General features: G+C 44.1%; 57 protein-coding genes, 7 tRNA genes, 2 rRNA genes and 1 riboswitch (1 of these 67 running past the window's edge). Of the genes, 13 read left to right on the top strand and 53 right to left on the bottom strand.

The annotated features are described in order from the left end of the window. Positions 1-13, bottom strand: the 5' end (the start) of a protein-coding gene (locus tag ACSFXN_RS13005) for a hypothetical protein (RefSeq protein ID WP_437150535.1). It extends 260 nt beyond the left edge of the window; only the first 13 of its 273 coding nucleotides appear in the window; it begins with the start codon at positions 11-13; its stop codon lies beyond the left edge, outside the window. Between the two features lie 113 nt (positions 14-126). Further along, a riboswitch (PreQ1 riboswitch) is annotated at positions 127-174 on the top strand. Positions 175-271: 97 nt separating this feature from the next. Between ACSFXN_RS13005 and queF the strand changes: the two genes are divergently transcribed. Continuing rightward, positions 272-766: a preQ(1) synthase gene (gene queF / locus ACSFXN_RS13000; RefSeq protein WP_300991032.1), complete on the top strand. Its 495-nt coding sequence runs from the start codon at positions 272-274 to the stop codon at positions 764-766. Positions 767-904: 138 nt separating this feature from the next. Here the strand turns inward: queF and ACSFXN_RS12995 are convergent, their stop codons facing one another. From ACSFXN_RS12995 to ACSFXN_RS12965, 7 genes are all read right to left on the bottom strand, one after another. After that, positions 905-1,753, bottom strand: coding sequence for an endonuclease/exonuclease/phosphatase family protein (locus tag ACSFXN_RS12995; RefSeq protein WP_437150534.1), 849 nt, complete (start codon positions 1,751-1,753; stop codon positions 905-907). Positions 1,754-1,931: 178 nt separating this feature from the next. After that, positions 1,932-2,774, bottom strand: a complete 843-nt coding sequence (locus tag ACSFXN_RS12990) for an endonuclease/exonuclease/phosphatase family protein (RefSeq protein ID WP_437150533.1) — start codon at positions 2,772-2,774, stop codon at positions 1,932-1,934. Between the two features lie 204 nt (positions 2,775-2,978). Next, positions 2,979-3,743, bottom strand: coding sequence for a MerR family transcriptional regulator (locus ACSFXN_RS12985; protein WP_437150532.1), 765 nt, complete (start codon positions 3,741-3,743; stop codon positions 2,979-2,981). A 62-nt stretch (positions 3,744-3,805) separates the two neighbouring features. Then, entirely contained in the window at positions 3,806-5,545 is a 1,740-nt protein-coding gene (locus ACSFXN_RS12980; RefSeq protein ID WP_437150531.1) for an ABC transporter ATP-binding protein, read from the bottom strand. A 49-nt stretch (positions 5,546-5,594) separates the two neighbouring features. Beyond that, positions 5,595-6,155, bottom strand: coding sequence for a GNAT family N-acetyltransferase (locus ACSFXN_RS12975; RefSeq protein ID WP_437150530.1), 561 nt, complete (start codon positions 6,153-6,155; stop codon positions 5,595-5,597). Positions 6,156-6,177: 22 nt separating this feature from the next. Continuing rightward, complete coding sequence (locus ACSFXN_RS12970; protein WP_437150529.1) at positions 6,178-7,389, bottom strand: MFS transporter; 1,212 nt, start codon at positions 7,387-7,389, stop codon at positions 6,178-6,180. Positions 7,390-8,117: 728 nt separating this feature from the next. Then, positions 8,118-9,311, bottom strand: a complete 1,194-nt coding sequence (locus tag ACSFXN_RS12965) for a class I SAM-dependent rRNA methyltransferase (protein WP_437150528.1) — start codon at positions 9,309-9,311, stop codon at positions 8,118-8,120. A 385-nt stretch (positions 9,312-9,696) separates the two neighbouring features. Here ACSFXN_RS12965 and ACSFXN_RS12960 point away from each other — a divergent pair, with 385 nt between their 5' ends. Further along, on the top strand, positions 9,697-10,347 hold the full coding sequence (locus ACSFXN_RS12960; RefSeq protein ID WP_437150527.1) for a GntR family transcriptional regulator: 651 nt from the start codon (positions 9,697-9,699) through the stop codon (positions 10,345-10,347). Between the two features lie 117 nt (positions 10,348-10,464). Here the strand turns inward: ACSFXN_RS12960 and brnQ are convergent, their stop codons facing one another. From brnQ to ACSFXN_RS12935, 5 genes are all read right to left on the bottom strand, one after another. After that, positions 10,465-11,835 carry a branched-chain amino acid transport system II carrier protein gene (gene brnQ, locus ACSFXN_RS12955; RefSeq protein WP_437150526.1) on the bottom strand — a complete coding sequence of 457 codons (1,371 nt, stop codon included), beginning with the start codon at positions 11,833-11,835 and terminating at the stop codon, positions 10,465-10,467. Between the two features lie 309 nt (positions 11,836-12,144). Further along, positions 12,145-12,921 (bottom strand): glucose 1-dehydrogenase, encoded by a 777-nt coding sequence (locus ACSFXN_RS12950; RefSeq protein ID WP_437150525.1) that lies wholly within the window; start codon positions 12,919-12,921, stop codon positions 12,145-12,147. Between the two features lie 24 nt (positions 12,922-12,945). After that, positions 12,946-13,863 (bottom strand): DUF2971 domain-containing protein, encoded by a 918-nt coding sequence (locus ACSFXN_RS12945; RefSeq protein ID WP_437150524.1) that lies wholly within the window; start codon positions 13,861-13,863, stop codon positions 12,946-12,948. Positions 13,864-13,936: 73 nt separating this feature from the next. Beyond that, the gene (locus ACSFXN_RS12940) at positions 13,937-14,635 is read right to left on the bottom strand and encodes an AIM24 family protein (protein ID WP_437150523.1); all 699 of its coding nucleotides are present in this window, start codon (positions 14,633-14,635) and stop codon (positions 13,937-13,939) included. A 54-nt stretch (positions 14,636-14,689) separates the two neighbouring features. Further along, positions 14,690-15,337 carry a LysE family translocator gene (locus ACSFXN_RS12935; protein WP_437150522.1) on the bottom strand — a complete coding sequence of 216 codons (648 nt, stop codon included), beginning with the start codon at positions 15,335-15,337 and terminating at the stop codon, positions 14,690-14,692. A gap of 202 nt (positions 15,338-15,539) precedes the next feature. Here ACSFXN_RS12935 and ACSFXN_RS12930 point away from each other — a divergent pair, with 202 nt between their 5' ends. Continuing rightward, entirely contained in the window at positions 15,540-15,911 is a 372-nt protein-coding gene (locus ACSFXN_RS12930) for a CidA/LrgA family protein (RefSeq protein ID WP_437150822.1), read from the top strand. A 2-nt stretch (positions 15,912-15,913) separates the two neighbouring features. Beyond that, positions 15,914-16,603: an LrgB family protein gene (locus ACSFXN_RS12925; RefSeq protein ID WP_437150521.1), complete on the top strand. Its 690-nt coding sequence runs from the start codon at positions 15,914-15,916 to the stop codon at positions 16,601-16,603. 110 nt (positions 16,604-16,713) lie between these two features. Here ACSFXN_RS12925 and ACSFXN_RS12920 read toward each other — a convergent pair whose 3' ends face one another. Genes ACSFXN_RS12920 through ACSFXN_RS12900 form a run of 5 tightly spaced genes read right to left on the bottom strand, consistent with a single transcriptional unit; the run spans position 16,714 to position 20,265 of the window. Beyond that, positions 16,714-17,097 (bottom strand): VOC family protein, encoded by a 384-nt coding sequence (locus ACSFXN_RS12920; RefSeq protein ID WP_437150520.1) that lies wholly within the window; start codon positions 17,095-17,097, stop codon positions 16,714-16,716. Between the two features lie 18 nt (positions 17,098-17,115). Beyond that, positions 17,116-18,720: an ABC transporter permease gene (locus tag ACSFXN_RS12915; protein WP_437150519.1), complete on the bottom strand. Its 1,605-nt coding sequence runs from the start codon at positions 18,718-18,720 to the stop codon at positions 17,116-17,118. After that, complete coding sequence (locus ACSFXN_RS12910; RefSeq protein WP_437150518.1) at positions 18,701-19,630, bottom strand: ABC transporter ATP-binding protein; 930 nt, start codon at positions 19,628-19,630, stop codon at positions 18,701-18,703. The genes ACSFXN_RS12915 and ACSFXN_RS12910 overlap by 20 nt, the downstream gene beginning before the upstream one ends. Beyond that, positions 19,627-20,070 (bottom strand): hypothetical protein, encoded by a 444-nt coding sequence (locus ACSFXN_RS12905; protein WP_437150517.1) that lies wholly within the window; start codon positions 20,068-20,070, stop codon positions 19,627-19,629. The genes ACSFXN_RS12910 and ACSFXN_RS12905 overlap by 4 nt, the downstream gene beginning before the upstream one ends. Positions 20,071-20,091: 21 nt before the next feature. Then, positions 20,092-20,265, bottom strand: coding sequence for a TetR/AcrR family transcriptional regulator (locus ACSFXN_RS12900; RefSeq protein ID WP_437150516.1), 174 nt, complete (start codon positions 20,263-20,265; stop codon positions 20,092-20,094). A gap of 178 nt (positions 20,266-20,443) precedes the next feature. On the opposite strand from ACSFXN_RS12900, the gene ACSFXN_RS12895 reads away from it, so the two are divergent. Next, complete coding sequence (locus tag ACSFXN_RS12895) at positions 20,444-21,292, top strand: transporter substrate-binding domain-containing protein (protein ID WP_437150515.1); 849 nt, start codon at positions 20,444-20,446, stop codon at positions 21,290-21,292. 198 nt (positions 21,293-21,490) lie between these two features. On the opposite strand, the gene ACSFXN_RS12890 is transcribed toward ACSFXN_RS12895, so the two are convergent. After that, the gene (locus tag ACSFXN_RS12890; protein ID WP_437150514.1) at positions 21,491-22,033 is read right to left on the bottom strand and encodes a hypothetical protein; all 543 of its coding nucleotides are present in this window, start codon (positions 22,031-22,033) and stop codon (positions 21,491-21,493) included. A 217-nt stretch (positions 22,034-22,250) separates the two neighbouring features. Between ACSFXN_RS12890 and pxpB the strand changes: the two genes are divergently transcribed. From pxpB to ACSFXN_RS12870, 4 genes are read left to right on the top strand one after another with little or no spacing between them, the layout of a single operon-like run. Beyond that, positions 22,251-22,949 carry a 5-oxoprolinase subunit PxpB gene (pxpB, locus tag ACSFXN_RS12885; RefSeq protein ID WP_437150513.1) on the top strand — a complete coding sequence of 233 codons (699 nt, stop codon included), beginning with the start codon at positions 22,251-22,253 and terminating at the stop codon, positions 22,947-22,949. Further along, a complete protein-coding gene (locus tag ACSFXN_RS12880) occupies positions 22,933-23,913 on the top strand; it encodes a biotin-dependent carboxyltransferase family protein (protein ID WP_437150512.1) in 981 nt (326 codons plus the stop codon). The genes pxpB and ACSFXN_RS12880 overlap by 17 nt, the downstream gene beginning before the upstream one ends. Then, positions 23,910-24,680: a LamB/YcsF family protein gene (locus tag ACSFXN_RS12875; protein ID WP_437150511.1), complete on the top strand. Its 771-nt coding sequence runs from the start codon at positions 23,910-23,912 to the stop codon at positions 24,678-24,680. The genes ACSFXN_RS12880 and ACSFXN_RS12875 overlap by 4 nt, the downstream gene beginning before the upstream one ends. A gap of 27 nt (positions 24,681-24,707) precedes the next feature. Next, positions 24,708-25,895 (top strand): NRAMP family divalent metal transporter, encoded by a 1,188-nt coding sequence (locus ACSFXN_RS12870; protein ID WP_437150510.1) that lies wholly within the window; start codon positions 24,708-24,710, stop codon positions 25,893-25,895. Positions 25,896-26,193: 298 nt separating this feature from the next. Here ACSFXN_RS12870 and ACSFXN_RS12865 read toward each other — a convergent pair whose 3' ends face one another. From ACSFXN_RS12865 to ACSFXN_RS12825, 9 genes are all read right to left on the bottom strand, one after another. Next, positions 26,194-26,838 (bottom strand): NUDIX hydrolase, encoded by a 645-nt coding sequence (locus tag ACSFXN_RS12865; RefSeq protein WP_437150509.1) that lies wholly within the window; start codon positions 26,836-26,838, stop codon positions 26,194-26,196. A gap of 96 nt (positions 26,839-26,934) precedes the next feature. After that, positions 26,935-27,693, bottom strand: a complete 759-nt coding sequence (locus ACSFXN_RS12860; RefSeq protein ID WP_437150821.1) for an amino acid ABC transporter ATP-binding protein — start codon at positions 27,691-27,693, stop codon at positions 26,935-26,937. A gap of 23 nt (positions 27,694-27,716) precedes the next feature. Beyond that, on the bottom strand, positions 27,717-28,373 hold the full coding sequence (locus ACSFXN_RS12855) for an amino acid ABC transporter permease (RefSeq protein WP_300991005.1): 657 nt from the start codon (positions 28,371-28,373) through the stop codon (positions 27,717-27,719). A 39-nt stretch (positions 28,374-28,412) separates the two neighbouring features. Further along, complete coding sequence (locus ACSFXN_RS12850) at positions 28,413-29,567, bottom strand: saccharopine dehydrogenase family protein (RefSeq protein ID WP_437150508.1); 1,155 nt, start codon at positions 29,565-29,567, stop codon at positions 28,413-28,415. A gap of 87 nt (positions 29,568-29,654) precedes the next feature. Then, positions 29,655-30,476, bottom strand: a complete 822-nt coding sequence (locus ACSFXN_RS12845) for a transporter substrate-binding domain-containing protein (protein ID WP_437150507.1) — start codon at positions 30,474-30,476, stop codon at positions 29,655-29,657. Positions 30,477-30,950: 474 nt separating this feature from the next. Then, positions 30,951-31,970, bottom strand: coding sequence for an ABC transporter ATP-binding protein (locus tag ACSFXN_RS12840; protein WP_437150506.1), 1,020 nt, complete (start codon positions 31,968-31,970; stop codon positions 30,951-30,953). 13 nt (positions 31,971-31,983) lie between these two features. Continuing rightward, positions 31,984-33,042: an oligopeptide ABC transporter permease gene (gene opp3C / locus ACSFXN_RS12835; RefSeq protein ID WP_437150505.1), complete on the bottom strand. Its 1,059-nt coding sequence runs from the start codon at positions 33,040-33,042 to the stop codon at positions 31,984-31,986. Then, complete coding sequence (locus ACSFXN_RS12830; protein WP_437150504.1) at positions 33,039-33,968, bottom strand: ABC transporter permease; 930 nt, start codon at positions 33,966-33,968, stop codon at positions 33,039-33,041. Before ACSFXN_RS12830 ends, opp3C begins: the two co-directional genes overlap by 4 nt. A 104-nt stretch (positions 33,969-34,072) precedes the next feature. After that, positions 34,073-35,725: a peptide ABC transporter substrate-binding protein gene (locus ACSFXN_RS12825; protein WP_437150503.1), complete on the bottom strand. Its 1,653-nt coding sequence runs from the start codon at positions 35,723-35,725 to the stop codon at positions 34,073-34,075. 138 nt (positions 35,726-35,863) lie between these two features. On the opposite strand from ACSFXN_RS12825, the gene ACSFXN_RS12820 reads away from it, so the two are divergent. After that, positions 35,864-36,232, top strand: coding sequence for a DUF3899 domain-containing protein (locus tag ACSFXN_RS12820; RefSeq protein WP_437150502.1), 369 nt, complete (start codon positions 35,864-35,866; stop codon positions 36,230-36,232). A 39-nt stretch (positions 36,233-36,271) separates the two neighbouring features. Here the strand turns inward: ACSFXN_RS12820 and ACSFXN_RS12815 are convergent, their stop codons facing one another. Next, positions 36,272-36,394, bottom strand: a complete 123-nt coding sequence (locus tag ACSFXN_RS12815) for a hypothetical protein (RefSeq protein ID WP_437150501.1) — start codon at positions 36,392-36,394, stop codon at positions 36,272-36,274. Next, a complete protein-coding gene (locus ACSFXN_RS12810) occupies positions 36,345-37,364 on the bottom strand; it encodes a GGDEF domain-containing protein (protein WP_437150500.1) in 1,020 nt (339 codons plus the stop codon). The genes ACSFXN_RS12815 and ACSFXN_RS12810 overlap by 50 nt, the downstream gene beginning before the upstream one ends. Before the next feature lie 289 nt (positions 37,365-37,653). Between ACSFXN_RS12810 and ACSFXN_RS12805 the strand changes: the two genes are divergently transcribed. Together ACSFXN_RS12805 and ACSFXN_RS12800 are read left to right on the top strand one after the other, a co-directional pair. Continuing rightward, entirely contained in the window at positions 37,654-38,826 is a 1,173-nt protein-coding gene (locus ACSFXN_RS12805) for a DUF2157 domain-containing protein (protein WP_437150499.1), read from the top strand. Next, positions 38,823-39,269: a GDYXXLXY domain-containing protein gene (locus ACSFXN_RS12800; RefSeq protein WP_437150498.1), complete on the top strand. Its 447-nt coding sequence runs from the start codon at positions 38,823-38,825 to the stop codon at positions 39,267-39,269. The genes ACSFXN_RS12805 and ACSFXN_RS12800 overlap by 4 nt, the downstream gene beginning before the upstream one ends. 73 nt (positions 39,270-39,342) lie before the next feature. Here ACSFXN_RS12800 and ACSFXN_RS12795 read toward each other — a convergent pair whose 3' ends face one another. The 14 genes from ACSFXN_RS12795 to ACSFXN_RS12730 form a co-directional block, all read right to left on the bottom strand. Further along, entirely contained in the window at positions 39,343-40,482 is a 1,140-nt protein-coding gene (locus tag ACSFXN_RS12795; protein ID WP_437150497.1) for a GNAT family N-acetyltransferase, read from the bottom strand. Further along, on the bottom strand, positions 40,479-41,054 hold the full coding sequence (locus ACSFXN_RS12790) for a histidine phosphatase family protein (RefSeq protein WP_437150496.1): 576 nt from the start codon (positions 41,052-41,054) through the stop codon (positions 40,479-40,481). The genes ACSFXN_RS12795 and ACSFXN_RS12790 overlap by 4 nt, the downstream gene beginning before the upstream one ends. Continuing rightward, a complete protein-coding gene (locus tag ACSFXN_RS12785; protein ID WP_437150495.1) occupies positions 41,051-41,824 on the bottom strand; it encodes a hypothetical protein in 774 nt (257 codons plus the stop codon). Before ACSFXN_RS12785 ends, ACSFXN_RS12790 begins: the two co-directional genes overlap by 4 nt. Positions 41,825-41,951: 127 nt before the next feature. After that, positions 41,952-42,461, bottom strand: a complete 510-nt coding sequence (locus ACSFXN_RS12780; RefSeq protein WP_437150494.1) for an SRPBCC family protein — start codon at positions 42,459-42,461, stop codon at positions 41,952-41,954. An 86-nt stretch (positions 42,462-42,547) separates the two neighbouring features. Further along, on the bottom strand, positions 42,548-43,972 hold the full coding sequence (locus tag ACSFXN_RS12775; protein WP_437150493.1) for a purine-cytosine permease family protein: 1,425 nt from the start codon (positions 43,970-43,972) through the stop codon (positions 42,548-42,550). Between the two features lie 487 nt (positions 43,973-44,459). Continuing rightward, positions 44,460-46,262 carry a glutamine--fructose-6-phosphate transaminase (isomerizing) gene (gene glmS, locus ACSFXN_RS12770; protein WP_300990992.1) on the bottom strand — a complete coding sequence of 601 codons (1,803 nt, stop codon included), beginning with the start codon at positions 46,260-46,262 and terminating at the stop codon, positions 44,460-44,462. A gap of 402 nt (positions 46,263-46,664) precedes the next feature. Next, a complete protein-coding gene (gene glmM, locus ACSFXN_RS12765; protein ID WP_437150492.1) occupies positions 46,665-48,014 on the bottom strand; it encodes a phosphoglucosamine mutase in 1,350 nt (449 codons plus the stop codon). A gap of 80 nt (positions 48,015-48,094) precedes the next feature. Further along, entirely contained in the window at positions 48,095-49,102 is a 1,008-nt protein-coding gene (locus ACSFXN_RS12760) for a CdaR family protein (protein ID WP_437150491.1), read from the bottom strand. Further along, positions 49,095-49,931, bottom strand: coding sequence for a diadenylate cyclase CdaA (gene cdaA / locus ACSFXN_RS12755; RefSeq protein WP_300990989.1), 837 nt, complete (start codon positions 49,929-49,931; stop codon positions 49,095-49,097). Before cdaA ends, ACSFXN_RS12760 begins: the two co-directional genes overlap by 8 nt. Positions 49,932-50,032: 101 nt before the next feature. Further along, complete coding sequence (locus tag ACSFXN_RS12750; RefSeq protein ID WP_437150490.1) at positions 50,033-50,668, bottom strand: zf-HC2 domain-containing protein; 636 nt, start codon at positions 50,666-50,668, stop codon at positions 50,033-50,035. Between the two features lie 12 nt (positions 50,669-50,680). Then, positions 50,681-51,244 carry an RNA polymerase sigma factor SigW gene (gene sigW, locus ACSFXN_RS12745; protein ID WP_300990987.1) on the bottom strand — a complete coding sequence of 188 codons (564 nt, stop codon included), beginning with the start codon at positions 51,242-51,244 and terminating at the stop codon, positions 50,681-50,683. Between the two features lie 201 nt (positions 51,245-51,445). Continuing rightward, on the bottom strand, positions 51,446-52,354 hold the full coding sequence (gene rocF / locus ACSFXN_RS12740; RefSeq protein ID WP_437150489.1) for an arginase: 909 nt from the start codon (positions 52,352-52,354) through the stop codon (positions 51,446-51,448). Between the two features lie 69 nt (positions 52,355-52,423). Further along, positions 52,424-52,987, bottom strand: coding sequence for a GNAT family N-acetyltransferase (locus ACSFXN_RS12735; protein ID WP_437150488.1), 564 nt, complete (start codon positions 52,985-52,987; stop codon positions 52,424-52,426). A gap of 14 nt (positions 52,988-53,001) precedes the next feature. Continuing rightward, a complete protein-coding gene (locus tag ACSFXN_RS12730) occupies positions 53,002-53,883 on the bottom strand; it encodes a LysR family transcriptional regulator (protein WP_437150487.1) in 882 nt (293 codons plus the stop codon). A gap of 104 nt (positions 53,884-53,987) precedes the next feature. Between ACSFXN_RS12730 and ACSFXN_RS12725 the strand changes: the two genes are divergently transcribed. Continuing rightward, positions 53,988-55,067: a citrate synthase/methylcitrate synthase gene (locus ACSFXN_RS12725; protein WP_437150486.1), complete on the top strand. Its 1,080-nt coding sequence runs from the start codon at positions 53,988-53,990 to the stop codon at positions 55,065-55,067. A 70-nt stretch (positions 55,068-55,137) separates the two neighbouring features. Here ACSFXN_RS12725 and ACSFXN_RS12720 read toward each other — a convergent pair. From ACSFXN_RS12720 to ACSFXN_RS12680, 9 genes are all read right to left on the bottom strand, one after another. After that, positions 55,138-55,210, bottom strand: a tRNA-Ala gene (locus ACSFXN_RS12720). A gap of 28 nt (positions 55,211-55,238) precedes the next feature. Further along, positions 55,239-55,311: transfer RNA gene (locus ACSFXN_RS12715), tRNA-Lys, on the bottom strand. An 11-nt stretch (positions 55,312-55,322) separates the two neighbouring features. Next, a tRNA-Gln gene (locus ACSFXN_RS12710) sits at positions 55,323-55,397 on the bottom strand. A 16-nt stretch (positions 55,398-55,413) separates the two neighbouring features. Then, positions 55,414-55,497: transfer RNA gene (locus tag ACSFXN_RS12705), tRNA-Tyr, on the bottom strand. Positions 55,498-55,506: 9 nt separating this feature from the next. Beyond that, positions 55,507-55,582 (bottom strand) — tRNA-Val (locus ACSFXN_RS12700). 17 nt (positions 55,583-55,599) lie between these two features. After that, positions 55,600-55,674, bottom strand: a tRNA-Glu gene (locus tag ACSFXN_RS12695). Positions 55,675-55,720: 46 nt separating this feature from the next. Then, positions 55,721-55,793, bottom strand: a tRNA-Thr gene (locus ACSFXN_RS12690). A gap of 40 nt (positions 55,794-55,833) precedes the next feature. Next, a 5S ribosomal RNA gene (gene rrf, locus ACSFXN_RS12685) occupies positions 55,834-55,949 on the bottom strand. Positions 55,950-56,000: 51 nt separating this feature from the next. Continuing rightward, positions 56,001-56,111 (bottom strand): 23S ribosomal RNA (locus tag ACSFXN_RS12680); the annotation flags it as partial.

Below are 56,111 nucleotides of genomic sequence, written 5' to 3'. Positions count from 1 at the left end.
TCTCCTCTTTCATGAGTAACAACGCCTCCTTTGATTGCGGCACTTTTTTGGAAAAAGAAGAGAATTGACAGTGAACGGAAAGTCTTTTACTATAAGTGAGGTTAGTAAAAAATAAATAACCCGGTGACGGGAGAGGTTCATAGCATTATACCCTCTATAAAAAACTATGGATTGACGAAATTTAGCCGAATCCACATGCGATTCGGCTTTTTCTTTTCCTGTTTTTTATACGTCCTCTCTTAAGCCGCATACTTGAAGGAGGCCTTTACCTATGGCAGGAAGAAACGAAGACACATTAGACCATTTGTCGCTGCTCGGCAATCAAAATACGAAGTATAACTTTGAATATGACCCGGACATTTTAGAAGCAATCGATAATTTGCATACACGCGATTATTTTGTAAAATTCAATTGCCCGGAATTTACTTCACTTTGCCCACAGACAGGACAGCCTGATTTCGCGACGATTTATCTCAGCTTTATCCCGGACAAAAAATTGGTGGAAAGCAAATCTCTGAAATTGTATTTATTCAGTTTCCGTAACCACGGCGATTTCCATGAAGACGTCGTCAACATCATCATGAACGATTTAATCAAATTGCTCGAACCCCGTTATATCGAAGTATGGGGCAAATTCACACCGCGCGGCGGCTTGTCGATCGACCCTTACACAAACTATGGAAAACCCGGCACAAAATACGAAGAAATGGCTTCGTACCGCATGATGAACCATGACATGAATCCGGAAACCATTACCAACCGCTAATCGTAAAGAATACCTCCAGCAATATTTGTTGGAAGAGAAATAAAAAACTGTAGATAAACTCATTTTACTGAGTCTATCTACAGTTTTTTGATGTGGAGAAAAATATTCTCCGTAAAAGTTCAATTGCTTAATAAAATTTCATTTAAACAACTTTAATTGTTCCGCTTGTGCTGATGATTTCATCGCATTGGCCGTTCTCGACAGAACCAGATCTGCTGCAATCGGCAAATGATCCGATACAGCGGTTTCAATTACGGTTGCCTTTGCAGGCTCCAGATTTTGATCCGTAAAAATATAGTCAATCCGTGTCACCGGCTTTAACTTCACTCCATCTGCCTCATGTGTATAAGGTGCCGGGTACGTATAAGAGTTGTCTTTATCCATTTTCAAGAAAACATCGTCGTAATGGTTTTCCAATCTCTTGATTTGCAGGTGATCCGGTGCCGCATTAAAATCTCCTGTAATGATTTTTGGAAAACGGCTTTTTTCTGTAATCTCCAAAATTTCATCAATGCTTACTTTGAGTTCTTCTTCTTTCAACGATAAATGTGTGTTAAAGAAGCTAAGATATGTCCCTTTTACTTCGAGAACAACTTCCAGCATTCCCCGCTGTTCACTGTTGGCAATCGGAGAGACCACTTTCGTCAGGAGGTGATTTTCAACATACTTGATCGGATGCTTGCTTAAAACCGCGTTGCCGTACTGGCGCCTTGGCCTTTCAGGTTCATTTGGCTCTAAATCTAAGTTGGCTCCGAAAGCGCCGTACATGCCAAGGCGGCTGCTGAGCCAGTCTACTTGATCGATAAATTCACTGCGTTCAGTAAAATGCCGATCGAGTTCCTGCAATCCGATAATTTCTGCTTCTGATTGTTCAATGACACTTGCTGTCTTTTCCAAATCGACGACATTATTCATACCTAATCCGTGAGCAATGTTGAATGACATCACTTTTATGGGCACGGTGGGGGGGAGTTTTTCTCTCTCCATAAAAAACATCTCCTTTTAAGATGAAACGAGTCCTTGGCAAGGGTTATTGGATGCATTGATTGTAGCAAAATAATACAAAAAATGCTGTTATTTATGTGCTTATTTCAAATAAAAATTTAAGATATTCAAAAGCTGAAGATATCAGGTAACTTTTTTTAATAGAAAATCGGAAACGCACTTAAACTTTCTGAAGGACTGTTTGTGCTGCTTCTTGTGCATGAGTTTTCGCTGTAGAAACAATGAAGTCAGCAACAATTGGCAAATGGTCTGATGTATCGGTTTCCATTACTGCTACCTGCACCGGATCCAGTTCAGGGTCTGCAAAGACATAATCGATGCGTGTAACCGGTTTGAAGTTTTCACCTGTTTCCGCGTTTCGGTAAGGAGAAGGATACGTATAAGCGTCTCCTCTTTTCATTTTTAAAAAGGTGTCCGCAAAATGCCTATTCAGCCTTCTGATTTGTCCATCATTAGGAGGAGCATTAAAGTCACCCATCACAATACGGGGGAAATGACGTTTTTCAGTGATGCCGATCAATTCGCCAATGCTGATTTTCAATTCTTCCTCTTTTAAAGAAAGATGCGTGTTGTAAACTGTGATTAAATTTCCTTTTACTTCTATCACTGCTTCCAAAACACCACGCTGTTCATTCTTTCCGAAATCTGTCAGCACTCGGGTCAATTGATGATTTTCCGCATACTTAATCGGGTATTTGCTTAAAATCGCGTTGCCGTATTGGCGTCTCGGCTCACCCGCTGCAATCGGCTCAAAATCCAGATTTGCTCCAAATGCCACTTGCATCCCAAGCCGTTCACTTAACCACCGTGCCTGGTCAACAAAAGCACTGCGGGAAGAAAAATAGCAGTCGACTTCCTGCAATGCAATAATATTGGCGCAAGAGTCCTCAATAATACCAGCCGTTTTTTCCAAATCCACTATTCCATTCATTCCCAAACCATGAGCGATGTTAAATGACATGACTTTGACAGAAATAACTGGTTCTTTTCCTTTTTCAAGCATGCAACCCTCTCCTTTTTGAATGAAGCAATTTACCGTTCACTATCTTTGTCACCTTGATTATAGCAAAGCAAACAGCAAAATTTTATTGTTAATATGTAAATTTCTGTTAAGTGTTTGTAAAGGGGTTGAAATGCCGTTAATAAAATTTTTTACATTAAAAGGCGGATTCAGCCAAATGGCCGGACCCGCCTTTCATAGAACCGCTTATAAATTGGCTCCAGTATAAATTAAAATTGCATCCCGCAAGAATTCAGCGGCTTTCGGATGCACTTTGTTGTAATAAGCCGCAAAGCGCTCGTCGTCTACGTACATTTGAGCTAGTCCTGCATGTGCTTCTTTGCTGTACGACGGCCAGGTGAAAGTCAGCCACTGCTTGTGCAAACCTGCTGTTTTTTGGGCAACTTCACTTGCCGGGTCTCCGGTTTTGCAAGCTTCAGCAAGCGATTCCATCAGCTCCTTTTCCAAACGCATGAATTCTTCGTACTGCGATTCGCTCATATTCAGCATTTTGGCATTGGAACGGTCGACTACATCATCACCGTATTTCGCACGGACTTCTTTACCGTATTGCTTTTCATTGTCATCAACTAATTTCTGCTTAAAACCTTGGAACTTTTCCTTGTCAGCCATGTGACTCTTCCCTTCTGCTGCGGAAATGGTTTTTTCCACATTATTGATCAGGAGGTCCAGCTGTCGGCGTTTTTGCAGGAGCAGCTGCCAGTGTTTTCTCAAAGCCCCCGGTCCGTCAAATGCCGGGTCGTTGACAATTTTTTTGATGCTTTCCAAATCGAGTCCGAGTTCCCGGTAAAAGAGGATTTGCTGCAGTTTATCCACTTCGTTCCGGCCATAAATGCGGTACCCTGCAGAATTTTTTCTTGCCGGCTTCAGAATTCCTATTTCATCGTAATACCGCAATGTTCTCGTACTGACTCCCGCTAAACTTCCCAGTTTTTGAACAGTGTATTCCATGCGCTCACCTCCTGATACCTTCACTCTATACCTTGACGCAACGTTAAGGTCAAGCTGAAAGTTCAAGTTAATTGCTGCTCTGCAAATTCGCTGTAAAGTTCGTGGGAACGGCTTAATTCAAGGTGTGTTCCTATACCTGTAACTTGGCCTTTTTCAATAAAGACAATTTTATCAGCATCAACAATCGTCGATAACCGATGCGCAATAACCAGTGTAGTGCGTCCTACCATTAAGCGGCTTAAGGCCTGCTGGACAATTCCCTCTGACTGGCTGTCGAGGCTGGCTGTTGCTTCATCCATCATGAGAATTTTCGGATTGCGGAGAAACGCCCGGGCAATGGCAATCCGCTGGCGTTGTCCCCCGGATAATTTCACGCCGCGTTCCCCAACTTCTGTGTCTAGCCCTTCCGGAAAGTCCTTAATAAATTCTTCAGCATAAGCCATACGGGCGACATGCCACAATTCCTCATCCGAGATACTGTCTGCATCCGGCAAGCCGTAACTTAAGTTCGCACGGATTGTACCACCCATCATGGCACTTTCCTGGGACACATAGCCGATTTGGCTTCGCCAGGAAATCATTGACAACTCGTTGATTGGAATGCCGCCAATTGTGATGGTCCCTGCAATCGGCTCATAAAATCGCTCAATCAAGCCAAACACGGTTGTTTTCCCACCACCGCTTGGCCCTGCAAAAGCAATCATTTCACCTGGCTGTGCTTCGAAAGAAATTCCACGAAGAACCGGATTTCCTTTTTCATAAGCAAAATCCACGCTTTCAACACGTAAAGGTTTGCTGGCGATATCGATTTCCATACCTTCCTGGCCTTCTTCAAGCGGCAGCTCCAATATCTCAATGATGCGTTCTGTTGCACCTTTTGCTTTTTGGAGTTCAGTAAAAAACAACGCAAACGTAGTCATCGGCATGATGATTTGAAATAGGTATAAAAGGAATGCTACCAGAGAACCCGTCGACATCGTCCCTTCTGCTACACGAATGCCGCCGTATCCAATAATCATGACAATGACTGCCATTACGACTGTATACATTAATGGGGCAATCAATGCATAGATTTTCGCTTCCCTCAAACCGATTTTAAACAGCTTTTGAATGCCGCCCAAGCCTCGGTCTTCTTCTATCGCTTCGGCGGTTGAAGATTTCATCAAGCGGATTTCGCTTAATGTTTGCTGGACATGCCCAGTAAACGCTGCTGTCTCATCCTGCAGATTTCGGGAAATTTTGGCCATTCGGCGACCCAAGGGAATCATGATGGCAATTGTAATTGGCACGGATAAAAGCATGATCACTGTCATTTTCCAGTCCAATACCAATAAGATAATGACGGCTCCGATAATGGAAATAATGCCGGTGATAAACTGGGGAAAATGATCTGTGATCAAGTTGCGGACAATTCCCGTGTCATTGACGACCCGGCTGACTGTTTCCCCACTCGTTTGCTGGTCGAAATATGGGACACGCAGGCGTATTAAATGAATCCACATCCGGTCCCGCAGCCCGGCTACTATTTTTTGCCCTACCATGCTCAGTAAGTAAATCGATACTCCATTGACAACCGCTTGTAAGATAAATGCAGCGGCTAGACCGCCGATGAGCCACGGACTTATTAAATCCACTGAAAAACCATCTACTAAATCCTTTGTTAAAAGCGGCACTGCCAACCCTACTAAAGTTGTAATAACGCTTGATGCCAAACCGGTAACCAGCGCCCATTTTGGTATCTTCAACGACAGAATAAGTGAAACAAATGCTTTCAATCCCATTGTTGTTTGTTGTTTTTCCATAATTGAAAGCTCCATTCGAAAAAAATTAAATTCCCGCTTTCTTTAATGCTTAACTAAACTTCGCGTAAATGCATGTATCGGTCAGGTTTTTGCCATCTACTGATAACTCGTCGTTGTGGAGGACGCCTTCCAGCACAAAACCGAGATTTTCAGGAATTGTCCGGCTTTTGACATTTTCTGCGTCGCATCTGATTTCCAGGCGCTTGCAGCCAAAATCATCCAGTGCCAGTTCAGACAGAGCAGATACCGCTTCTGCCATGTAGCCAAAACCGCTCCACCTTGTCTCAATCCAATAACCGATTTCCATTTTTGGAATGTTCCATTCAATCGCATGAAAACCAGTGGAACCGATAAATTCCCCAGTTTCTTTGTTAAAAATGACATAACGCAGGACTTCCCGTTTCAAGAAATTAATATGAGCTTCCAGCACATCGATTTCAGTCTCTTCTATAGAAGGCACTTGCTGTGCAAACGGCAGCCAAGGCTTCAATTCTTTGATGGAAGAACGGATAGCGGCGTTCACTGCTTTGCCGTCCCCTGGTTTTGGCATGCGCAGCAGCAAACGCTCTGTTTTGATTTCATCAGGTATCTCCGGCACTGTATTGTTCATGTCCATCATCCTTTTCAGCAGCTTAAGCAGCAGTTATTTTCCGGTCCTTTGGCAATCCTAAGCCGACGAGTCCAATAATAGGCAAAAATGAGACCACAATCATGGTTTCGTAAACACCGATAGAATCCATTAAAATACCGATCACCACACCGCCAATGGCTCCCATGCCAAATGCCAGCCCAACAGTCAGGCCGGACATTGTGCCGATTTTACTCGGCACCAGCTCCTGCGCATAGACCACAGTAACAGAAAAGCTCAGCATGATGAAAAATCCAATCAACACAAGCAGCACAATGACAGCAAACAAAGGTACATAAGGCAAAGCAATGGCCAGCGGAATCGGTACAAAGAGCGACAAGACAATGACATTTTTCCGTCCGACTTTATCCGCCATCGGCCCTCCAAAAAATGTTCCTGCCGCACCTACTGCTAAAAACAAGAAAATATAAAGCTGTCCCGTCTGGATGGTCAGTCCATATGACTCCATCAAATGGAAAATATAAAAACTCGTCATGTTAGTCACATAGAAAGACCGGGCAAAAATGATAATCATCAATAAAGCCAGCGCTATTCCTACTTGTTTTTTCGTCAATTCCGGCAGCGAAGATAAAATGGCTCTTTTGCCTTTTTGCAATTTCTCTTTGGCCAACTGGCTTTTATACCATGCTGAAATTTTCGAAAGGATGAATATGCCGATAGCTGCAACAAATAAAAAAAGTGCGGCACCATGCTGCCCGAGCGGCACTAATATAAATGCACTGATCAGCGGAGCAAGCGCTTGGCCGGAGTTTCCTCCCACCTGATAAATTGACTGCGACAACCCGCGCCTTGTTCCTGCAGCCATATAAGAAACGCGTGAGCCTTCCGGATGGAAAATGGCAGATCCAAGCCCAAGGAACATGACTGACACCAGAATCATCCAGTATTCAGGAGCAAATGCGAGTCCTGCGATTCCTACAAATGAGCTGGTCATGCCAAGCGGCAACGCAAAAGGCATCGGCTTGCGGTCACTGATAAACCCTACGACCGGCTGCAAGACAGAAGCCACAATATTCAGCGCAAAAGCGATCAGTCCCAATTGGGTAAATGTTAGTCCAAGGTCGGTTTCAAGAATCGGGAACATTGCCGGTATGACCGCTTGCAAAGAATCATTCAACATGTGGCAAGCACCCATAGCAAACATTACTGGGTAAACTGGATTTCCAGCCAAAGGGGAACTTATTGCTTTCGTCATCAAACTGCCTCCAATGAAATAATATATTCAGATATTTCCATTATAGAGCAGTTTTCCATTATTCGATATTCATTAACGCTAAAAAACACCAGCGGAAAAATTCCGCAAGTGTCTAAACTAGTTGATGTAGCTGATATATCGTTTTAGTGTTGGTTTCCTTAACCGATATTCCGCCAACCAGCTGCGCTTGCCGCGGGCGAGCGCCAAGCCGCTTCGTCGCTTACGCTCCTGTTTCTGCATCGCTGCGCTAGCTTCGAAACATGAAAGGGCGTTGCAGGGTCTCGGCTGTCTCGCTATCCCGCAGGCAAGACATTAGCCGAAGCTTGCGAGGCTAAGTCTTTGCGACGAAGTGCGCAGCACTGCAGGAGCAGTACGGTTTTCTCCGCCGTTTGGCTCCATATCTGGAGAGCAGGTATAAACAATAGAGAGCTTATTCAAATAGTCACTATTGCAGAGAACTGCTAAAGATAAGAAACTGAATCTAAATATAGCGAAAGGCGGCGAGTCCTGAGACCCCACAGGGAATGAATGGGGCAAAAAGCATTTGCCCCATTCATTTGCGACGAAGCTAGCGCAGCGATGCAGGAGCACACGGGTTTCGCCAGCGAGCGAGGAGGCTTAGGGCCGCACCCCGCGGAAAGCGTCCGTCCTGGAGCGAAATGAAAGAAAACCAAAGTTTTCTCGAAAACTTTGGTTTTCTATTATAGAGTAAGGCGGTTGCCCGCTGCTTAAACCAATTCCACAAATAGCACTTTTAAATAATCGCCTTCTTTAAACTCTTTTCGTACACGGAAATCGGAAGGTAGCGTGAATTCTTCCACAATGCGATATTTCTTTCCTTCTTCTTGGAACGCCTTGTCGATAAATCCTTTAAATTTCTTCATGCCGAATGAAGCATTGTTTGTCGATGCCACAATAGTTCCTTGCTTCTCCGTGATGGCGATGGCTTCTTTCATCAAACTTGTATAGTCTTTCGCTGTACTGAATGTATATTTCTTGGAACGCGCAAAACTTGGCGGATCAAGAACCACTAAATCGAACTTCAACTCTTTGCGTTTGGCGTACTTAAAATAATTGAAGACATCCATTACCAGAATGTCTTGATTCTCATAATCAATGCCGTTGACGCTGAATTGTTCAATGGTTTTTGCCGAGCTGCGTTTTGCCAGATCAACACTTGTTGTTTTTTCAGCTCCGCCCAAGGCCGCTGCAACCGAAAAAGCGCCTGTATAAGAAAATGTATTCAACACCGTTTTTCCTTTAGCATACTTTTCTTTAATGGCATTCCGCACATCGCGCTGATCCAGGAAGATTCCTGTCATCGCACCGTCATTCAAGTAAACAGCAAAGTTTACGCCGTTTTCTTTAACAATCAAAGGGAATTCACCGCGTTCTCCTGCAACAAAATCATCTTCTTCGATATACTGGCCTTTCGTATCAAAGCGTTTTTTCTGGTAAATCCCTTTAAAGTCTGCCACGTTCTGCAATGCTTCAACCACTTCATCTTTAAAAGTATAAACGCCTTCGCTGTACCAGCTCAGCAAATAATAGCCATCGTAATAATCGATTGCCAAACCGCCGAATCCATCACCTTCTCCGTTGAATACCCGAAATGCGGTAGTGTTTGGATTGCGGAAAAAGTTTTGCCGTTCGGCAATAGCAGCTGTAAGTGTCCGCTCTATAAACCCTTGTCCAATTGCTTCATCTTTATTGCGCGTCAGCACCCAGCCGTAACCTTTGTTCTGTTTGCCGTAATAACCTTTCGCCAAAAACTTGCCTTGCTTATCAACCAAGTTCACAATAGCGCCTTCTGTAATCAGGCTATCTGCATTTTCAAGTGCCTCTTTTGAAATCAACGGCATTCCCCGTTGAAACTCCGCTTTGGCTTTGTCTGTTACTGTCAGTGAAATTTCTTGTCTCATTATTATTCATCCTATCTGCAATTGCCCGATTGTCTTGTTCTAAGTGTAATACAAAGACGTCTTCATTTATACCTGTGGCCATTGGAAAGTTTAAATGGCATTGAAAAACGCCTGGCATCAATGCGAGGCGTTCTTTAGCCTTTTATCCATTCCCATGCTGCTTCCATCAACTTCTAACACAATGGTTTCTGCATCTTTACTTGGTACAAAAACCAGCACCATCCCGCCTTCTTCTTCCGCCCCTTCTTTCTACGGTTATTCGCTTCCATAAGAAAATAAAACGAAGCAGCATGCTTGCGATATATTGTATTGAGAATATTTCATTTTTCCACAAAATGGTGTATAATTATGCTATCTTGGACACCATAGAAAGGGTGAATCTGCAATGCCGATTCCAGTAAACCATGCGAAACCGGTTCGTGTTACCGCCAAAGAAAGTGCCTATGAACAATTACAACAATGGATTATTGATGGTACGTTGCAGCCTGATGAAAAATTAGTCGACACCGAACTCGCCCAAGCCCTTAACCTAAGCAGAACCCCTGTCAGAGAAGCTCTGCAGCTTCTAGAAGTACAAGGCTTTGTAGAGATGTTTCCCGGCAAGGCAACGCGTGTAACGAAAGTGGAAAAAGAAGATCTGAAGACCCTCTTGCCTCCGCTCGCTGCACTCCAAGCTTTAGCCGCTGAACTTGCGATTCCAAATTTAAATGGAGAGACAATTGAATTGCTTGAAGATACAAATCGGCGGTTTGCCGAAGCTGTTGAAGCGAAAGATCATTATTCTTCTTTGAAAATTGATGAGGAATTCCATCGGCATATCGTAACAGCGGCTCAAAACCCTTATGTTTATACGCTTTTGGATCGCCTTCAAGCTCATGTAAGAAGACAATTTTTCCATAACTCGCTTATTCTGACTCGCCATTCGGTTGAAGAACATATTCACATTATTAATGCTCTTAAAGAAAAAGACAGTGAAAAAGTCTCAAAGCTCATGAAATCCAATTGGATTCGGACTGTTGAAGAATTGTCCCTGTAGCAATGCCTTCACCTATAGCCAATTGAAAAAAGCTGTATCAAAAGCAAATTTGCTTTTGATACAGCTTTTTATAATAGAAGCCAGCCCAATTTTTTGGACCAACCAGTACTAATGTTTTCAGACTTCGTTTTGAGCCGCTTGAACATTGACACCTTTTCTATTGCGGGCAATCAATCCTGTAACTGCAATTACAATCACTGCCGGCAACAACCAGCCAAGACCGTCTGCGTATAAAGGCAACGATGCGGCATAAAAGTCAACAATTGCCTGCAACCAGCTTGGATTTGCTACACCTAGTGAGCCGGTCAATGTCTTTAAGCCGTCGATAACAGCGATAAAGAATGTCACAGTGATAGCCGAAACATAAACAAGGCGATCATGTTTGAATAGTGGTGATGTGAAAGCTAATATAATCAAAACAATTGCAAGTGGGTATAGGAACATCAATACCGGAATTGAATAAGTAATGATATTTGCCAGCCCTGCATTTGCTACGACAAACGAGAATACTGAGAAAATAACGACATATGTCTTGTAGCTGATTTTAGGCGTCAGCTTATGGAAGAACTCCGCATTGGCTACAATCAACCCGATAGCAGTTGTTAAACATGCCAGCGTGATAATAACTGCCAACAGCAACGTACCGAACGTTCCGAAGTAATGAGATGCTGCTCCGCTAAGTACTGGACCACCTGTTTCTAATAGGCCAAGCGTACTTGTGCTTGTTGCTCCCAAGTAAGCAATTCCTGTATAAACAATAGCCAATAGTGCAGCGGCAACGATTCCACTTTTCAATGTAGCCGCTAAAATTCCTTTAGATGAAGTAACCCCAAGCTTGCGGACTGTCGCAATGACAATGATTCCGAAGACCAAAGAAGCCAAAGCATCCATCGTATTGTAGCCTTCTGTGAAGCCTTTCAAAAAGGCATTTCCTGCATATGCTTCTTGTGGAGCTTCCGGTGAGCCCATCGGATTGAAAATAGCAATAATCAATAATGCCCCTAACGTCACTAAAATAGCTGGAGACAAAAATTTCCCGATGCTATCAACCATTTTCGACGGGTTCAGGGAAAGCCAAAGCGAAATCCCGAAAAATACAGCTGAAAAAACAAGAAGGCCAATTGTCATATATTCTTGGCCAATGAAAGGTGCAATTCCGACTTCGTAAGAAACCGCGCCAGTTCTTGGCAATGCGAAGAACGGTCCAATTGTCAAATACAGCAATGAAGTGAAAATCAATCCAAAAATTGGATGAACACGGCTGGAAAGGTCTTGAAGGTCACTACTTTTCGAGTAGCCGATTGCCAAAATACCAAGCAGCGGCAAACCAACACCAGTAGTTAAAAATCCTGCGATGGCGATCCATACTTCCGAACCGGCGTACTGGCCGAGCTGAGCGGGGAAAATCAGGTTCCCTGCTCCAAAAAATAATGCGAATAACATCATGCCGACTATGGCATATGCTTTGAACGACAATTTAGTGTCCATTTTGTATTCCTCCTGGGTGTATGAAACTCTGGCAGTTGTATATCCTGTTTCACCAAAAATAATCTTGCTATAATACTTCGTGTCCCTAATTCAGGTATGCAATATATCGCTTAAGGTAATAATACAGGATTTAAACGAAAATGCAATAAATATTAAATATAATTTTCAAAAAATCTGTCTATTATGTGAATTAAGGAAATATAAGTAATTTTTTCAGAATAACTTCTCCTAAAAAATGAGAGTGCATAAGGGTTTAAAGAGAACATCACCCTAAAAAAAAGGCATAGCCAATTTGGCTACGCCTTTTTTTCATTTCAATTGCGAAGGGTATAAAGTCATACCGCCATCTACAAACAAAGTCGTCCCAGTCACATAATCTGCTTCCGAAGATACAATCCAGGCAGCTGCGGCTGCAATTTGTTCAGGCTGGCCAATCTTTTTCATCGGTATTTTTTCAAGTGTCTTTTTCTTTTCTTCTGGGTCTGCTTTTTCAGCCGGGTTTGCCGGGGTATTGATTGTGCCGGGAGCTATCGCATTGACGCGGATGCCTTGTTCCGCGTATTCAAGTGCCAGCGTTTCCGTCAGCATCTTAAGGCCCGCTTTGGTCACGGCGTAATGCGCATTGTCCACTTTCGGAATAACCTGGTGGACACTGGTGATATTAAGGATGCAGCCCGGTTTGCCATCTTCCAGCATGCGTTTGATCACTTCACGGCTGGCAATAAAAGCTCCGGTTAAATTAACGTCCAACACACGCTGCCAGTTTTCCAAACTCAGTTCCTCAGACGGTTCGCTTTTACTGAATCCAGCATTATTCACTAATACATCAATCGAGCCGTATTGATCGAGTGCAGCGTTAATCAGCTTCTGAACGCCTTCTTCACTCGCAATGTCGGCTTCTACGAATACGGCATTTCCGCCTTTTGCTGCAATCGCCGCAACCGTCTCTTCGGCCCCTCTTTTATCTGTATGGTAATCCACCACGACGTTCATTTTCTCTTTCCCAAAACGTTCAGCGATTCCTTTGCCGATTCCTTTCGAAGCGCCCGTTACAATGGCTGTTTTCCCTGCTAAATCCGGATACATCCAATCACCCCTCATCCTTTTGATTTAATATCTAAGGGCAGCGACCGATTTACTGATCGAGATTTCTTTCATATTATAACCTTTGCTATTTAGATAATGCTCCATGCCTCTTTTGGCAATATCAATATTGTTCTTCGGACCAATAGTAATATGACTGATCGGCAGCCGTTCTTCAAAATTCACTGCAATATATGGGATAATTACTCCGTTTTGCGCTCGGAACCGTGCTTCCGGCTGTGTTTCACCACTTGCATTCATATAGGCAATCCGATATTCCTCTTCGCTTTGAAAAGCAGGGTCTTTAAAAAAGATGGCACATGTGGCAATAACTGAAAAAAAATGAGCCGGCATCGCTTTTTTCACTTCTTCCACTTCGTATTGCGTGACCAGTTTGAAGGTTTCTATCAAGAAGTTCATAAGAACAAGTTCTTGTTCTTGGCGGTCATATACTACAAGGCCGTGGACGACGTTTGATTCATCGGGAAAGACGCTCGTTTTTTTCAAAAGATCTTCTACATAGAAGCCAAGGTTATAGCCTTCCCCTTTTGCATAGTTATACCAAAGAGCAAGCGAATCTTGGGAATGTGACATTGAAAAGATGTAAACTTCAAAACCGTTTTCTTCAATTTTTTTCAAAAACCGGTTCATTGAAAGTTTCAATTCCCGAATGAACAGCCGCCACAATTCTGTCTCATTTTGGATTCTCATTTTACTGATAACGCTTTTTAACACATTCGAAAAGTAAACCAATTCACTGGAATCATTCAAAAAATTGCCTTTGCTCATCCATAGATTATTTGTCTCGATCATTCCCATCAGACTCTGGAGACTGGTGTAATGATAGAGCGTCTGGCCGGATTCATGGGTTTTCCTGACTTGTTTGTCGACTTCATTCCGGAACTGCCATTCCAATGCTTCAGCCAACTCTCTATGTTCCGCCATAGCGGCAGCTCCTTTCTTTAAATGATACAGTTGATTGGTCTTTTTATTCCCGATTGCCCGGCATTCAAACGGCTTAAGAAGAGCCATTTCCAGCTGTGTACACTTCTTCAAAGGGCTGGACGATCACAAAGCCCTCTCCTTTAAATTCCATCTGGACTGATTCCCCGCTCCCTCGGCCAAGGAATGTTCTGATGCTGATATCTGTCCGGAATTCAGGTGTCAAATCGCCTGACCAGGCAACAGTTGCACCCGGGTCTGTAATCACCGGTTCACCCGGTTTAACAAGCAGCGTCAATGGTTCATAATGGGATGTGATGGCCACTCTCCCTTTTCCTTTCAAGGTGACATTGAACAATCCGCCAGCCATCATCCCCGCTACTTTCCTCATCATTTTAATTTCCCATTGGATGCCTGGCTCAAAAGCGAGAAGATCATTGCCGTTGACTGTGATGGATTCATTATTCAATTCAAAAATGGTGATTTTCTTGCCTTGGTCTGCCAAATACAAACGTCCTTGCCCCGCAGCTTTCATCAGCGAAGTGCCTTCGCCAGTCAACGCCTTCTTGAACATCACTCCGACGCCATGTTCCAGCATGCGTTCCCGCTCAAATTTGATCTCGCCCGTATACGAAATCATCGAACCAGCTTTTGCCCATACCATATCCGTTAAATTCACTTCCAGAATACGCGGTGTTTCCAACTCAAAATAATCATTCTCTCTCTCATCCTGTTTCGTTTGCCGAATAAACTCTTCAATTGTATAATTGCCCATTGTCCACTTCCCCTTTCTGTGTTGGTGTATTTACGTTATCGGCTGCCAAAAGTTTCAATCCATTAAAAGCAGCAAGTTTTTCAATGCTTGCCAGCCAAATGATAAACCGAATCCAATTAAAGCCAATTCTGCTATAACCGAAAAACTTTTCATAAAACGGTGTCCTGCAAAACTTTTGCCGATGTGCACAGAAATGGCAATCACCAAATCCCAAATTGCGACGCCAATAAAAATGGCGCTGCTGTACAACAGCACTTCCCCACTGCTTGCGTTCTGAGGTGTGCTGGTTAAAACGGCCCCATAGATGCCGATCCAAAAAACAATATTCAATGGATTGGAAATCGCAATGGCGAACCCTGTCAGATAAGCTCCAGCCAGCGTTTCTGATTTCCCCGCGTTCATGGCATCTATTCCGGTTATCCGAAAGGCATCTCTAATGCTTTCGGTTCCCAAATACATCAGCACGACGAAACCAAAGAGCCAAAGAACAGTTTGCGCAGCAAAACTGGTCAAAAAACCGGAAATCCCGTAGTAAATAAGCAACATCAATACCACATCGGCGGACATGCCGCCAACGCCAACCATCCAAGCATGCATGAATCCGCCTTGAATCCCTCTTTTCACCATTTCAATCGTGATAGCTCCCACTGGAACAGATAACGAGAAACCTAAGATGATAAAACCAAGCAATCCGCTGGCCACAAAATCCTCCTTTCCAAGCTGTATTGATCGGATGTTCTCCCTTTACCCGCTTCTGTAAATTTATAAAGAAGAATCCAATTTTTAGCCGGATTCTTTTATGGATATGCACTCTTCTCGCTTTTCAATAGAAATGCTGTAAAATAGCTTATTATGGCAAAGATTACCGTTTCATTTTTTAAATTAAAGGAAGGCGCGATTGCATATGAAATTCCTGCTGGTTTTTACTCAACTTGTTGTTTTATATGGCTTTTACCTATTCGGTGAATGGTTGCGCGAATTCTTCAACTTGCCGCTTCCTGGCAGTATAATTGGGTTTTTGCTGCTGTTTGCAGCTCTTTTGCTGAAAATTTACCCGCTGAAATGGATCGACTCTGGCGCGCATTTCCTTTTGGCTTTCTTGTCGCTGTACTTTATCCCGGCAACTGTCGGAGTCATCGATTATGCGGATGTTTTTGCAGGAAAAGGCATCTGGCTCATTGTCATTGCCGTGTTTAGCACATTTTTGACAATGGCGGTTTCCTCTTTATTAAGCCAGTGGTCCAGCCGGTTGTCCGGGCAAAGAGAGGAGCATTAAAAGTGGAAATTTTTCTTCTGTCTCTGCTGTTTGCAGGGCTTACAATTGTGGCCTATCTCTTTTTGAACAGCCAATACATTAAATACCGCTGGACACTCTTAAATCCTGTGCTGACCACTACTGTTGTCTTGGTGATTATTTTACTGGTATTCAATGTTCCCTATGAAACTTATATGCTTGGAGGGAAATGGATTGGCGAGTTGCTTGGTCCAGCTGTAGTGGCTTTGGCTGTTCCACTCTACAAGCAGCGTGATTTGCTGTGGCAAAACCTGCTGCCAATCGCCATCGGTGTTACTGCCGGAGCGATTGTCGGTTTAACCAGTGGTGCTTTATTGACCAAGCTATTCCAATTTTCCAACGAAATGGCTCTAACCATGTTGCCGAAGTCAATTACCACACCTGTTGCCATGCAAATGGCGGAAGCGCTCGGAGGCATTCCTTCACTTGCCGCGGTATATGTCATGACTGCCGGGTTTACCGGCATTATTGCCGGTCCTTGGCTGTTGAAAATATTAAGTGTCGATTCTTCCATCGGACTTGGCATCGGCCTAGGGTCTTCTGCCCATGGCCTCGGTACAGCAAAAGCCTTTGAATACGGTCCGGAAGAAGCTTCTATGAGTTCTGTCGCGATGACTTTAAGTGCTGTGGTCGGGTCATTTCTCGGACCGGCCATTGTGTGGCTGTTCTTTTAACAAGAGCAGCCTTTTAGTTTGACCAAAACTTACTGGCACAAAGGCTGAATCCTAAAACAAAAATCCTGTATGAAAATGAACAAGCCATTTTCATACAGGATTTGCTCCTTTTAATAATTCAGCTGCCAAGAAACACCGAACCGGTCCACCAGCCAGCCGAACTTTTTGCTGAAAGGGTACTCATCCAGGGGCATTAAAACCCCTCCGCCTTCCGAAAGCTGGGCGAAAACACGGTCAATTTCTTCTTCGCTGTCGCATGTGACATATAAAGAAATTGCCGGTGTAAAAGTAAATTCATGATTGACGATGCTGTCAATGCACATCAACGTCTGCCCATTCAACGTAAAAGTGGCTTGCATAACAGTCCCGTCTTCATTATGGACAATGTTGTCGACACGGGAGTCTTCAAACAGCGATGTATAAAATTCCATCGCTTCTTCTGCCTGCCCTGAAAACATCAAAAATGTGGTGATTTTCGGAATCACTTTTTCCACTATGCATACACTCCTTTTTCAGTTGCCAATATCTCTCCGGTTAAAGCCGATAAAGCCGGCAATTAATAAAAGTAGAGCTATCGCCAGTAAGATTGCCAATGCCGTAAAATTCAGTTGCTCAATTGGAAGCTGCGGAACATGGCCAAATGGCGTTGTTTTTTCTAGCCAAGCCGGGAACTGGAACAAAGCGCCCAAATAGACTATGACAAATGAGAACACCAAATACAGCCAAACCAATCCGGATAATCTGGGTACCCAGCCGAGCAATCCAGCTGTTGCCCCAAGCATAATCCAGACAGCTGGCAAATAAGCCAGCGCAGCTTTATAGACCATTCCGACCGAAAGCTCTTCCTCCTTCATCGCATTGCCTACTAAACCAAGCCCAAGCCCTGCAAGCGATAACATGATGAAACTGGTAATAAGAGAAATCAATACATAACTACCCATTAAACGGTTTCTGGAAACCGCACGGCTTATGAAATGTTCAAGCCGGCCACTCTTTTCTTCTCCTTTTAGTCTTAAAATGGCCAGTAATACCGGGATGGTACCAATGATTGCCATAACCGACATCAGCATCGGAATAAATTGTTCGGTCAATGAGTTCCCTGGAGCTGCTGCTAAAAACTCCTGCATGATTTCAACATCGGCAAAGAAAGTTTCTAAATCGCCGAGTACTGAACCGTATGAAGCACTTATCAAGAAAAGTCCAAAAGCCCATGCAACAATACTAGTGCGCTGTAGACGAGTGGCCAATCCCAAAGGACTCTGCAAAATCGGCGAGGCATGAGAGTTGCCAGTTCTTCCCGGCAAAAATCCTGAACCCAAATCCCGGATGGAATTCAGATAAAGCGACAGCAGCGACAGCAAAAAAGCTGCAGCTACAGTAAGCCAGATCGGCCACCATATATTTTGGACATATACTTCAGACCGCAAAATCCAGCCGAGCGGAGAAGTCCAGGACAGGGCTTCATTTCCAATATCTCCGATAGCACGCACAGCATAGGCAATTATGAGCGCAGCAATCGACAAGCCGATTGTGCTTCTCGAATTTTGCGACAGCTGGGCAAATACAGCTGTGATGGCCGTAAATATTAAGCCGGTCGCTCCCAAGGCAGCTCCGTAAAGCAAAGAACCTTCCAGATCCATGCTTTCAATCCCGAGTATATACAGTCCTAAGCCTGTAGTCACAGCAAGCAGTACGTTGACGGCGAGCATGACTAGCAGCACTGACTGGAGATTCGATAAACGCCCCACAGGAAGTGAACGGATCAACTCAATCCGGCCGTCTTCCTCGTCGCTGCGTGTATGGCGTGCCACTAGTAAAATACTCATCAGCCCGACGACTACCGCTGTCATTAACAGCATCTGATGTGCCATCAGGGCGCCTGCGGTATAATTGTCTAAGCCATATCCGCGGCCCACCATTGCAGTCATCGCTGGATTTTTCATTGTTTCGGCTATCGCTTGCCGCTCCCCTGCATTCTGGTATAAATCCGTAAATGCGATGGCTGTCAGTATCGTGACGAAGACGAAGGAAAGGAGCCAGAGCGGAATGCGGACGCGGTCTCGCCGCCAAATAAAACGCATCAATGTACCCGTTTCGTCAAATAAGCTTTTGTCCATGGTAGGCCGCCTCCTGTTTATGCACTGTACTTTCTCCTTCGTAATGGCGCATGAACAATTCTTCTAACGTTGGCGGAGAACTTTCCAACCTTACAATGCCGAATCCGCTGACATAACGGATCACCGGATCCAGTTCCTCTGCATCTACTTGAAAAGACAGAACTCCTTGTTTTTCCTGTATTCCCTGTACGCCTTTTAATTCATGCAACGAAGGCATCTGCCGCTTCGTTTCCACTACCAAAATGCTTCCTGTCAGGTGCCGCAGCTCCCGCAAAGTTCCCGTCTCAATAATCTTGCCTTGCCGGATAATCGCGACTTTATCACATAGCTTTTCAACTTCAGATAAGATATGACTGGAAAGCAAAATGCTTTTGCCTTGTGCTTTCGCCTCCCTCACCCATTCCTGGAAAATACGTTCCATCAACGGATCAAGCCCGGAAGTCGGTTCATCAAGAATATAGAGATCGGCTTCCATAGACAAGGCCGCTATCAACGCCACTTTTTGCCGGTTCCCTTTCGAATAAGTCCGGCATTTTTTGGTTGGGTCTAAATCAAATTTCCGGATCAATTCTTCCCGCCGGGTTTTGCCATGGCCGCCGCGCAATTTCACAAACAAGTCAATGACTTCTCCTCCCGTCAAATTCGGCCATAAATTGACATCCCCTGGAACATAGGCCACGCGCTTATGAATATCCACTGCATCATTCCATGCGTCTTGTCCGAAAACTTCAGCTTTTCCGGAAGTCGCTTTCAAGATGCCTAGAAGTATGCGGATAGTTGTCGACTTGCCTGCACCATTTGGTCCGATAAAGCCATACACTTCCCCTTTTCCAACTTCAATGTCAACACCATCAAGTGCTGTGAAATCTCCAAACTTCTTGGTCAAAGCGGTGGTTTTCAAAATGCTCATGCCAAATCCTCCTTTTCTATATAAAAGCTTTTCTTTAAAATGTCGGGGTAGCCATATAACTCTTCCCAATACGGTTTAAAATCAATGGAGGCTATTTTTTGTCCTTCCAGCCGCTGCAATAATTCATTTTGATAACCTTCAATGGACCAACGGATCAATTTGAACGCCCTGTCCGCATCTAAATCCTTTCTAATCAATGATTTATCGATGTCTTCATATACTAATGCCGCACTTAAAGCATTCAGTTCCGCATATTTTTTCTGCAAACGCTCCGGCAGTTCCCTATCTTTCCCGAGTGCAAAAGTTCCCAAGAAATCAAAAACCTGCTTATTTTCCAGCTGCGATTTCATCTTGACTTGTGCTGCCCCTTTAAAGCGCTTAATAAAATCCGGTTCGCTTGTATCTACCTGCTTAAAATAAGTATTCACAATGATATCCAAGCTGTATTCAACCAAGTATTCCTACAGTTGTCTTTTACTTTCAAGATAATAAAACAGCATTCCTTTGCCAATTCCAGCATTTTTTACAATGCGGTTTGTGGAGGCTTGCTGATAACCATTTTCCGCAAATTCCTGAAGCGCCGCATTTAATATGGTCTGTTTTTTCTTGTTCTCGAGGTTTTTAAACTTTTCCATCTTCTCTAACTTCTCCGTTCATTAGACCAGTTTGGTCGATTACAGAATACTCCCTTGGGCCATAGCAATCAATTAATTTTCGCAATTCTCTATTTTTTGATTTTTGAAATTAAACCTTTGCCCCAGAGCTTAGATAGTGCTATGTTCTAAATGAAATATATTATAGGAGGAATAATAATTGAAAAATTTATTTACCAACAAAAGCGGCTCTTTGTTCGCTGGAATATTGGCATTGATCTTACTTGCCGGCTGTGGCAACAGTGCTGAAAATGCAGTGGAAGAAGAGCCATCGGAATGGGATAGAATCCAGGAAGAAGGTGTCTTGACCGTTGCCACTTCCGGTACGCTGTTCCCGACTTCTTACCGCGCGGAAGGCACCGACGAGCTGACAGGCTTTGAAGTTGAAGTCGTACGTGAACTTGCTGAACGCTTGGAGCTTGAAGTTGAATTTACAGAGCTGGGCTTTGATGAGATGCTGACGTCCGTCCAAACAGGCCAAGTGGATTTAGCAGCAAACGATATCGAAGTAACGGAAGACCGGAAAGATAAATTCACATTTTCTACACCGTTCAAGTATTCCTACGGCACTGCCATTGTCCGGAAAGACGATTTATCCGGAATCGAGACATTAGAAGACTTGAAAGGCAAAAAAGCAGCAGGCGCTTCCACTTCTGTTTACATGGAAACTGCGCGTGAATACGGAGCGGAAGAAGTGGTTTATGACAATGCCACAAATGAAGTCTACCTGCGTGACGTCTCCATTGGACGCACAGACGTTATTCTAAATGATTATTACCTGCAAACACTGGCTCTTGAAGCCTTCCCTGAACTGAACATTACGATCCACCCGAATTTGAAGTACAGCCCTTCTGAAGTAGGAGTAGTGATGAACAAAGACCATACCGAACTTGCCGAAAATGTGAACCGCGTGATTGAAGAAATGCTGGAAGACGGCACCATTACTGAAATTTCCGGAGAATTCTTTGCTGGCGCTGATGTAACCCAGAAAGTTGATATTGAAGAATAAGAAAAAGAAGCTGTCCGCGTGTGCGGGTAGCTTCTTTTTATGTCTTTAATGAGGATCTACATTTAAAATGATTTATTGCACTTAGCCCACTTGATCGGCGTTCCGGTGATTTTGCATGATTAAATAAAAACCAGTAAAGAAAACGAAAAATGAGTAGCCAGCTTTTAAGCCGCCCTCCATAATCAATTTCTGTCATCGCTAATTCGCTTTCATCGCATACAAAAGTTCCCCATCCGAATTCTTTGAAATAAACTCCGCCTCATAAATAGTGTCATCAGCGGTTTCCAGGATACCGAACCCTTTTGCAGGGCCAGACTCTGCAACGGATATTTCAATGGTTGTCGTTTCGCCGCCTGCTGTTTGGATGTCCACACTTTTTATCTCTTCATCAAATGTCCGGATGATTAAAATCACCGGATCCTCTTTACTGTAAGTCGAACTGGAAAACGTCAGATGAATCGGCTTTCCCGATTCTACGGATTCGTGAGCGAATGCTTTCTTGACGTTCCACTCAAACCAGTTTTTTTCAAGAAACACCTCTTGTTCAGCTCCATCGTTCGTGCTGACAAAGGCCACAGCTTTTTGCCGGTCGTCAAAAATTTCAATGTATTCCCATTGAGCCACATGCAACTGGCTTCCTACAGCCGCTTCCACTTTTTCTGAATCATTCCCAGATAACAAACTGATGATTCCTGCACTCAGTAAAAACAATGATATCAGCAAAACTAACTTGGTTTTCATTTTGCTTCATCCCCTTTTGCGTTCCTATATTTTACTAAGTATTCGTCCTGTCCCTTTAAAATTCCTTTTCTTATCTAACTTCCTTTCATTAGAAAAGATTGAGGAAGATTGCTTTTATTATTAATTGCCAGATGTTTGCAACGAAAACTTTCACCTTTTGAACTAAAGCCTTATACTTAATTGAGTAGTTAGAATAATCAGAAGAAGAGGTGCCGCCATGAACTTTTCTTTTTCACCGCTTGGCGACCAAGCGATTGTTATTGAAGTCGGGCAGGAAATCAATGAAAAAGTACAGGAGCGTGTACGCGCCATTGCAGCGCTGCTGGAAGCCGATCCTCCTCCTTGGATGGGAGAAATCATTCCGGCTTTTACCACTGTCACGGTTTTTTATCATCCACTGGCCACCCTATACGAAAAAGTGCAGCAGGAACTCGAAGAACGTGTCCAGCATATATCCGAAGCTGCCGCTGGCGAGTTCCGGACTGTGGAGATTCCAGTTTGTTACGGAGGCGATTTCGGACCTGACCTAGACTTTGTGGCACAGCATAATGGGCTGAGTCCTGAAGAAGTAATTGAAATCCATACCAGCGGAACTTATACGGTCTACATGATCGGCTTTGCTCCAGGATTCCCATTCATCGGCGGAATGTCTGAAAAAATCGCAGCTCCCCGCCGTGATTCACCGCGGCTCCGAATTCCTGAGCGTACGGTAGGCATTGCCGGCATGCAGACAGGCGTTTACCCAATCGAAACGCCAGGCGGCTGGCAGCTGATTGGCCGCACGCCTATTCGGCTGTTTCGCCCTGAACAGGAAATTCCGAGCTTGCTGCAGGCTGGAGACAAAATCATCTTCAGACAAATATCAGAGAGTGAATATCATTCACTTAAGGAGGAGCAGCATGCTGAAGATCATTAAAAGCGGACTTCAAACAACCGTGCAGGATCTCGGCCGCTTCGGTTTCCAGAAATACGGCGTCATTGCCAGCGGAGCTATGGATCCTTTCGCACACCGAACAGCCAATTTGCTGGTGGGCAATGAAGAAAACGCTGCAACATTAGAAATTGCGATGGTGGGCCCTGCTATCCAATTTGAGGAAGACACGTTCATCGCACTTTGCGGAGGAGACTTGTCACCTGAAATTGATGGCACCGCCATTAAAATGTGGCGCACGATCGCCGTCAAAGAAGGAAGTGTTTTGAAGTTCGGGGCTCCCCGCACCGGATGCCGGGTATATTTGGCAGCAACAGGCGGCATTGACGTTCCAGACGTTATGAACAGCAAATCAACTTATCTGCGGGCTGGCATCGGCGGCTTCCATGGACGGGCCTTAAAAGCAGGCGACATCATCCCGACGCACCCTGTTTCACCAAGTCATGCGGCTTCCTTGCTTCATGCCACTGACAATGAACTGGAATGGAAGATTGCCGCTCCCCGATATTTTGACGAGCCTGTCGTCCGCATGATGAAAGGTCGGCAGTTTGAATTGTTCAACAGCGACAGTAAAGAAGAAATTTTCAGCGAAGCTTTCTCGGTTTCTTCCCATTCCGATCGGATGGGCTACCGGTTAGAAGGAATTAAATTGTCATTAGAAGAACCGAAAGAATTGATTTCAGAGGCGGTAGCGTTCGGTTCGATCCAAGTGCCGGCGGATGGCAATCCGATCGTTCTTTTGGCAGACCGCCAGACTACCGGCGGTTATCCGAAAATTGGGCAAGTGGCTTCCGTCGATTTACCGCTCATCAGCCAACTGAAGCCCGGAGACCGGATTCGCTTCAAGGAAATTTCTGTTGAAGAAGCACAAAAGCGTTATATCGAACAAGAACATCAAATCCGCCAATTAAAAATTGGCATTTATTTAAAAAGGGAGGAATGGAAATGACGTTTAAAGTGGACTTGAATTGTGATATGGGCGAAAGTTTCGGGGCTTATAAGCTTGGAAATGACGCAGAGATTTTGGATTTTGTGACGTCTGCCAACATCGCCTGCGGCTTTCACGCCGGAGACCCCGCAACAATGCGGAAAACGGTAGCGATGGCGCTTGAGAAAAACGTCGGGATCGGCGCTCATCCGGGACTCCAGGATCTGGTCGGTTTCGGCCGCCGGAATATCGCCATTTCTCCCCAGGAAGCTTATGACCTGACGGTGTATCAAATCGGAGCCCTGTCCGGCTTTGTGCAGGCGGAAGGCGGACGATTGCAGCATGTAAAAGCACATGGGGCCTTATACAATATGGCCGCTAAAGACGCTGCCTTATCAGAAGCGATTGCCGAAGCGGTCTATAAAATAAATCCCGAGCTGATTTTATTTGGCTTGTCCGGCAGTGAATTGATGAAAGCAGGCGAAAAAATTGGCCTGCGCACCGCTAACGAAGTGTTTTCTGACCGCACGTACCAGCAAGACGGCACCTTGACGCCGCGCACTCAGCCAAACGCTCTCATTACTGACCCAGATACCGCAATCAGCCAAGTTATCCGGATGGTCCAGGAAAATAAGGTCCATACCGTACAAAACCAGGACATCGGCATTAAAGCAGAGACCATCTGCATACACGGTGACGGAGTTACGGCGCTGGAATTTGCAGCAGCCATCTCTAAATCATTAAAGGAGGCGGGAATTGATATCACAAAAGTAGAGGAGTTTATGTAAGCCATGAATTCAAAGGGAGGGAGAATCATGAAGAATACGAACCGCAGTATTTTGCTTGGCGCTGCTTTCCTGATGGCGACTTCCGCTATCGGGCCGGGTTTCCTGACACAGACCACCGTTTTCACAGAACAATTATTGGCTTCATTCGGTTTTGTTATCCTTATTTCCATCATTATTGATATCGGGGCCCAAACGAATATCTGGCGCATCATTGCCGTATCTGGAAAACGGGCCCAGGACATTGCCAACGATGTCCTTCCCGGCCTTGGTTATTTTTTAGCCCTTCTCGTGGTCATGGGCGGCCTTGCTTTCAATATCGGAAATATTGCCGGCGCAGGCCTTGGGATCAATGTACTGTTCGGCTTTGACCCTAAGGTAGGTGCCTTGATCAGCGGACTGATAGCAGTCGGCATTTTCGTCGTTAAAGAGGCGGGACGGGCGATGGACCGCTTTGCACAAATCCTTGGTTTCGTTATGATCGGTTTAACCCTTTACGTTATGATCACTGCCCAACCGCCTATTGGAGAGGCCGTAGTTAAAACATTCGTTCCCGATACGATTAGCATTTTTGCTATTGTGACGCTGGTCGGCGGTACCGTTGGCGGATACATTACATTTGCGGGCGGGCACCGTCTCATTGACGCTGGTCTTACCGGCAGAGCAGCAGTGCCACAAGTTACCCGCAGCTCCATCTATGCCATCGGGATTGCTTCCCTCATGCGCATCATTCTTTTCTTGGCTGTTCTGGGAGTCGTTTCGCAGGGGCTTTCGCTGGATCCCGCCAATCCACCGGCCTCTGTATTCCAATTGGCTGCCGGCAATATCGGTTATAAAATATTCGGTGTCGTCTTGTGGGCCGCAGCCATCACTTCAGTGGTAGGCGCAGCCTATACATCCGTATCCTTTATCCGGACATTTAGTCCGGTTCTCGACAAATACAACCGCTGGCTGGTCATCACTTTTATCGTCATTTCCACAACGGTCTTTGTCATTGTCGGCCAGCCGGTACTGATTCTCATTCTTGTCGGTTCATTAAATGGCTTGATTTTGCCGATTGCCCTTGGCATTATGCTGGTTGCTGCACATAAAGCAAAGATTGTCGGCGACTACAAACATCCGCTGTGGATGACGATTTTCGGTATCGTCATTGTCGTCACAATGGCTTGGATGGGCATCTACACATTATCGAATGGCATTCCTCAATTATTCGAATAATAGCAAAAGGCGCTTGGAAAAAGTTGATCCAGGCGCCTTTTCCTCATTTTATGGATTTTCATTGCCATGCTTGAAATGTCCTGTCGCCTTCGCTAAAACCAGCTGGACGCTTTATTGGTTTCCACTTGCTGAATCCGTCCAATCAGCCTATCCGCATTTTTTCCTTTAACGCTTTTGATTTCCTTGCCTTTATACGAGACAAAAACGTTTGGCTCTTGCTGACTTTATATGTGTAGGGCTCTTGATCCAAACGGCTTCGTTTATCAATGTTGCCTATTTTGAAACTCCTTGATCCAACTTATTTCAAGAACCCATCTTTCTCCAGCACCTGCTGTATTCGAATAGCTACTTGTTCCAAATAACTCGAACTATGCGGCACTAAGTTATTTTTGCTGATCGTCTTAGTTAATCTTTCTACTGTACCATCACCTTCTATCTTAAATCCTTCAACAGCAATTCGCTCTCTCTTGCCCTTGCATAAATCCGAAAAGGCTTGAAATTCTGCCGACACCATGCCGGTTACTTCTTCTATCTGCAACTCAAACCTTAAGTCAGAGTTTTCGTTTACGCGGTATAAAAAATTATGGCAATGTTCGTTGTCGATAAAACCTGTCTGGTGAATCTGGTCTTTGATGATGCCAAGCGGCACAAGGTCTTCAAATTCCACCGCAATCCCGAGCTCTTCTTTCACTTCTCTTACCCCATCTGCGACTGTTTCCGTCGATAAAATATGCCCTGCGGCCGTGATATCGAACAGGTACGGGAAATCCTTTTTGGCCACGCTCCGCAATTGAAGATGAATCCAGTTTTTCCCGTCCCTTCGGCTGATGAACCAACAATGGAAGGTCTGGTGCCAATGCCCTTGTCTGTGTATATCTTCGCGCGCGGCTATTCCAAGATACCGGCTGTCCTCGGTGTAAATTTTAATCTTTTCAGATTCCATCCAATCACCTCTTTTTTCTGTCCTTGTTTTATTATACCCAAAAAGAAACCGGCCAATGAACATTGGCCAGTTTCTTGAAAGCACGGTTCATTTCTTTTATTCCGTAACCGCTGCTTCGACTTTATAAAGAAATTGTTTTGTTCTTTCTTCTTTCGGATTTTGGAAAATTTCTTTCGACGTCCCTTGCTCTACGATGACTCCTTCATCCATAAAAACGACACGGTCAGCCACTTCTTTTGCAAAGTTCATTTCATGTGTAACAATGACCATCGTCATGCCCTCTTCTGCCAGACTTTTAATGACGAGCAGCACTTCCCGAACAAGTTCCGGATCCAGTGCTGAAGTGGGCTCATCAAAAAGCATGACGAGCGGATTCAAGGCAAGCGATCTGGCAATCGCTACGCGCTGTTGCTGGCCGCCTGACAATTGGGCAGGAAAATGGCCGCCGCGGTCGCCTAATCCAACTTTGGCTAGCAAAGCTTCAGCAATCACCTTCGCTTCTTCCGGCTTTGCACCGTGAATCGTAATGGGACCTTCCATAACGTTCTCCATGGCGGTCTTATGAGGAAACAGATTGAACGACTGAAACACAAAACCGGTTTTTTTCCTTAATTCCCGAATCACTTTTTTACGGTGCCGATCAATTTTTCCGCCTGCATGCACTTGGTATTCGCCAATATGAATAATGCCATCGGTCGGTTCTTCCAGGAAATTCAAACAGCGCAGCAAAGTGGATTTTCCGGAACCGCTCGGCCCCATAATGACCACCACTTCACTTTTTTCAATTGTCAGATCGATGCCTTTTAGCACTTCATTGGCGCCAAAATCCTTTTTTAAATGTTCGATTTTGATCATTGTCATAACCATCTCCTAACTCGTCAGCGGACTAGGTATTTGGAGCTCTGCACTTCCAGCTTGTCCAGCAGCTTGGTGAAAAATGAAATCAAGATCCAATAAATTGCGGCGGCGACTAAATAAATAGTCAACGGTTCAAAGGTTTTTGCAATGATCAAACTCGACATCTGCAATAATTCTGTGACGGTGATCACCGAAACGAGCGATGTGTCTTTGATTAGCACAATAAAGGAATTGGATAATGTCGGAATGGCTATCCGCATACTCTGCGGCAAAATAATCCGCTTCAGCGCTTGGGGATAGGTCATGCCCATCGACATCGACGCTTCCATCTGCCCATTATCCACAGCCAGGATGGAGGCACGGAAAGATTCTGAAAGGTAAGCCCCTGCATTTAAACTCAAGGCTACCACTCCCGAAGAAATCGGGTCCAAGGAAATTCCGATTTGCGGCAATCCATAATAAATGACGAAGATTTGGACTAAAAGCGGCGTCCCCCGCATTAGGGAAACATATGTATTCGCCACTTCATTTAATACTTTTACTTTTAGTATGCGAATGATTGCTGTGAAAAATCCGATTACCAGCGCAATCAGGATGGAAATAGCCGCTAAGAAAATCGTCATAAGCGTCGCTTTTAGCAAGGACGGCAATGAATCAATAATAATGGTAACGTCCATATGTCCTCCATTCAGACAAGTGCTATGCTGTTATTCCACTTAAGCGAAAGTTTCTTCCTTATAACCAATATCGATTCCTAAACTTTTCAGCTCTGTTAGAAACGGCTGGAACCGATCCCGGATAATCAAACTTTCGATTGGAATAACTCCTGTCTCAGTTATTTGTCTTGTAGCGATCAGTTTCGCAATAAGCAGCGCCGGAAGAGCCGTTGTTTTAGCCATCGATGTAATGTTTCGTTCATGGTCATATAAATCAACCATTTCCCATTGATGCTTTTTGCGTTTCCCGTCTTTTATACCCGTCACTTCGACTCTCAGAACGGTAATGTCCTTGTGCGAGTCTCCTTTCATTTTCGTTGCCAGTATCTTCTCGGCAAAAGCACGTGGGGTAATGGTAATTCCATCAATTGCGACCGGTGTATCGTCTAAAAAGCCAAGTTCGCCGACCACTTGCATTTTTTCCCAATGTCCGGGATAGCGCACTGTTTTTTCATATAGATTCTTTACTTTTCCTTTTAAGATAAAAGCAGTGCTATGAGCATCCGTGATGACAGTTTCGCATAGTCCGACCGGCTGTGGAAAAGTGATTTCCTGCAAATTCGACAGCGGAGCCAATTCGACAATTTCTCCATCTTGGATGGCAACGGCCGGTTTTGTATATAGCCTCAATAGGCTTTCAAGCCGGTAGACCACTTGATACCAGAGAGGCGGAATCGGATGCATAGGGATTCCGCCGCACGTCATAATTGCTTCGTCCGCTTCATCGAGGAGATCGATGCCTTGCGCAGCTAAAAAATTGGTTATTCCTGGAGCCACTCCGCACCCTGGTACAATGATGACGCCTGCATTTTTTGCTTGCTCATCTAAATCCATTTTCTCCATAAACTGTGAACCGACAAGATCCACTAAATGGCAATGAGAGGAAATAGCTGCTTTAACGGCCGATAGGCTAAGAGAATGTGGAAGACAAGCTACAGCTACGTCAGCGTTCTTCAATACGCGCGCGATGTCTTCTTCCGTTTGGAGAGCAGCCACTTTGCCCATCACTTTTGGATTATCAGCAATGGCCAAGCATCTATCAATGCTCACTTGGTTAACATCCACAGCGGTAATGCTGTCGACTTCCGGAAATTTCACCATTTCCGTAACAACTGTTGTGCCGATCATGCCTGTGCCTAAAACGAAGATATGCAAGCTTCTTCTCTCCCTTCTCCACGCTCCTGTCCATAAAATTGAAGAATAAAGTGATCAAAGACGTTCCTTTGACCACTTTATCCGCCATTAATTTGCTAATGGCTCTGTCCCAAACCATTTTTTATAGATCTCATTATAAGTTCCGTCTTCTTTCATTTCGCCCAATGCCACGTTCACCTTTTCGATGAAATCTTCATTGCCTTTATTGACCGCCATGCCGATTTCATCTTTATTTAAAATATCGCTGGCTATTTTGATTGGGAGGTCTTGTTCCTTGATATTATAGCTGATGAGCAATTGGTCGTTGATAATCACGTCCAAGCGTTTATTTGTCAGGTCCTGGATATAATCTCCGACAGCTTTATATAACTTCACTTCAGCCCCGTCGACACTGTTTGCCACTTCCTCAAACGTCGTGCCGCCGCCGACGCCGACTTTTTTGCCTTTGATATCTTCAAGTTTTGTAATATCATTTGTATCTTCACGAGTCACGAGCACTGAACCGGTGATGACGTATGGATCTGTAAAATCGACACTTTTCTTTCGTTCTTCTGTTACCGTCATCTGACCAATGATGATATCAAATTTATCGGCCTTCAATCCGCCAATCAATCCATCCCATTTAGTTGCAATAAAATTTGCTTTAACGCCAAGGCGCTCCGCGATTTCATTTGAAATATCTACATCAAACCCTTGGTATTTGTCATTGTCGTCAATGAAGTTAAAAGGCGGATAAGTGCCCTCAAAAGCCACATTCAATTCCTTTGATTCTTCAATCCGGCTAAGAACGCTGTCTTTATTGCTTTCTTTTTCACCTTGCGCTGTTTCCTTGGCATCTTCTGAACCACAAGCTGCCAGCATACTGATAACCAGTAAAATGACGAACACCCACACAGCATTTCTCTTCATTCTATTTTCCCCCTTCTTTTGTAGAACTGCTTTTTACTTTTGACGTGGAAAAATAACGTTCAGCCGATTGCATATAAAAAGTCAATCAATGATCGATCGGAGAACATAGATGAGTGGAATTTTCTAAACGGGGAATACCAACGAATAAGCTATGGCAGACGAATATTTCAGCGTCTCATTTCACTTTCCTTTTTCTAGAAGGTATTCCATTCATTATTCCTTACTGAGAGTACAAAGTCAATTTAATTTACAGACTTTTCTAAAAACTTAAAACAGATTTTATTCTTTTTAAATTGCGCTAAAGCTCTCCCTTTACACACTGCTTAGACCGTTTCTCAAGATTGAATACTTTAAGGATTTATGGCCGCAAAAAAACTGCAGACACCTCATCTTTCGAGGTGGTCTGCAGTTTTCTTCATGCCGCAGAATAATTTCTACAGCATGCCATCCATTCTTTTTCCGCTGCTATTTACATCAGTTAACCACTAGTATTTCCTCCGGTTCCGCTTTTGAAGTCCGCGGGTCCTGCAACCAGCAAGCCGCCGTATGGTGGTCATTCCCTACGACCGTTTCAGGCGGAGTAAATGTATGGCAGACTTTCATTGTATGCGGACAGCGGGCTGCAAACGCACAGCCTTCCCCGAGCGTCGCTAGGTTTGGCGGTGACCCTGCAATCGGCAATAGGGGCTGAGAGCGGTCTTCGTTCATTTTCGGCATTGATTGCAGCAAACCTAACGTATAGGGATGCTTTGGATTATAGAAGATTTCGTCCAACGTGCCTTGTTCAACGATTTTTCCTCCGTACATCACTGCTACCCGGTCCGCCATATTCGCCACTACGCCTAAATCGTGGGTGATTAAAATAATCGCAGTATCTGTTTTCTTTTGCAGATCTTTCATCAAATCCAAAATCTGCGCTTGAATTGTTACATCAAGAGCTGTCGTCGGTTCATCCGCAATCAGCACTTTCGGATTGCAGGCAAGTGCCAAAGCAATAACAACACGCTGACGCATTCCGCCAGAAAATTGATGCGGATAATTATCCAGCCGCATTTCAGCTTTTGGGATGCCGACGAGTTTCAGCATTTCCAGCGCCCGTTCCCTTGCTTGGGATTTCGACATGTTTTCATGGCGCAGCAGACCTTCCATAATCTGTTTGCCGACTTTCATCGTCGGATTCAATGAAGTCATCGGATCTTGGAATACCATTGAAATCTCTGAACCGCGGATATTGGTGATTTCTTTATTGGAAAGCTTCAATAGGCTTTTATCGCCATACAAAATATCGCCTTTTGTGATTTCCGTCGTACTTTTTGGCAGCAGGCGCATGATCGATTTGGCTGTCACAGATTTCCCGGAACCGGATTCGCCTACAATCGCCAAGGTCTCGCCTTTTTTCAATTCAAAGTTAACGCCCCGCACCGCCGTGATTTTGCCGGTTTGGGTCTTAAATGAAACATGCAGGTCTTCAACTTTCAGGACAGTATTTTTCATAACAGACCCTCCCCTATTTTTTCATTTTTGGATCTAGTGCATCCCGCAGGCCATCAGCGAGCAAATTGAAGCAGATCATGATTGCACTGATGACCAATGCAGGATAAATCAGCTTATATGGAAAATAACGCATGGATTTATAGCCATCTTCAATCAGCACACCAAGGGACGCGAGCGGCGCTTGCAGTCCAAGCCCGATAAAGCTTAAGAAAGCTTCAAAGAAAATGGCTGTAGGTATCGTGAACATAACCGTAACAATAACCGGGCCCATTACGTTCGGCATCAGATGTTTCCAAATCAGCCGGCTATTTGAAGCTCCCAGCGTACGGGAAGCTAAGACAAACTCCTGCCCTTTCAGCTGAAGGATCTGCCCTCGGACAACCCTGGCCATTCCTACCCAGCCCGTAATAATCATCGCCAGGATAATCGAGCGGATACCTGGTTCTAGCACCAGGATAAAGAGGATAATAACGATCAGATTCGGTATCCCCATCAAAACCTCGATAATCCGCTGCATCACGTTGTCGACTCTTCCCCCGTAAAACGAAGAAATCCCGCCATAAATGACACCGATGACCAAATCGAGCAATGCGGCCACTAAAGCGATAAACAAGGAAATCTGCGTGCCTTTCCAAACCCGCGTCCATAAGTCCCGGCCGAATTCGTCTGTGCCAAACCAATAATTGGTTGCGACGCCACGCTCTGCATACTGGTTCACCCCATTGGCATCCACGCCGTCAAATCCCATCCACTCCAAGCCCGCTACTTTAGGCGGCATATTGGAATGGGCCAAGTTTTGTTCTCTATACGTAAATTCGTTCATGCTTGGTCCAATAAGTGCCATCACAATTAATAAAATTAACAGCACCAAAGAGATCATGGCACCTTTATTCTTTGCTAGCCGCTGAAAAGCTTCTTGCCAGAAAGAAACAGAAGGTGTTGAAATTTCTTCGCTCTTTTTTTGATCGAGCGGAGCTTTTACAAACAAATCGGATGGAATGTCATCAGCAAGGTGATTGTTCTGCTTCTGAAAATCCTGCTGCAACGGCAGTTTTGCATCGAATTCTTTCATGTTGCTTCCCCCCTATAGTTGATGCGGGGGTCCAAGAAGCCATAAATGATATCGACAACGAAAACTACGAATATGAATAATGCGCTATAAAAAATCGTAATCCCCATGATGACGCTGTAATCCAAAACCAGAATGGATAATGTAAACTGCTCTCCAAGCCCCGGAACAGAGAAGATTTTTTCAATAACCAAAGTTCCGGTCATAATCGAAACCGCAAGTGGCCCAAGCATGGTGACTACTGGAATCAGTGCATTTCGGATGACGTGCTTGACGATAACTTGATTTTCCTTCATTCCTTTAGCCCGCGCGGTTATGACGTAATCCTGTCCAAGCACTTCGAGCATTTCGCTGCGGATAAAGCGGGCCACGGTCGCAGTGACCGTAACCGATAACGCAATGGACGGCAGCAAGGTACTGGAGTACCCTTCCCACAATGCTACAGGCAGCCACTCTAATTTAACGCCGATATAATATTGAAGCAATGCCGCAAAAACGAACGAAGGAATCGACATCCCGAGGACCGCTAATGTCACTGAACCGTAATCAACTATCGAATTATGTTTTAACGCCGAAACGATGCCGAGCACTAAGCCGAGAATAGCACCCATGACCAAAGCTTGCAGGCCGATAAAAGCAGATGGACCGATGCGGGTGCTGATCATACTGGAAACGGTTCTTCCTTCATGCTGAAAAGAATAGCCCAGATCCCCTTGTACCAAATTCCCAAGATAGCGTATGTATTGCATAGCCACGGGCTGATCCAATCCATACTTGGCATTTAATACCGCTAGCTGTTGTACGGTCAATTTCTCAGGATTTGTAAAAGGTGTACCTGGCAAAAACTGCATTAGAAAGAAAGTTGCAGTGACGATGATAAAAAGAGTGATTAGCATATATCCAATTCGCTGCACTAAATATCGCTTCATGGAAACACCTCAATTCTGTAAGTTGAGTATCCTTCTGGATGAAAAATACGAGGGGGCCAAAATTCCGGCTACACCCTCGTATCTATAGCTGTATAACCTTTTGATTATTCCTCGATTGATGTCCATTTGTATGAGAATGAAGCACCAGTCGGGTGTACAAGAAGATCTTTAATTTTATTTCTCATTAAGACAGCTGTACCTTCTTGATAAAGCGGCGCAATCGCTGCGTCTTCTTCTAATAATATTTTTTCAATGTTTAATAGTGTTTGATAGCGTTTCGACAGGTCGGTTTCAGTTCTAGCTGAAGCTACCAATTTATCCAGTTCCGGATTATGATAATCCATGCGGTTAGCGGATCCGCCTTTTAACCACATATCCAAGTAAGTCATTGGATCACTGTAGTCCGGTCCCCAAGAGGAAAGTGAAATATCATAATCAATCGCTTTTTCAATTTCTAGACGTTGAGCGAAAGGAACTGCTTTGATGTCCAATTTGAATCCTGGCAGATTTTCTTCCAACTGCGCTTGAAGATACTCAGCCACTTTTTTATGGTCATCTGAATCTGCAATGTTAATTGATACCGTCACTTCTTTTTCGCCTGTCTCTTTCAAGCCGGTTTCCCAAAGTTTTTTTGCTTCTTCTACTGTTCCGGTGTTAAAGTCACCGTTCAAATCACGGAAATCTTTTCCTTCTGGTGATTTGAAGAAGCCTTTAGGGACAACCGCATTTAAAGGAGTAGAACCATTCTTTAAAATAACATCCGTTAAACTTTTTTTGTCAATTGCCATATTGACCGCTTGGCGAATATTTTTGTTTCCAAGTACTGGATGGTTGTGATTGAAACGAAGGAAAATGATTTCTGGTTCTAAAATTGTGTCAAAGTTTTCATCTGCCTTGTATTGATCGACTGATTCAGAGCTCAATACAATTCGATCTACCTTGTTTGTCTCATACAAATTAACTCCAGTTTCCGAATCTTTTACTACATAAGAATTAATAGCATCTAATTTGACGGATTTAGCATCCCAATAATCTTCGTTCTTTTCATATTTCCATCCTTGATCATGTGTCCATTCAGTTAAGATGAACGGTCCGTTGAAAAGGATATTCTCTGCTTCAAGTGCATATTGATCGCCTTGTTCTTCCACGTATTTTTGATTTTGCGGCAAGAATGTCGGGAAAGTTAAAAGAGATTGGAACAATGGATTCGCGCTTTCTAGCGTAACTTCCAGTGTTTTTTCATCAAGCGCTTTAACTCCTAACTCTTCAGCGCCTTTTTCTTCATTCATAATAGCTTCAGCATTTTTAATGCCAGCTGTTACAAACATGAAATTATAAGGACTGGCTTCTGCCAATACACGTTTCCAGGCATATTCAAAATCTTGAGCAGTAACAGGATCTCCATTGCTCCATTTTGAATCACGCAATGTAAAAGTATGAACAGTTTCATCTTCACTTACAACATGATCTGTAACGAGAGCCTCAATAGCTTCGTGATTTTCATCTTGACGATACAATCCTTCATTGACATTGTTGAGCACCGTAAACGCAATTCCATCATGCGCCTTTGTAGAATCCAAAGTTGGAATATCCGCTGTCATCGAAACATTCAATACTTGGCCTGCTGCCCCTTCTTTTTCGTCTGTAGTCTTACCTTCTTCATTTGAACCCTCAGAAGAATTAAAATTACATCCGGATAATATTAAAACGAACACCATGAAAATCATTAATGCTTGAGCTTTTAATTTTCTTCCCATTTCCCTACCCCCCCTATTTTTCTAATAATTCCTTTTAATCATAATAGTAATTTAATTAATAGGCAACAAGATATTTTAATTTTCAAAAACTATGAAGGAGTGGTAATCTTTTAATAACAAAAGAAAGGACTTCCACCTATGACTTTTAAACTCCTCTTGATTTTTCTATCGCTGTTATGTTCACTTTTAATATCGTTCCTGTTTGACTCCAGCTGGAATTTCTTAAAATGGCTTGATGCCGCTTTCCTTGTTGGCCTTCTTCTTTTAATGATCAGCTCTGCGATGATTTTAATCGAAGGCAGGTTTTTTATGGCCTTTATCCAAAGCACCAAAAACTTTTTTGCAAAAATTAATAAACAAGAACAACTGATCAGGGAAAGTGAAAAACGGTCGGCGCAACCAGTTATATACGTAAAACGATTTCCTTCTCGAAAAGCTTTTTTCCAAGTCGGGATGCTGTTTTCCATAGCAAGCCTGCTCGTTTCATCAGCCATTTATTTCTTTTAATAGTTAAAAACCTTCAGCTCATAAAAGCTGAAGGTTTTTTTAAGATGCCCCGTATATCGTTACCTGGTTTTTTCCGCGGCGTTTGGATAGATAAAGAGCCTGATCGGCTTCCTCAATAATCTGTTCCAGCTCTCTGTTTTCTGATGAGAAACTCAATCCCATCGAAACCGTCAATTTTCCGCCGGGACTGCAATTCTTCTCCTTCAAATTTGTAATCCTCTACTTTTTTGCGGAACCGCTCAGCCAGAAAAATCACTTCTTCCGGTTTTGAAACATTCGGGTAGCAAATGATAAACTCTTCTCCGCCGTACCGCGCTACAATATCTTCTTCTCTTGCACTTTCCATTAACAACTGTCCGAGAGTACGAAGAACCGAATCGCCTTTTTGATGCCCATGCGTATCGTTGTAAACTTTAAAATAATCAACGTCAATCATGGAAACCAGCATCGGCGTGTTTTTAGAAAGAATATCTCCAACTTTATTTTTGAAAAAGCGGATATTCGGCAGACGGGTTAGCGAGTCTTGATTTGAATACATCTCCAGCTCTTTACGCAAAAGAAGAGTTCGATTTTCTTCATTCAATATCATGGCCATGGCCAACACCGCAATCAAGGCAAAAAAGAAAATCGGCACGATAATTGCCCAATTTACCGGTGTATAAAAAAACATCCAAATAGACTTTAAAACTTCAAATACCACAAATCCGGTTATCATCCGCTTCAAATCAATAAGAGGGAAAAATTTGTCGACTGGCCGTTTGTCATGGAAAAGAGCGCCTATTAAAACCGGGAACAAAATAGATTGGAGAATGCCAATCTCTGCAGTTGGCCCTCCCATTGATGCCCGGAAACCAGCTGGAATAATCGCTGACAAAACTCCGAATTTCCAGCCGCCCACGTACGTGATAAAGAATAGTGGAACTTCCCTCAGGTCCAAGCGCATCCCTTCGAAGACGTATGGATTATACATAACAGAAAAAGTTAAAAAACTGATAAAAAGTGAAGACAGCAGCAGCAAATGAGAGTGTTTGCTCATTTCCAGTAAAAACAATTCCTTCATTTTCAAAGCTAAATACATCAAAGCAATGATCAATGCCATATTCTCTACAAAGAAATAAAGCAGTAAATCCATTATTTTTTACAACTCCTAAGTATTGCGTCACTTCACATTCTAGCAATTAAAGTAAATAAATTACAGGCATTTTTTCTAATTCTAAACACTATGTTCTTTACTGCCTCTTCTTCCATTAAGAAAAGCTAATTGGTTCATGGTATCTCCTTATTTACCAGGTTCGTGATTTATAGAAGCAGCTTACGAAGTTTTAGCTTTGCAAGGGGATTGGTTTACAGAAACTACTGCCGGAATACATATCTATTAAAACGATTAAAGACTATAATGGCGCTAAGCAGGAGGTGTGAAAATGGATATTAAAGAAAAACTCTCGCATTGGCAAAAAGAAGGCTTAATCGACGAGACTACCGCTGAGAAAATTCTGGCTTATGAACATCGGCAGCCTAGACCCACGAAAATACCGCTGTTGCTGATCATCGGGCTTATTTTCTTTTCACTGGCCGTCTTCAGCTTTATCGCCGCCAATTGGCAGGCGATCCCGGCAGCCTTGAAAATCGGTTTAATGCTGTTGTTAATGTGGTTATTTTATGGTTTTGGACACCTGGCACAGCGGAAAAACTTCGGCTGGCCGCACATTTTCCGGCTGATTGGACTCGCCATGTTCGGGGCCGCAATCATTGTAGCTGTTCAATCGTTCCATTTGCCGTTATCAGGCTCTCTAATTGGATGGGCCCTTTTCCTGGCAGCGATTGGCCATTATTTTTATTGGCGCCATGTGGCGTATGCAGTGGTGGCATTTATTTTTGGAATTCAAGTCTTGATGTCTTCTGTTGTTACGATGGGATGGCTCGAATGGATTGTTTTTGCCGCTGTAGCTCTCGCCTGGCTATACTTCAGCAAAGACCGGCTGCCTGCAATTTTCAGCTGGCTCCTGCTTTTCGGTACAGGACTGATGCTATGGGCAGTGGCCGATTATGACAGCCGGTTATGGCCGATTTGGACTTTATTCGTTTTAGTGGGTCTCTTATTCCTGGTTTCTCCAGAAAAAAAGAAGACATTGCAGCCGCTTTATTTACTGGCGGGCGGAGCGCTGTCACTTATTTATTTGTCAGCCCGCGGTTCTTCTTTAGTTGTCTTTGATGAACTGAATATAATTGAGTCTATTATGCTGTTATTCGCCGGACTAGCGGTTCTTGCGCTTTGCTATTTCCGTGCGCGTCCAATCAGTTGGGTCTCAGCTTTAGGGACAGTCGGGTTGTTGCTGTATGACAATTCGGCAATCGGACTTGCCATTTTATCCGAAGCCGTGGCACTAAGCTACCTGGCTTTTAATCACCGCCAAAATCAGCCGCTTGGGCTCGGTTTTGTTTATTTTATCCTGGTGCAGGTCGTGCTTTATTTTATCTATGCTTGGGACCGGCTCGATATGTCGCTGTTCTTCTTGATCGGCGCACTTCTTCTATTTGCCTTGTCGGGAATTGCCTGGTGGTTTAACCGCAAGAAAGCGAGGGTTGCGTCATGAAAAATTACCTATTTCCCTTACTGCAAACAATTCTGGTAGGGTTGATTGTTTTGAGCTTTTACGCAGCGTCATGGTTTGGAGACCAATTCGTGCTGCGGGCTGAACCGTACGACCCGTTTGATCCGTTTTACGGTGAATATGTCCTGCTTCAATATCCCGATTTAAAACCGGCTGAGCCCGTGCAAAACGGCGATGTTTACTTTACATTACAAGAAAGTGCAGACGGCTATGCCACGCTGGATCAAGTGGCGAATGAACCTTTTTTCGGAGCCATTCACGGCACCTATTACGGGGACACTCTAACATCACCTCAGTTGGAGCAATATTATGTAGAACAAGGAACCGGTCCGGGGCTTGAAAAAGCACAAAAACTGGCGGTTACGGTAGATGTCGCGCCGTGGGGCACTATCCGGCCGGTATTTTTGGAAGCCAGGCAGCAATAGGGAAAAACAATAATCAGCAGAAGATTTTTCCTCCCTCTTGGACTTAAAAACAATATAAAAAAACTTTCTTCCGCTAATGGGAAGAAAGTTTTTTTAACATTTTATAATTCGGCATGGCAATTCCTTTTCGCTCCACGGACTGCTTTTTAATAACCTGGTACCCCCGCTCTTCAAAAAACGGCTTGGCTGTAAGGCTCGCTTCCGTACTGATTGCCTGAAGCTCCAGTTTTCCAGCCTCTTGTTCAAGCAAATCAACAAGTTTCGAAGCAATGCCTTGCCGCTGATGATTTTTATGGACATACAGGCGGTTCAAGTAGCCGGTTGTTGCCATATCGCAGAAACCGGCAATCGTACCGTCGATGTCAGCCACATAAGTTATATTCCGCCTCAAAGATTCTCCCCATACCGCTTCTTTTTCCACTCGATCTCCAATTGGTGCCCAAGCCGCCAATTGTTCCTCAGAATAATCCACCGCATTGACTTCATGAACCGTTTCATAGAACAACGAAACAATCTCTTTCACATCCGCGTCCCGGAACCTTCTAATGACGATATTCTCTTTATTGACTATGCCGATTATTTCATTTAACTCTTCAATGATGTAATCCGCTGCTGCGCCACTCCACTGCGGATCTTTTTTCCAGACTGTTTTCATGCCCACGCCTTTCGCAGCCAACACATCATTGTCCGGATGGTCTCCTACATAAAGAGTCTCTTGCGGTTTTGTGCCAAGCTTCGCTAATGCTGTTCTGAATAGCCGGGGATCTGGTTTTTTCATGCCTTGCCATTCGGAAATCAAGATAACGTCAAAATAATGTTCAATCCCTAATGCCTGTATCGCATCCAGTTGAAATTGGCCCCGGCCGTTTGAAATGATGCCCATGTGCATCGGCTTATCCTTTAATTCTTCCAGCATGGACTTTAAATGCGGAAAAGGCACACAATGCTGTTTAAAGACATTCAAGTAATCAGCCAGCAGCTCTTCCCAGGTGATGCCCTGAAGCTGGAATTCCTTCACCAGCTGCTGGTAAACCCGGTCTTTCCAGACCATCCCCCGGGCATCCAGTTCGATAAAACGCTCCATATACTGACGTTTCGGAATAAAATCCAATTGCGGCTTTAATCGTTCATACTGTGAATTAATAAAAAGCTTTAAAGAAGCATCCCGATTTAACAAGGTGCCGTCCAAATCAAAAACCACCGCTTTAATCATATAGCCTTCACATCCAGTGCAATATGCCGCACTTCACTTAACTTCATGTCTTCAAAAGCCAGGCAGTAAACAGCCGGCATCCCAAGCTGCTGCCAGAATTGAAAACCATAGCGGCTGTCAAAATAACTCATGATCAGCACCATGATATTGCCATGCGTTCCAATGGCAATGCGTTCTCCTTCATAACGCCGAAGGATCTCCAGTACTTCTTTTACGCCGCGCTTTCTTGCCGTTTGATTTGATTCACCGCCTTCAAAGGCGAACTGTTCATCTCCCCATACCTTTAAAATAGCGCTCTGGAAATCAGCAGCCGGTTCACTGCACAGTAAACGTTCGCGAAAGCCCTCCAGCAGTTCAATTTCTACGTTTATTTCCCGGGAAATACCTTCCACAGTCTGTATCGCCCGCTTGTAGGGACTTGAGATGACCCGACTAATCTTTTCTCCTTTCAGCGCCTCTGCCACTTTCTTAGCATCTTCTGCGCCTTTTTCCGACAAAGGCCGCCCCAATTCATCCGGCGTATAATCGGAATGGGCATGCCTGACAAAATACAAATGAGTCTGCAATTTCATCTCCCGCTTCCTTTGTTCAGCTGCTTGTAAAAATTCAATGAATCTATCAAGAACTGCCGATCAAAACCGGTTTTTTGTCCGATTCTGTCCACCCATTCTTCTATTGTGGCAATGGGTTTATCCGGAAAAAGACCTTCCGTTGTACTTAGGAAACTTTTCCAGTTGTCGAATTCCCAGTGTGCCGTTTCATTTTTATAAGAAAGCCGCACTTCTACAAGCGGCTTTAGATAGACATGATTTTGTGAAAACTCACCCGCTTGCCAAAAATCCGGTTCCGTTACCGGTTGGGTGTCATACGTTTGGCGTGACTGTTTTCCGTTTGGACGATGATAGATGATTTCCACTTCGTTTTGCCGCGGCAGAATCTGCACATCAGCAGCAGGGTAAAAACCGCTTAGTTTATCTCCCATATACACCTCATGCCTGCCTTCAATCAGCACCGGTTGCAGCCATTGATCACCAAGATCGCATAAATAGCGGTTGCCTTTTTCATCAAGCGCAATGACAGCAGCATGCGCTTCTTCTGTCCCCAATTCATTGCCGATAGGATAAGCTTTGATGCCGGCTTTTTTATATTCATCCAACAGCCAAATAGCTAAGTCAAAACAATTGCCGGTTATCCCGTACTGCGCTTTATGTTCTTTCATCAGCTCTACGCTGCGCTGCTTTTTGTCTTGCGACCGTGAATAATACCAGGCTTTCGTCAATGTCTCCATCGGAAAATCATAAAATTTGTTCCATACAGCTAAAATTTCTTCAGGGGCTTTCATAATTCCCACCTTCTTTGTTAGGTTGCTATCCTATTTCGATTTTCATTTGTCCAATTCCTTCAGCGTTCCAATTTTAGCTAAAATAAAACCCAGCAAGTGGCTAAGCACCTGCTGGGTTCCTCTGTTCTTATTTATTCATTTTTCCATCCATATTGATGGCACCGGTTTCAACCAGTTTTTTTAAATTCTCGAACATCATGCCCCAACCTTCTTCGGATTGAGTACTGTATTCAGCTTTTTCCCGCTCAATATCTTCTTCTGTCCAAATTTCTTCATGTGGAACTACGATTTCCTGCGAAAAAGTCATTTCACACATTGCCTGAACGGGAGAGATGAAAACTCTGATGACATCTTCCGTATCACTGAATTGTGGCATTTTAAAGGTAAATACCAACTTATTCGGCTTTATAATGTCTACGTATTCACCGAAAGCCTGGTAATCGACACCGTTCCGGCGATCAACGATCTCCCACGCCCCGCCTATGCGAAGATCGCTTTTAGCAACTTTGTTGGTCGATTCCATTGTAAACAGCCATTTTTTCATGATTTCCGGATTGGTCCAGGCTTCAAATACCGTTTCTGATTTTGCATTAAAACGCCGAGCCATATTCAAAGTTACGGTTGAAGTGATTGCCATTTCGCTCATCCTCTCCGAATCAAGTAATAGGTAAATTCTTGAAGCGAGTCATGCTCTTTACTGCCACTTTACCCCAAAACATTTTTTCAGGCAATATAATCTTCTTTTGGAATATCGTTAACTTCTCTTTTCGTATAATAGCGGCCTTTAGTCAAAACAGCTAGAATTACTGTCAAAATGGCAGCCATGATGGCCGCGAAAAATGCCGCCGTGCTTTGCAGGAATAAGCCGAAATATCCAAGTGCTGCAATGGTCCCTAAAGCAGTTGGCACCAAGAGCGATACCACGCCGACAGGATTCCATTTATATAAATTTCTCTGTCTGGACTCATAATAGCCAGGCCCGATTTTCAGCATTTTCTTTACAACAAGCGCATCGGTCACCAATATAGATGCCCAAGTCATAAGCGCTACGCCTTGGAAAGTCATGGCTACACCTAAATGATCTACAATGCCGCCAAGCATCAGCATGATGGCAACAATGCCTGAAACCACTACCCAGAAGCGTCGGCCCGGTGAAAAGTTGAACATATTTTCAAAGAAACTCGACAATGACAACGAACTGCTATAGATATTCGTGATGTTAATGCGCACTTGAGTCAGCATCGTAAACAGCACACCGCCAAGACCTAATAAGACAACGATATAAACACCGGGATTGGATTCACCCAAAGTAACGCCAAACCAGATGCCAAGGCCACCCATTACCCCAAAACAGAAAATCTGCGGAATAAATCCGATGGCGATTGAACCGACTTTTATATCTTTCGGTTTTAAGAAACGCGCGTAATCAGAGGCGATCAAAGCAGTCAGCCCCATGATGCCATGTTGCATACCGATGCACAGTAGCAGCGCCGTGCCGCCTATTTGAACACCTTCAGGCATGTATGTCCAGAAACTCCCTTCATACAAAGAAGGGCGATTAAACGCTACATAAATAGCAGCGATTAAAAACAAACCAAAAATGGGCAAAGACCATTTTTGCAACTTATCCAATTGCTTGATGCCAAACCAGTTTAACGGAATGACGATTGATCCAAAGATGACGATCAGGGCCCACACGGGGATTGCGGGGAAAAATGCATGGACAGCTGCCACAAGTATCATGCCTTCAAACGCACAGTACATGATAAAGTTGGAAGCGTAAATTAACGAGGTTAATGAGGCGCCGATATAACCGAATCCTCCGCGGGATAACAAGTTGACGTTCATGCCGGATTTAGCTGATAGATACACAATGATTGTTCCAAGTATTCCTGCTACGATAATCGCGTAGATAGCTGAGATAATGGCATTGGCCGCTCCGAATTGCAAAGCCATGACACTTCCCATCTGAAAATAAAAAATAGCGGTAGCAATCCCGAATGTAATATTGGTGATGCTTAACCAGCCCATTTTCCTTTCCTCTCTTGGCACACGGTCAAATGTGTAATCTGCAGTTTTTTCTGGTTTGTGTTTGTTGACAAATTCCTTTTCTCTCGATCGGTGATCTGCAGTAATGTCAGATCTCATAAAATCATCTTCCTTTCTTTCACAAATATTTAGTTTTTCATCTCGAACAACATGTTTTAAGCAAAATAAATCATACTGCTTTATCCTAATTGACAAGCAAAGACTGTTTAGTAAGTATGCGGTTGATGAAGGAAAGTGTATGTTATTTCCTTGCGAGGCGGGCAGGAGTGTTAGGGAGGATAAAGCAGGCTTAAAACCAGCATTCAAAATAAAAAAAAAGATGAATTCCGCCCATCAGCAACAGTTGCTGAAACGGGTGAATCACTTCCTTTTATATTTTAACATAATTTTTGTTTTCTTGTAGTTTTTAGAGGCAAACTCATCCAAAGGGTCTATTCAATATCCATTAATTTGATTTTTTCTAAGAATGGAAAAATGAAGGATTTATTATTCTTTTCATATAATTATTTTCAGCTTTCACTTAAACAAAAATATAAAAAATGCCACTTACGGCATAATGTCGTAAGTGGCGTTTAAAGAACTTATTTTATTCAACCGTAACCGATTTCGCCAAGTTACGTGGCTTGTCTACGTCACAGTCGCGGTGAAGCGCTGCGTAATAGCTGATCAACTGCATCGGAATAACCGATACAAGCGGGGACAGCAATTCATGGACTTTCGGAAGAACTAAGCTATCGCCTTCTTCTTGCAAGCCTTCCATAGAAATGATGCAAGGATTTGCACCGCGAGCCGCCACTTCTTTGACGTTTCCGCGAATGCTGAGGTTAACCTTTTCTTGCGTTGCAAGCGCAATAACCGGAGTGCCTTCTTCGATTAACGCAATCGTACCGTGTTTCAGTTCGCCTCCAGCAAAGCCTTCCGCTTGGATATACGAAATCTCTTTCAATTTCAATGCGCCTTCAAGGCCTACAAAGTAATCCATGACGCGGCCGATAAAGAAGCAATTGCGTGTAGTTGAAAGGAAATCACGGGCAATTTGCTCCATTTCTTCTTTCATGTCCACTTGTGCTTGGATTGCATTCGCTACAATTCCCAGTTCCTGCACCAAGTCAAAGCCAATGTCGATGCCTTTGGACTCTGCAGTTACCGCAGCCAGAATTGAAAGAACAGCAATTTGTGCAGTGTACGCTTTTGTAGAAGCGACTGCGATTTCTGGTCCTGCATACAATAACAATGTGTAATCCGCTTCACGTGAAAGTGTAGAACCGGCTACGTTGGTGATAGTCAACGACGGATGCCCCAATTTCTTGATCTTCACCAATACCTGGCGGCTGTCAGCAGTTTCTCCTGATTGGGAAATAAAAATAAACAATGGTTTTTCTGAAAGAAGCGGCATGTTGTAGCCAAATTCGCTTGATACATGCACTTCTACTGGAATTCCTGCCATTTTCTCCAAGTATTCCTTGCCGATCAATCCAGCATGATAGCTTGTTCCCGCAGCGATGATGTGGATACGATCCGCATCTTTCAATGCTTGGATGATTTCAGGCTGGATCGTTAATTTATCATCTGCGCCTTGGTAAGCTTGAATGATTTTGCGCATCACTGCCGGCTGCTCATCAATTTCTTTCAGCATATAATGAGGGTAGGTGCCTTTTTCAATATCGCTCATGTCGATTTCAGCTTTGAACGGCTGGCGGCTAACTTTTTCGCCGTCCAATGTCAAAATATCCACGCTGTCTTTGCGCACGATGACGATTTCTTTGTCCATCAATTCCACGAATTGATCTGTGATTTGAAGCATAGCCATGGCATCACTTGCAACGACGTTAAAGCCATCTCCAAGTCCCACTAGCAACGGGCTTTTGTTTTTCGCGACGAAAATTGTATGCTCTTCTTCAGCATCCAATAAAGCGATAGCGTATGAACCCTTTAGCAAAGTCAATGTTTTGCTGAATGCTTCCCGGGTTGTCATGCCTTCTGCTACAAATTTGCCAATCAATTGTACAATGACTTCTGTATCTGTGTCTGATTCCATTTGCACTCCAGCCAAGTAATCGCGCTGAATGTGATGATAGTTTTCGATCACTCCGTTATGCACCAATGTAAAACGGTCGTTTTCATTTTGATGAGGGTGAGCGTTTACGCGATTCGGTTTTCCGTGAGTGGCCCAGCGTGTATGGCCGATTCCGCTTGTTCCCACCACTTCATCTTCCACTACTGCGCGCAAATCAGCAATGCGCCCTTTTTCTTTGAATACCGTAATGCCTTTGCCGTTGCGTACAGCAATCCCTGCTGAATCGTAACCGCGGTACTCCAATCTTTCCAAACCTTTTAAAAGAATTTCTTTTGAATCATTTTCTCCAATATACCCGACAATTCCACACATAATCTAATTCCTCCATTTTCCTATAAGTCAAAATGAGCGTTTGCCCATTTTGGCAAACACTTGTCATGAGCCCATCCGCATCGTTGTACAACTGATCACTCAACTGCTTTAAATGCTGGATATTACGACCGGGCTTCGCGGCCGGGAGGTATCCGCCGAAATCTCGATACTCCTCCTCCTCGTCTACTGGGAATTGATTTGTCCATCCGATTTCCCCAGTACTGGCGCTTTAACTGTTTTCCTTGTACGCATTACTATCCCCCTTTTTTAGCGGCCTAAACCTAGGCAAGTTTATCATACCTTTTCGTTTAACGCACGTCAATAAAATCTTATTAAAATTACTCCTTATAATACCAAAAAACCGGTTCAAAAGCCGTCTAGCTTTTGAACCGGTTTCTTATACTAGTTTAAGCCCATTTCGGCTCTTACTACTTCAGCAATTTGCTCAACATATCTCTCGCAGTCTTCTCCAGAAGCTGCTTCCACCATGACCCGGACAAGCGGCTCTGTGCCAGAAGGACGCACTAAGACACGGCCATTTCCATTCATGTCGCTTTCCACTTCAGTGATGACAGCAGCCACTTTTGAATTCTCTGTAACAGCATGTTTATCCGTTACACGGATATTGACAAGTTTTTGCGGGAAAATTGTCATTTCTGCTGCTAAATCGGATAATTTTTTGCCCGTAACTTTCAAGATATTCACCAGTTGAAGACCGGTCAACAAGCCATCGCCTGTTGTATTGTAGTCTAGGAAGATTATGTGGCCGGACTGCTCGCCGCCAAGGTTGTACTCGTTTTTCTTCATTTCTTCTACGACATAGCGGTCACCAACAGCTGTCTGCTTGCTTTCCATGCCGTGCTCTTCCAATGCTTTATAAAAGCCCATATTGCTCATCACAGTCGACACAACTGTATTTTTCTTTAGCCGGCCTTCTGAATGCAAATGTTTCGCGATTATGTACATAATCTGATCGCCATCAACGATTTGGCCTTTTTCATCCACCGCAATCAAGCGGTCGCCGTCGCCGTCAAATGCCAAGCCGATATCCGCTTTTTTAGCGATGACCAGTTCAGCCAATTTTTCAGGGTGGGTTGATCCTACTTTATCGTTAATATTCAAGCCATTCGGAGAAGCGCCCATTGATGAAATGTCCGCATCCAAATCAGCGAATACATGCGTTGCTAGGGAAGATGTTGCTCCATGTGCGCAATCAAGTGCCACATGGATGCCTGTGAACTCTTCATCCACGGTCTGTTTCAAATACTGGATGTACTTTTGGCCGCCTTCAAAATAATCGGTGATGCTGCCTAAATCTCCTCCAGTAGGGCGCGGAAGTGTATCTTCTTCGCTATCAAGCAAAGCTTCAATTTCCAGCTCCTGCTCATCGGATAATTTAAATCCATCCGAACCAAAAAATTTAATGCCATTGTCTTCTACCGGATTGTGTGAAGCTGAAATCATGACGCCCGCTTCCGCACTCATCACACGCGTCAAGTATGCTACTCCAGGAGTGCTGATAACGCCAAGGCGCATTACTTCTGCTCCAACAGACAGGAGTCCTGCCGCAAGTGCCCCTTCAAGCATTTCTCCTGAAATCCGGGTATCCCGGCCAATTAATACTTTAGGCTTTTCTTTCGAGCTTTTCGTTAAAATATATCCGCCAAAACGTCCTAATTTAAATGCCAGTTCAGGTGTCAATTCACTGTTCGCGACGCCCCGCACCCCATCAGTTCCAAAATATTTTCCCATTCTTTTCTCTCCTTCAATCTATAGCATTATCTCGCTCCATTATACATGTTCCATCCCAAATTCATATCCTCGCCTTAGCATTACGAAGAAGAATTCTCTGATACTTCTGGTTTTTCCACTCCATCAGGCGCTTTAACTGTCTCATCCACTGTAATTTCAGCTTCCACTGTCATATCAGCCGGAGTGACGGATGTAGTCCCTTTCGGTGCTTTCAACTCCGTTTCTATCGTTGTATCTGTCGGAGTAATGACGCCGGTATTTACTTCCACCACATACTCATTCAATGGATCAACTGCATTCTTCGGCCCGTATACCCGAACAGTTTTGCTGGATGGAATAAGCTCGTCAATCCTTATTCCGGTTGGCGGTGTTCCATTCTCTTTGATAACAACTGGCACTTCTTTGCTGTATTCCTGTATTTCAACCGAAACCTTTACCACTTCAGGTTCAATCTCTACATTTTCAAGCTTTGTCAAATCGTTTGCGAGTACCCGGACCCGGGCTTCTGTTGTAAACGATTCATTAACTCCCTGCTCACCTGTAACAGTGGCTTTTACAAAACTGATAGCATCGATCACGCTTTTCGGCCCTGTGACAGTGACGCTATTTGGATCCGCTGTAATTTCCTCCAACACAAATCCTTCTTGCAATAAGCGTTCATTCATTTCAGGGTCAATGCGGAACTCCTGCGTGACCCGCTCTTCAATCGTAATGTCCACAAACGCCGGATCAATTTGAACCCGCAGCTGTTCCGAAAAATTTTCAGTCTGAATTGGCACGCGGTGTTCACCAATCGTCATATTGCGCAAATCCACAAACAATGTAAAATCTTTCAGTTGCCGAGCAGTCTGTACAGTACTGGTAGGACCTGAAATTGTTAAATCCACTGTCTCAGGCAACCCACTAACCATTAAATTGGTATCTCCATAAAAAACTTCCAGTTCCACATCTTCGATTTCTTCAGTTATCGTGCCATTATTCGCTGAATTTACAGCGTCTTCATCTGCTTTAACCGTAAAGAATAAAAGAAATGCCAGCAGGAGGGCCATAATCCGCAAAAACCAAGGACTGTCCATCAATTTATCCATTTTTTTTCCCCCTCCAGTTCCATCGGGAAGAATCAGCTGGCTGCTGGACGGCTCCAAACCAAATTCGGCGCAATTTCACTTCAAAATCTTCGAGTGACAAATTGCGATGCAAATCTCCGTTTGCCGTAAGGCTGATTGCACCCGTTTCCTCTGACACAATAATCGTAATAGCATCGGTCACTTCACTGATTCCGAGTGCTGCACGGTGGCGGGTTCCAAGTTCTTTTGAGATAAAAGGACTTTCTGACAACGGTAAATAGCAGGCAGCAGCGGCAATTCGGTTTTTCTGCACAATGACAGCACCGTCATGCAATGGGGTATTTGGAATAAATAAATTGATCAACAACTCTGACGTTATGTCTGAGTTCATCGGAATACCGGTCTCTATATATTCACTCAAGCCCGTTTCCCGTTCAATGGAAATAAGCGCGCCGATCCGGCGTTTCGCCATATAACTTACGGATTTTGACATCGCCTCAATCAACCGGTTGCGTTCAGATTCCTCATTTAGCTGGCTGCTTGAAAACAGTTTGCCACGGCCAAGCTGTTCAAGCGCACGCCTCATTTCCGGCTGGAAAATAATAATAATTGCCAGGAAGCCCCAATTCAACACTTGTTGCATGACCCAGCCAAGTGTTTCCAGATTGAGTGCTTGTGTAATCAGATACGCAATGACGATAAAAAATATTCCTTTTAATAACTGGACCGCTTTCGTCCCTTTAATAATCGTAATCAGCTTATATATAACGAACCATACTAATAAAATATCAATGACATTTACTAAAAGTTCGAGTGGTGTCTGGTTTGTTAAGTTCTCCAAAAACGGCATCTGCAACCCTCGCTTTTCCACATCTGCATATAAATCAGTATATCATAAGTGAATTCTCCTTGCCTTCATTGAAAAAACCTATCCTTCAATGAGGATAGGCTCTACTCTTCATTCTCTTTATCGCCTGCGTTGAAAATGGAGGCAGCGTCTTTAACGCCATCTTTAATCGTAAACCAAAGCCACTCGAAAGCTTTATCAATTTCTTCGATTTCTCCTGTAATCACGCCAGAAGAAGCCATATACTGGCCATTGACAATAGTCGCGTCGCCGTGCAATTCGCCTTCCACACGCAAATCGCCATTGCGGATCGTCAAATCCCCTGTCACCACTTCGCCTTCAGGGACCACCACTGTTTCACCTTCTACAACTAAATTAGGTTGTTTTGTAAAAGCGAACTGCTGATCATTATTGAAATTCGAGAACAAAGTTGCGCTCATCAGCAAACAAAAAAGTGCGGCAGCTGTTAGTAACGGGTGTTGTCTGAACCAGCGCTGGATTCCGACGCGCTGCCTTTCTTTTGGCAGCCGTTGCAATGTCTTTTGGACAAAATCAGGCGGTGGTTGTATATGTGATGCACTTTGGACAAATGCGATCGTTTTGGTTAACTCGTGGTATAGTTTCCGGCAATCGATGCAGCTTTCCAAATGCTCTTTCAGAACAGCTTCATCAGCGGGGTTAAGATCCCCATCTAAATAATCGTCCATGAAATGGATGATTTTTTCCGGACACGTATTCATGGTGCTCGCCTCCTACAAATTGCTCAATTGCTTCCGAAGAGCTTCTCTTCCCCGGTGTATCCGCGTTTTCACGGTACCTAGCGGCAAATCCAAAATTTCGCTGATTTCCGCCAGCGGCAATTCTTCGATATACTTTAATACAATAGCGGCACGGTACTTATCTGGCAAGCGGCTTATCTCGTACTGCACCCGCTCCTGCACTTCCATCCGCATTAATTCTTCTTCAGGAAGCTGGTCATCGCTGGCAATAGACGAGTACATGTTCAAGCCTTCCGTCCCGCGCACTTCCGCATCCAAATGAAAGTCCGGCTTTTTTTTGCGGATCCGGTCAATGCATAAATTCGTGGCTATACGGTAAAGCCATGTCGAAAATTTGCGGTTTTGATCGAATGTATGAAGATTCACATAAGCGCGCGTAAACGCTTCCTGTGCAATGTCTTCTGCCTCATGCTTATTGCCAAGCATGCGGTAACAGATTTGATAAAGCTGATGCTGATACAGCTCAACGATTTCGGCGAATGCGTTCTGATCGCCTTTTAATACTTTTTTTATTCGTTTATTGACTAACGCATCCATGATCTCATTTCCCTCCGCCTATGCGGCTGTCTTTTATATACGGATTGCTTTTCAAAAAGTTTCATTTATTTTTTCTCTTTCTATCGTACCAAATTCACGTCAAAAAAATCCAACTTATTTCCAGATAGTTTACATTTAGGCATATAAATAATAAAAACGTATTAAAACACAAAAAAACAGGCTTTCGCCTGTTTTAGAGTGTTACAGTAATTTTTCGCCGAGCAACGAACCGATAAGCGCGACTGCTACGTCCGCAGTCCGGTTCTTTTCATCTAGAATCGGATTCACTTCTACAAACTCGGCAGAAGTGATAATTCCTGCATCATGCAATAATTCCATTGCCAAATGGCTTTCCCGGTAAGTGATGCCGCCTGGAACCGGTGTCCCTACTCCTGGAGTATACATCGGATCAATGCCATCTAAATCAAGTGATAAATGAACGGCATCTGTCCGGCGTTCTTCTTTTAAATATTGAATCGCATCATCAATTACAGCATTCATTCCCATTTTATCAAGTTCATGCATGCTGTAGACGCGAATGCCGCGCTCTTTGATCAATTCGCGTTCTCCTGGATCAACGGAACGGGCACCAATGATTACTATGTTTTCCGGCTTCACTTTTGGTGAATACCCACGAATATTCGTTAATTGTTCATGTCCAAGCCCAAAGCTGGCTGCTAAAGGCATTCCATGAATATTGCCGGATGGTGATGTTTCACTTGTATTCATATCAGCATGGGCATCATACCAAATAACACCTAAGTTTTCGTGGCGTTCAGAAATGCCTGCAAGCGTCCCGATTGCAATGCTGTGGTCTCCGCCAAGAACGAGCGGAAAATTCCCTGCTTCTGCAACTTCAAACACTTTTGCTCCTAACGCTTCAGTAGCATCTGTAACCACTTTTAAATTGCGCAAATTTGTATCTGTATCAATGGATCCGTCTGCATGGCCGATTTGGATGTCCCCTTCATCTTTCACCGTATGCCCTAAGTTCTCAATCCGTTCCACCACTCCTGCATAGCGGATAGCACTTGGCCCCATATCGACTCCACGGCGGTTTTGGCCATGGTCCATTGGAACTCCTATAATAGAAACGTTTAATTTATTCATTATTTTATCCCCCTTATCAAGATGAATCTATTGTACCTGCTAAGGAAGCCTTGGCTCAACCAGACAAAATTAAGTATATTTATTCATTATTATTTCTAATCTGTTTTTTACAGCCGGCCATTCCGCTTCAATAATCGAATAAACTACCGCATCTCTCGGCTTTCCGGTAGAGCGGATCCGTTCATTGCGGAGCGTTCCTTCTTTTACAGCTCCTATTCGCTTCAGCGCTTTCTGTGAAGCGATGTTTTCAGCATCCGTTTTAAATTGCACACGAATCAGGCTCCGCTCCTCAAAACAATAGCGGAGTAAGGCGTATTTAACAGCTGTATTCACATGAGTCCGCTGGACAGATTCTGCATAAAATGTAGAACCGATTTCACAGCTTTTATTCGCTTCATCGATTGCATAAATGCGAGTCGTTCCCATCATTCTGCCTGTATTCGGATCTTCCACCACAAAAACCATTGCATTGGGTGCTTTCAGACCTGATTCCAGCCATTTGACAAGCTCCTCATAGCTTTTTACTTTCGTCAGCATATGTTCAAAAATCCGCGGTGTATACAACTCCCATAAAGCTTTAAAATCTTCTCGTTCTAATAACCTTAAGCGAATATTCGACCGTTCAATTATCATGTCGCATCTCCTTTTCAATTAAAGTAAACCGATTGAATTCTTCTTAAAAATTCTTTCTCAAGTTCTCCAAATTCTTTTGCCAAAAAATATGTAGAAACGGTCGGCAGTGGAAACAAATCAAAATGGGCATCCATTAAACGCCCTTCGATCAATTCCCGCCGGACCATCGATTTTGGCAAAAAGGATACTCCAAGCCCTTCTTGGATAAAGCGTTTTGCGATATGGGCTTGCGTAACTTTCATCGTCCGTATGCCGGTTACATGGAGACGCAATTTCAATAGCAATTCATCCCAATAAGCCGGATGGTGATGGGTAAATAAAAATGTGGATTGCAGCGCTACTTCCCCTGATACAGCAGGACCAGTTTCATCGTCGTACGCATCCCTCGGCAAGATAAAAAGAATCGGATCGCTGTAAACTGTTTCATGGACAACGTTATGGCGTTTAGGAGGCAAGGCAGAAATACCAGCCGATACTTGTTCCGTTTCGACCAGACCCTCAATCAGCTCCGACTCTTCCACTTGAATGACCAGTTCCAAATCCGGGTGGTCTTTCGTAAATGATTTTAAAATATACGGCAAAATGGTTTCCGCCATTAAAGGAGAAATGGCAAGTGTCCATTTTTTCCGATAGCCCTGGGCAAACGCTTGGAGTTCTTCTACACTTTGATCAAGCTGCGCCAATATAAGTTGGGCTTTTCCGTAAAAATGGCGCCCTTCTTCTGTTAATGCAACCCGGTTCTTTTCCCTTTTGAATAACAAGAGGCCTAGGTTTTCTTCTAACAATCGAATATGCACTGTCACACTAGGCTGGGACATCAACAATCGTTCAGAGGTTTTTCTGAAATTTAGCGTTTCAGCAGCATCCACAAAAGTTCTTAGCCAGGATATTTCCATACTGTTCTCCTTTTTTAATTAATAATTCGAATTGTTTTAATTATATATCTTTAATTTTCATTATCAATAGTCAGCAGTATGATAGAAAAAAAGGAGGAATTAAAATGTTTCAGAAAGGATTAAAGGGAGTCACAGCTGTCCAGACGAAAATCGCTTCTGTCGACGGGGATAAAGGAGAATTGCGCTATCGCGGCAAAGAGGTGGGCGAAGCGATACGGAGGAAATCATTTGAAGAAGTGGCTTATTTCTTGTGGCATGGCCACGACGCTTCGGAACAGGAACTGAAGGAATTGAAAAGCCAACTCCTCAAGCATCGCCAGATTCCTGTTCATGTAAGTGAAACAGCAAAGCTTTTACCTCGAGAAGCTTCTTTGATGGATGGCTTGCGTACCTTAATATCCGCGTACAGCCATGATGACTTTACTTGCTTGCCAATTGAAGAACAAGCAGTAGCATTAACTGCAGCCTTCCCTGTGCTGACAGCGCTTCTTTTCCGCTTAAAGCAAAAAGAAGAATTTATTGAGCCACGCAGTGATTTAAGCCATACCGCCAACTATCTATGGATGATAAACGGAAAAGTGCCAACTGAAGCGCAGACAGAAGCATTGGAGACTTATTTGAAGTTAACGATGGAGCACGGAATGAATGCTTCTACCTTTGCGGCACGGGTTACCATATCGACAGAGTCTGACCTTACTTCCGCTATCACTTCTGCCATCGGTACCATGAAAGGCCCTCTCCATGGAGGGGCGCCTTCCGGAGTAATTGATTTGCTGGAAGAAATTAACGTGCCTGAACAAATTGAATCCCTCATCTTAAAGAAACTGGAAAACGGTGAAAAAATCATGGGTTTTGGCCACCGTATTTACCGCACCGAAGATCCACGTTCGATTATCCTAAGAGAAAAATGTCTCGCTTTACAAGGAGCCGATCCATGGCTGGATTTAGCTGTGGCAGCAGAAAAAGAAATTATTCGCCTCCTGAACCAGCACAAATCCGGCCGAGCGCTTTACACGAATGTAGAATTTTATGCCGCTGCCATCATGCGTTCGATTGCGATGACACCTATACTTTTCACTCCTACCTTCAGTGCGGCCCGAATCGTCGGCTGGACAGCTCATGCTATGGAACAGCAACAAGATAATGTGATATTTCGGCCGCAATCGGAATATATCGGCGTATAAAAAAAGCCCGCATCCAATAAATTGGATACGGGCTTTTTACACATGGATAGTACAAATACACATGGAACAATGGAGCCTAGGGGGCTCGAACCCCTGACCTCGACGCTGCCAGCGTCGCGCTCTCCCAGCTGAGCTAAGGCCCCGCGCTGAACTGGCGCAGGAAAAATAAAATGAGCCATGAAGGATTCGAACCTTCGACCCTCTGATTAAAAGTCAGATGCTCTACCAACTGAGCTAATGGCTCAAAATAAAAAATGGCTGGGGTACCTGGATTCGAACCAGGGCATGACGGGATCAAAACCCGTTGCCTTACCGCTTGGCTATACCCCAATGGCAAATATAAAACTGGTGGTGGGGGGCAGATTCGAACTGCCGAACCCGAAGGAGCGGATTTACAGTCCGCCGCGTTTAGCCACTTCGCTACCCCACCGAAAAAATATGGTGGAGGATGACGGGATCGAACCGCCGACCCTCTGCTTGTAAGGCAGATGCTCTCCCAGCTGAGCTAATCCTCCACTTTAAATATAAAGAATGGTGACCCCTACGGGATTCGAACCCGTGTTACCGCCGTGAAAGGGCGGTGTCTTAACCGCTTGACCAAGGGGCCTTAAAAATAAGTGTTTTTCCCGTTTACAGAAACCTTATAAAACAAAAGCTTCCAACCGGGTTCGAACCGGTGACCTCTTCCTTACCATGGAAGCACTCTACCTGCTGAGCTATGGAAGCAAGGTAAAAGAATCATTACGGCATAAAAAAACATAAAATGGCCCAGCAATGTCCTACTCTCGCAGGGGGAGACCCCCAACTACCATTGGCGCAAAAGAGCTTAACTGCCGTGTTCGGGATGGGAACGGGTGTGGCCTCTTTGCCATCATCACTGGACATGAGCGCTTGCGCCCTCAAAACCGGATATGCGACATTGAACAAACGTATTTGGTTAAGTCCTCGATCGATTAGTATTCGTCAGCTGCACGCGTCGCCGCGCTTCCACCCCGAACCTATCTACCTCATCGTCTTTGAGGGATCTTACTTGCTTGCGCAATG

The sequence above is a fragment of the Planococcus sp. 1R117A genome (genome assembly GCF_051417975.1).
In the GTDB taxonomy this organism is placed as follows: Bacteria; Bacillota; Bacilli; order Bacillales_A; family Planococcaceae; genus Planococcus; species Planococcus shenhongbingii.
Note: the sequence above shows the minus strand (reverse complement) of the source record. Positions and strands in the feature narration are given on the sequence as shown.

Excerpts from the sequence above, each read along its gene's own strand:
- ACSFXN_RS12910 (WP_437150518.1), bottom strand. The coding sequence starts at position 19,630 with ATGAGCATTTTGAAAACCACCGCTTTGACCAAGAAGTTTGGAGATTTC.
- ACSFXN_RS12815 (WP_437150501.1), bottom strand. The coding sequence starts at position 36,394 with ATGGGATTGAGTTTCTCATCAGAAAACAGAGAGCTGGAACAGATTATT.
- brnQ (WP_437150526.1), bottom strand. The coding sequence starts at position 11,835 with ATGGACACTAAATTGTCGTTCAAAGCATATGCCATAGTCGGCATGATG.
- ACSFXN_RS12970 (WP_437150529.1), bottom strand. The coding sequence starts at position 7,389 with ATGACGAAAGCAATAAGTTCCCCTTTGGCTGGAAATCCAGTTTACCCA.
- cdaA (WP_300990989.1), bottom strand. The coding sequence starts at position 49,931 with ATGCCGTTTTTGGAGAACTTAACAAACCAGACACCACTCGAACTTTTA.
- ACSFXN_RS12870 (WP_437150510.1), top strand. The coding sequence starts at position 24,708 with ATGAAGAATACGAACCGCAGTATTTTGCTTGGCGCTGCTTTCCTGATG.
- ACSFXN_RS12825 (WP_437150503.1), bottom strand. The coding sequence starts at position 35,725 with ATGGGAAGAAAATTAAAAGCTCAAGCATTAATGATTTTCATGGTGTTC.
- ACSFXN_RS12750 (WP_437150490.1), bottom strand. The coding sequence starts at position 50,668 with ATGAATACGTGTCCGGAAAAAATCATCCATTTCATGGACGATTATTTA.
- ACSFXN_RS12940 (WP_437150523.1), bottom strand. The coding sequence starts at position 14,635 with ATGGGCAATTATACAATTGAAGAGTTTATTCGGCAAACGAAACAGGAT.
- ACSFXN_RS12845 (WP_437150507.1), bottom strand. The coding sequence starts at position 30,476 with ATGAAGAGAAATGCTGTGTGGGTGTTCGTCATTTTACTGGTTATCAGT.
- rocF (WP_437150489.1), bottom strand. The coding sequence starts at position 52,354 with ATGAATAAATTAAACGTTTCTATTATAGGAGTTCCAATGGACCATGGC.
- ACSFXN_RS12810 (WP_437150500.1), bottom strand. The coding sequence starts at position 37,364 with ATGGATTTACTGCTTTATTTCTTTGTAGAGAATATGGCATTGATCATT.
- ACSFXN_RS12780 (WP_437150494.1), bottom strand. The coding sequence starts at position 42,461 with ATGGCAATCACTTCAACCGTAACTTTGAATATGGCTCGGCGTTTTAAT.
- ACSFXN_RS12855 (WP_300991005.1), bottom strand. The coding sequence starts at position 28,373 with ATGGACGTTACCATTATTATTGATTCATTGCCGTCCTTGCTAAAAGCG.
- ACSFXN_RS12860 (WP_437150821.1), bottom strand. The coding sequence starts at position 27,693 with ATGATCAAAATCGAACATTTAAAAAAGGATTTTGGCGCCAATGAAGTG.
- ACSFXN_RS12880 (WP_437150512.1), top strand. The coding sequence starts at position 22,933 with ATGCTGAAGATCATTAAAAGCGGACTTCAAACAACCGTGCAGGATCTC.
- ACSFXN_RS12995 (WP_437150534.1), bottom strand. The coding sequence starts at position 1,753 with ATGGAGAGAGAAAAACTCCCCCCCACCGTGCCCATAAAAGTGATGTCA.
- ACSFXN_RS12730 (WP_437150487.1), bottom strand. The coding sequence starts at position 53,883 with ATGGAAATATCCTGGCTAAGAACTTTTGTGGATGCTGCTGAAACGCTA.
- ACSFXN_RS12945 (WP_437150524.1), bottom strand. The coding sequence starts at position 13,863 with ATGGCGGAACATAGAGAGTTGGCTGAAGCATTGGAATGGCAGTTCCGG.
- ACSFXN_RS12735 (WP_437150488.1), bottom strand. The coding sequence starts at position 52,987 with ATGATAATTGAACGGTCGAATATTCGCTTAAGGTTATTAGAACGAGAA.
- ACSFXN_RS12805 (WP_437150499.1), top strand. The coding sequence starts at position 37,654 with ATGGATATTAAAGAAAAACTCTCGCATTGGCAAAAAGAAGGCTTAATC.
- ACSFXN_RS12900 (WP_437150516.1), bottom strand. The coding sequence starts at position 20,265 with ATGGAAAAGTTTAAAAACCTCGAGAACAAGAAAAAACAGACCATATTA.
- ACSFXN_RS12890 (WP_437150514.1), bottom strand. The coding sequence starts at position 22,033 with ATGAAAACCAAGTTAGTTTTGCTGATATCATTGTTTTTACTGAGTGCA.
- glmS (WP_300990992.1), bottom strand. The coding sequence starts at position 46,262 with ATGTGTGGAATTGTCGGGTATATTGGAGAAAATGATTCAAAAGAAATT.
- ACSFXN_RS12800 (WP_437150498.1), top strand. The coding sequence starts at position 38,823 with ATGAAAAATTACCTATTTCCCTTACTGCAAACAATTCTGGTAGGGTTG.
- ACSFXN_RS12985 (WP_437150532.1), bottom strand. The coding sequence starts at position 3,743 with ATGGAATACACTGTTCAAAAACTGGGAAGTTTAGCGGGAGTCAGTACG.
- ACSFXN_RS12990 (WP_437150533.1), bottom strand. The coding sequence starts at position 2,774 with ATGCTTGAAAAAGGAAAAGAACCAGTTATTTCTGTCAAAGTCATGTCA.
- ACSFXN_RS12725 (WP_437150486.1), top strand. The coding sequence starts at position 53,988 with ATGTTTCAGAAAGGATTAAAGGGAGTCACAGCTGTCCAGACGAAAATC.
- ACSFXN_RS12875 (WP_437150511.1), top strand. The coding sequence starts at position 23,910 with ATGACGTTTAAAGTGGACTTGAATTGTGATATGGGCGAAAGTTTCGGG.
- ACSFXN_RS12790 (WP_437150496.1), bottom strand. The coding sequence starts at position 41,054 with ATGAAATTGCAGACTCATTTGTATTTTGTCAGGCATGCCCATTCCGAT.
- glmM (WP_437150492.1), bottom strand. The coding sequence starts at position 48,014 with ATGGGAAAATATTTTGGAACTGATGGGGTGCGGGGCGTCGCGAACAGT.
- pxpB (WP_437150513.1), top strand. The coding sequence starts at position 22,251 with ATGAACTTTTCTTTTTCACCGCTTGGCGACCAAGCGATTGTTATTGAA.
- ACSFXN_RS12820 (WP_437150502.1), top strand. The coding sequence starts at position 35,864 with ATGACTTTTAAACTCCTCTTGATTTTTCTATCGCTGTTATGTTCACTT.
- ACSFXN_RS12760 (WP_437150491.1), bottom strand. The coding sequence starts at position 49,102 with ATGGATAAATTGATGGACAGTCCTTGGTTTTTGCGGATTATGGCCCTC.
- ACSFXN_RS12965 (WP_437150528.1), bottom strand. The coding sequence starts at position 9,311 with ATGAGACAAGAAATTTCACTGACAGTAACAGACAAAGCCAAAGCGGAG.
- ACSFXN_RS12785 (WP_437150495.1), bottom strand. The coding sequence starts at position 41,824 with ATGAAAGCCCCTGAAGAAATTTTAGCTGTATGGAACAAATTTTATGAT.
- ACSFXN_RS12775 (WP_437150493.1), bottom strand. The coding sequence starts at position 43,972 with ATGAGATCTGACATTACTGCAGATCACCGATCGAGAGAAAAGGAATTT.
- ACSFXN_RS12975 (WP_437150530.1), bottom strand. The coding sequence starts at position 6,155 with ATGAACAATACAGTGCCGGAGATACCTGATGAAATCAAAACAGAGCGT.
- ACSFXN_RS12840 (WP_437150506.1), bottom strand. The coding sequence starts at position 31,970 with ATGAAAAATACTGTCCTGAAAGTTGAAGACCTGCATGTTTCATTTAAG.
- ACSFXN_RS12960 (WP_437150527.1), top strand. The coding sequence starts at position 9,697 with ATGCCGATTCCAGTAAACCATGCGAAACCGGTTCGTGTTACCGCCAAA.
- ACSFXN_RS12865 (WP_437150509.1), bottom strand. The coding sequence starts at position 26,838 with ATGGAATCTGAAAAGATTAAAATTTACACCGAGGACAGCCGGTATCTT.
- ACSFXN_RS12830 (WP_437150504.1), bottom strand. The coding sequence starts at position 33,968 with ATGAAGCGATATTTAGTGCAGCGAATTGGATATATGCTAATCACTCTT.
- ACSFXN_RS12950 (WP_437150525.1), bottom strand. The coding sequence starts at position 12,921 with ATGTATCCGGATTTAGCAGGGAAAACAGCCATTGTAACGGGCGCTTCG.
- ACSFXN_RS12915 (WP_437150519.1), bottom strand. The coding sequence starts at position 18,720 with ATGGACAAAAGCTTATTTGACGAAACGGGTACATTGATGCGTTTTATT.
- opp3C (WP_437150505.1), bottom strand. The coding sequence starts at position 33,042 with ATGAAAGAATTCGATGCAAAACTGCCGTTGCAGCAGGATTTTCAGAAG.
- sigW (WP_300990987.1), bottom strand. The coding sequence starts at position 51,244 with ATGGATGCGTTAGTCAATAAACGAATAAAAAAAGTATTAAAAGGCGAT.
- ACSFXN_RS12980 (WP_437150531.1), bottom strand. The coding sequence starts at position 5,545 with ATGGAAAAACAACAAACAACAATGGGATTGAAAGCATTTGTTTCACTT.
- ACSFXN_RS12795 (WP_437150497.1), bottom strand. The coding sequence starts at position 40,482 with ATGATTAAAGCGGTGGTTTTTGATTTGGACGGCACCTTGTTAAATCGG.
- ACSFXN_RS12930 (WP_437150822.1), top strand. The coding sequence starts at position 15,540 with ATGAAATTCCTGCTGGTTTTTACTCAACTTGTTGTTTTATATGGCTTT.
- queF (WP_300991032.1), top strand. The coding sequence starts at position 272 with ATGGCAGGAAGAAACGAAGACACATTAGACCATTTGTCGCTGCTCGGC.